Below are 55,394 nucleotides of genomic sequence, written 5' to 3'. Positions count from 1 at the left end.
GATCTCTGAACCGTCACGACAGATCGTCCCGCGGGTTCCTTCTCCTCAGGCTTCCCGACGCCAGCCTACCCAGGCAGCGGCGAGGTGCGTGGATGGCTGGCATCCGTAACCCTCAGAGATTGCAGACCTCGAGCCGGTCGCACCGATGTCCCTCCAGCGGTTGGCAACGATGTCCGTTACAGCACCTGCAGCCGACATTGTGTAGCGCTTAGGTTGCTCGGCGAAATGAGGTAGGCTTAGTTGAATTGACACCGTAGGTTGGCGGCGCGGGAAGCGGAGGTCAGTTTTCCGCGCCGATGATCTTTTTGCGATGCCGGATAATTCACACAAGATCGAACAACAATCCTCGTTCGAATCATTTCTCTTCGCTAAGGCTGTCAATAGCCCAACTGCTACGCGCAATGGAGGTTGTGCTGCGTTTGCCGATGAACGGATTGCGATTGAATGGATTCGCTCAATCCTTCTGATGACCAGGCTTTTTCGATAACGCCGGGCGCAGCCTTGCCCGACGGCGGCGACGCGCTGAAATCTGCGATCGCGGGCATGCTGGGGGATCATTCCGGGCTGGCGGCGCGGATCCGCATCTTGGAAGGTACGTACGCGAGCGGCCATGCGCGCACCCGCATTCGCGTCCACTATCTTGCCTTCAGGGATGGCAAGCCGACGCTGGATGAACTGGTCGAGGCGCTTGAACCGAAACTGGTCGGCTTCTGTCTTCCGCGCGCCGAAATCAACGAGACGCTCGGTCAGATCGACACGTTGACCCCGCAGCAGGTGCTAGAGCGGCTCAGCGCACTTGCCGGACGGGCGCGGCGCCTCTTTATCAAGACGAGGACCGCTACCGGTCGCAGCGGTGAAGCCGGCGAGCTGCTGCTCTATTTGCTGACCGAGTGGATGCTGGCTGCGCCGCAACTCATTGCCAAGATGAGCCTGAAGACCAATTCGCAGATGCCGGTGCATGGCTCCGATGGCATTCACATCCGCTATGATGAGGCGGCGCAGACGCTGCTGCTGTTTTGGGGAGAGGCCAAGGTTCATCAGTCGATCAACAAGGCGATCGACGCCGCGGCGACCTCCATGGCGACGTTGTTCCGCGATCAACTGGCCGCAGAGATCGTACTCGTCAAGGCTCACCATCATATGGCGGATCTGTCGAGTGAGGCGCGCGAAGCCCTGCTCAGCTACCTCGACCCTTACTCGGAGAAGTCGAACTTTCGTAAAGACATCTCGACATGCTTGATCATGTTCGACTTCGATGCGGCGCTCGAGCAGCACGCGCTGGAGAACCGCGAGGCGGCGTTCCGAGCGGCGTTGCTCTCTGCTATCGAGGCGGCGATCGCTGAGTTCGACGCGGCGGCGATCTCTGCCGGGCTTGACCAGCACAATGTCGAGCTCTTCTTCCTGCCGGTGCCATCGGTCCACGATTTCAGGCGGGCCTTCCAGAAGCTGATTGGATGGCCCGAATGATCAATGAGCTAGATGAACGGATCTGGAAGAACCCAGCGTTCCATCGCGAGCGCGAAGGGCTGCACACGGAATGGCTTCAGAGAGAGCTGAAGACAGCGCCGACAACGGCACTGTCAGAGGCAGCGCTGATACGGCTGTTGCGCTCGGCAGCCGTGCTGGCTCTGTCCAGCGATGGCGACCGGCGTGATGCGGCGTATCGCATCGCGGCCTCGTCGTTCGACCTGCGCCGGATGACGCATCCGGGTGCGTCAGCTATCGCCAATGTCATCCTCAGCCGACTGGGAAACTTTCCGGCCATCGATCTCGTCAACGGGATTGGCGATGTGTCGGCCTTCACGCCGACGTCCCTGCTGACAGAGGAGCAGGACCGTCGCGCCAAGAACGAGGTGCAGGTCTCCGGCAAGACGACTACGTTCACGGATTTTCAGCGGGAGCTGTGGCGCGACCTGCAATCGGGAGCCTCCGTTGGCGTATCGGCGCCGACCTCCGCCGGTAAGTCGTTTGTTGTGCTGACACATTTACAAGAGCGGGCGAAGATCGGCGGCGCTTTTCGCGCGGTCTATCTGGTTCCCTCGAGGGCGCTCATCACTCAGATTGCGGACAGCATTTCGACGTGGGCCCTGCGCCTGGCGGAGAACCCCGTCGCGCTGCTGACGATGCCTGTGTCCGCCGAGATGCCGTTGCCAGACAGATCGATCTTTGTGTTCACGCAAGAGCGCCTGCATTTGACGCAGATCAACCATCCGACTCTGAGCTTCGATCTGATCGTGGTCGACGAGGCGCATGCTATTGCAGAAGCACCGCGCGGTATCTTGCTGGCCGCTGCTCTGGACGAGGCGCTGCGGCGCAACCCGAATGCCCAGGTGCTGTTCGCAAGCCCGAACGTGTCCAACGCCGAGGTGTATGGATCCTATTTCAGATTACAGGGGTTCAGAGCCCGGACAACGATGGCCAAAGCGGTCGCACAAAACATCCTATTCGTCGACTCACCGCCCGCTCGCAAGAAGCTTGTGAGCATCCGCACGCAGCGATCCGAGCCGGGAGCGGCGGTTGCCCACGTGGAGCTCGTCAAGCGTCCAACGACGACACAGGCGAAGCTGATCTCGGTCTCTCTTGCCCTCGGTGGCGGTGCACCTTCACTGGTGTACGCAAACGGGCCTGACCTTGCGGAGAAGGTCGCCGCCGGCCTGGCTGAAGGCCTGCCGAAAGAGGAGGAGAATGGCGCTCTTAAAGAGCTGGCAGACTTCATCGAAGAAGCCGTCCACGCCGAGTATGCACTCGCCCCCGCGATACGCCGCCGCGTCGGTTTTCACTACGGGCGTATTCCGGCCCCGGTCCGCAAAGCGGTCGAGATCGCGTTTGGCGACGGCAACCTGCAGTATCTCGTCACGACGAGCACATTGCTGCAGGGTGTAAACTTCCCGGCCAAGAACCTCTTCATTTGTGATCCGCGCCAGGGGGACAGCAACGCGATGCGGGCGGTGGATTTCTGGAATCTGGCGGGACGCGCGGGTCGTCTCGGCAAGGAATTCCAGGGAAACGTCTTCCTCATTGATTACGAGACGTGGAAAGCCAAGCCGCTGGACGCGAGCCGCGCTATTGAGATCGAACCTGCCGCTGTGCAGCACGTCGACAGCCGAAAGGCCGAACTAGTCGACTGCATCCGGGAGACGAATCCACAACAGGAGCACCCACAAACGGACGGGCTCGAGGGGATCTTCACACAACTCCTCATCGACCTGAAGCAGGGGCGCATTGGGCAATCGCTGACCCGGTTGTCGCCGGCCGGAGGGTTGGAAGATGTCGAAGCCGCTCTGGTTGATGCGGACAGGGTCATCACGCTTCCTGTCTCGGTTCTTCAGCAGTCTCCAACGATCTCGGCACACCGGCAGCAGAGATTGTACGCCTGCCTCAAGCAAAGGATTGCCGGCAGGCCAACAAACATCGTCACGAGCTATATTCCCGAGCACCCGCGTGGCGGCTCGGACCCGTACAAATCGTACTCGGATATTTTCAAGATCTGCCATTCCGAGCTGCTTGGATATCCTGCGAAGGACAAGCGCCACACGCGCTTTGCCGTGATTGCCCTGCAGTGGATGCGCGGTGAGCCGCTTCCGGCCATCATCGATGCGGGCCGCAAGTATGCGCCGGACAAGAAGATGGAGAGCCATATTCGCGGCGTGCTGCACGACATCGAGCACGACATCAGATTCACCTATGTGCGGCTGATGACGTGCTACATGGCGGTGCTGACGGAGATCCTGAATGAAACCGGGCGCGCGGATCTTGCGGCGACGATCCCGAATATCCCGCTCTACCTGGAGATGGGCGAGTGCAGAAAGCCGGCCATCGCGCTGATGGCGGTGGGGCTGTCGCGTATGGCAGCCTCGAGGATCCTGCCAAAGATGCCATCAAACTTGGAGACCGTCGACGACGTGCGGCAATGGCTTCTGTCGGTTGACCCCGCGACGCTCAATTTGCCTCCCATATTGCAGGGCGAGGTTCTGCGGGCACTTGGAATCCAGCCGAAGACACCATCACATCAAACCGAGTCGTAATGCAGCAAACCGTTCCGCGATCCTCTGGGTTGCCTCGGTCCCGGAACACGCGGCGGGGGGGGGGAACGGATCCTCATCCGGCATCGATGATAGGCACGCCGGCCATCCTCAGCAATTCATAGAGTGCTGAGATCGTCTCACGCGCGCCGCGCTTTGGGCAGTAAGTGAACAGCACCCGCTGCTTAGCCCTGGTGAACGCGACAAAGAAACCAGCGGTTGCCTCTACGTGGTCATCCGCAAAGCTCCACCATGCGCCATCGTCAAGACCGACAAAGATGACGGTATGATACTCGAGACCTTTGCTCTTATGGATGGTCATCAGGGGGAGGGACTGAGCGCCCTCATACACATCGAGTGCCGTCAGCCAATCGCTTTGTCCAACGCAGCTCTCAAACAAATGTCGGGCAACGGCTTTCGAAACCTTCTCCATCCAATCACCCTGCCGGTATGCGGGAGAAGCGGCGATCAACTGCGAACGGCCGATGAAGTCCAGCACGTCTGAGACCAGCGCTGCCGCTTTGACCGAGGTGGTGACAGGCGCGGGATATTTGTTGCGAAACTCGGCAGCGAATGTTTCGACTTCTCGTTCCAATCTTAAGTTGGCGCGCTCATCAGTCTGAGGAAGCCCGCGTAGCGATCCCAATGCGCTTAGGCAATCGGCCCAGGCTTGTCCGGCGCGATCTGTGCTCGCCACTCGGACGAAGCCGATAACGGACCCGGACAATTCCTCCGACAGCAGCTCCTGAAGCCTCACCGCGCCGATCTCGGCAGCCTCGTTGCGCAGTGTGATGCCATGATCGGCCAGCGCGGCTGAGAGGAGGGGCACGTAGCTGGCCGCCTTCTGGCGAACCAAGAGCACGAAATCGCGCGGCCCCAGGCCGTGCTCCTCCATCTGTGCCTGGATGAACTCCGCCAAGGTTTTGGCTTCAGCGTCGGGGCTGGAAAAATCCCACACGGCACAACAATCACCGGAGACACTCACCTTGGTTTTCGAGACCGGCTTAACCGACCGGTCATCGAGCGCTTTGGCGAGTACGTGCTGAATGCGAACCAAGTCGGGCGAAGAGCGATAGTTGCTCAGGAGAGGCGTTCGCTTGGCGCCGAAATCGTGTTCCATTGCCAGGAAGGGCTTGTCCATCGCCATGGCCCAACGCATGATTTGTTGCTTATTGTCGCCAACGGCCGTCACCACGGTGGAGGTCTTAAGGAATACAGTCTTGACGAGATCGTACTGGATTTGTGTGGTGTCCTGAAACTCGTCGAGGAACAGATGTGAGTAGGTCAACGCCAGAGCCTGGCGCGCCATCGGGTTGACCCGTAGGCTGAGCTCCGCCAATCGGCCGATCATGGGGAAGCTCAGAAAACTGCCCTTCGGCCCACGCAGCGATGCTTTCCACCATCGTGCCGCGGCCCATTGTGGCACTGTCTGGGGCGGCTGAGGTTCCTCCGGCAACGGCGCACCGAACAAATGCAGGCGCTCGAAATCGACGGATGTAATCGTCTCGATCTCGTCTCGTGTACCGAGTACCGCCGGCGGATTCCCGAGGGTACGCAGGAAGTCGTCATAGGCGCGAGGGTTGGTAAAGAAAATCTGGTAGTCCGCGGTCGGGCGCCAGGGCTGCGGCAACGCCTGACCGAACCGATCGACGATGCTCTTGGCGAACGCATCAAAAGTCAGTGAATCGAGACGTGCCGCATGTTCGGGACGGCAGCGACTGCGCACACGTGCAGCAAGGTTGGTTGCGGCATCCCGCTTGAAGCAGATTGCCAGAATACGCTGCGGCTGCGGCGAACCGCCCGTCTGCAACAGGTAGGCCGCGCGCTGTGCGAGCAGCTCGGTCTTGCCAGCACCGGGACCTGCAATGACGGAACGATTGTCCGTTGAACGGACCACATCGAGCGCATTGGCTTCGAGCGCATCGACGCCGATCGGAGTCCACGCATTCGGAGCAATGCGGCGAGGCTGCAGCATCGGCTCAATCTCGCCGCAGGTGCTCTTGGACCTGATCAAGTAACGGCTGCAAGCAGGCCGGCATGCTTTCCTTGATCATCTCGTCGTCCAGCTCCATCAGCGCACGCAGGTGCGTCGCGGGCTTGCTGTGCGTCATGAAGTGATAGCGATACGCCGGGAGCAGATCCTTGTATGGCGCGAGTATCTCCGCGCATTGGGCAAGACCATCCTTGCTGAGCACGACCTCGGCCGCCTTCTCCACGCTGAGTTCTGGCCCGCCGCCGGCGGGGATGATCGCTTCGTATGCGTCTGGAAAGGCTGCAAGCATGGCGAGGTCAAGATCGACAGGCCAGGAAAAATGCACGCCATATTCCGCCAACCGATCGACCCAGCCGGCCAGATTCGTCTCATTGTTCCAGGTGTGCATCTTGCTGAACTTCTCCTCGGAGAGCACTCCGTTGGTCGCGCAGAGAATATCTTCGCGCTTCACTCCCATCTCTATCAGATGCTGGATCGCGGTCTTAATCCGCCCGTAGCCACCTCCTTTGCGTCCGGCATCGAGGTCGATCAGCGTTGCGTGCGGGATGCAGAGACCATTTAACAGACGCCAGAAATGCTGCACGTGACGGCCACCTAGCGGCACGATCGCCACGAAGGCCGGATCGACCAGCAGCCCCTGCGCTTCAGCAAGCCGGGGCAGCACGACTCGCTCGGAATCGCCCTCGCCGAGAACGGCAAATCTGGCAAAATAGAGTTCTGGAAACGCCAGCACAGCGCCCCGGACGAACTTGCTGGCCTCCTCGTCATTAAGCGGTAGGTCGAGCGCACTGACCGCCGTGGTTGCCGTCTGCGTGTCGCATCGACAGTACCGGACCTCTTCAGGCTCGACGCGGCTGAGAACTGCAGGCGAATGGCTGGTTACGATCGCCTGTGCCGTTGTGCTCGATACCAGCGAGCGGATCTGCCGCACGATGCGTGACAGATAGTACGGCGATAGATGGTTCTCGGGCTCCTCAATGGCAAAGATGGACAGCGCCGGGATGACTAGGCGCTCGGTATCGAACCCTTTGATCTTGCCCGCTACGGCCTCGCGCTCCAGATCGAACACTGCCGCCGCGAGCGCAAAGTAAAACAGCGACTGCTGCCCGTCGCTCAATGCCTCGAGTCCGCGCTCGATTCCGGCCGGCCCCTGCTGAAACACGACGTTGATGCGGCTCACCACCTCCTCGAACCGCCGACTGATAGGAGTGACGCTCGGTTCGATATCTGTTTTCTCGTCATGTAGCGCCGCCCAGCGAGTCGCCAGCGCTTTGCCCATTGCCTGGATCGCCGGCTCTCGCCCAAAGCTCGTGCGTAGCGCGTCGCTGGCAGTGTCAATGGCCTCACGCGTCCCATTCGACCATTCGATGGCCCGCAGCAATCGGGCCGCAAGCGCACCTGTCGTTGCTCGAATCTGAGCGCCTGAATCTCTTGTTGCTGGCGTGTAGTAGAGTTGGATCAAGCCGCGCTGAGATGGCGACATCGGTTGTCGCTGATCATCCTTTATGGCTGCGGCGAGAGTATCGATCCAGTAGAGGTTCTGCGTGACCTCTCCGTCGACGGTGCCGTCATCATCCCACCGCGCCTCCAATCGCAAGCGGCAAACCGGCGACGATCCGGGGCGCTCGATGCGGATGTGCCGAAACGTCGGTGCGACCGAGGCGGCCGTGGCCGAGCCCTTCTTGAGCTCCGGTAGGCCAATGATGACATCGATGTAGAGACTGCGCGAGGTTCGGTCATCGGGCTCCACATCCGGCGCACGATGGAAGTCGGCGCGAACAATTGTTCGTTCTGAGCGCGTGACGCCGAATAGCTTGGTGAGGGCATGAAGAAGCGCGGTCTTGCCGGAACCGTTCGCTCCGATAACGACGGTCAGATCTTCGGCCAATTCCACAGTGACCGGCGCAGGCGCAAAACTACGGAATCCGGAAATCATAACCTTCTCGATGCGCACGGCAATCTCCAGCAGCTAGAACGAAAAATCGAAGGCAAAATGAGAGCGCGGCGCGCACACTTGGTCGGCGGAGAAGCGTCTCTGCAAGCAAGGCATTCCGCGCCACCCCATCTGTGCTCGCCAGTATTGCCAGTCAACAAACAAGTGCGATGACGATGCATTGGTCAAACCGGAAGCCGATGAGGGCGCTCCTAACTACCGACCATGTGCGCCGCTGTCTAAATGCATGAAAGTCGCTGCGAAAGTTATTGATTCAGTTGTTTACTTGCGGCGGCGAGCACCCGATGCACTTGCAACAATTAATGGTCATTACTAATCTTTGCGCATGGGACCTAGGGATGGGAGCTGGCGTGATGAGCGTACCAACGCAGCAGATTGGCATCGGCAGGCTGGGAGAGCTCGTAAGGAACCTGATGGGCCGACTAGCTCCCTTGGAGACAGCCACCAGTATCCACGGTGGGGAAATCGACCGCCTGAAGAATCAGGCCGAAGACGTTCAGACAGAAGTCGACACGCTCAAAGTGATGGTCGAAATGCAGGACGGAGTCGGGGCGGACCACGATCGAAAGATCGGCGAACTAGAGAAAAAGCTGGCCCGGCTCGAAGCAGACGTCGCCGCCCATGAAAATACAATCGCCAAGATGACGAGCACCCTGCATGGCCAGAAAGTCAAGACGGGCCAGGCCAAGGCGAGGGCGGGACGCGCTGAAAGAGCGCTAGATAAGTTGAAAGCTAGCAAGCCTCGGAAAGTCACCCGCTAGGACACTTTCTGGGTGCAGCCGATGTCACCGGCGATCGTCAGGGTTCTTCACCGCCTGTTTTGGGCCGTCACTGGCAGTGCAGTGGGCGGCGGCATCATTCTCTGGCTCGCCACGAACGGCATCGATCTTCAGCAGGCGGTCGCTTACGTCCTCCAGCAGGCACAGGAGCCGGAAAACCTTCTCTATACCCTCCCGACGATGGCCCTTATCGGTGTCACAGCGCTCTATCTCCTGTTCCAGCTATGGGAACGTTACGGCCGGCCGCCACGATCTGCCGCGATGACCCTCCGCAAGGCGCTTGTAGCAGTGAACGAGCACACTTTGGACGTCTGTCCGGACTCTCGTCTGGCGAACGCCGCCCTGCGAAGCCTGCGCGGGTCGCTGCAGGATTTGGCGCCCTATGAGAAATTGGCGGGCAGCGTTACGGAGATCCTTGAGCTGTCGGAAGCATACCTATTTCACTTGGCCTCTGAATCATCCGCCGGAGCAGTTGACGTGGCATCGGTGCACGACAGGGCGCTGGCGGCTGTCGATGCATTGATGCTTGCCACGAGATGGGCTGCGGAGCCGGATGACGAGTGAGGCATGCCTTTTTCCGCGGCGTCACAAGGTGACAGGTACGTCGGGCCTCAGGACGACAATGCCTTGCATCGTGCCGCAGCTCCCACTCATTGCGCGGCCCGATGCCTAGCATTAGGCAATCGACAACTGACGGCCGGTTCGCCTTCAAAAGCGGAGCTGGTCAGCGGTCGCTTCGAGTGGCACGACAACGGGTTGCCGATGTCTGCAATTGGGACGAATCGGACGACTGGTCCACCGGAGTGGGCAACGTCTAGCCGGTGCGTTGCGAGGTTGCGGAGGATTTGCGCAGCTCGTCGAGATAATCAGCCCATGCCTGCATCATGCGTTGGCGCTCGGGGAGGTACTGCGCCTGATTGTAGGCGGCGCGCACCTGGTTGATCGGTCGGTGCGCCAATTGCCGCTCGATGGCGTCGGGATGCCAATTCATCTCGTTGAGGCGCGTCGAGGCCATCGTCCTGAAGCCGTGCGAGCACATCTCGTCCTGGGCAAAGCCGAGGCGGCGTAGCGCCACATTGAGCGTGTTTTCGCTCATCGGGCGTTCGGGCGAAACAAGAGAAGGGAAGACATAGGTCGCATTGCCGTTGATGGCCCGGCTCTGCTCGATGATGGCCAGTGCCTGCCGCGAGAGCGGCACGATGTGCGGTAGCTTCATTTTCATCTTGTGTGCCGGGACGCGCCACTCTTCGCCCTGGATCTCGGTCCACTCCGCGTGGCGCAGCTCGCCCGGCCGCACGAAGGTGAGAGCGAGGAACTGCAGCGCGAACTTGATGGTCTGCGATCCCTGGTAATCATCGATGGCGAGCAATAGCGTCTTGATGTCGTCCGGCTCGGTGAAGGCGGCGCGGTGTCTGATTTTCGGGGCCGTCAGCGCGCCGCGCAGGTCGGCTGCGGGATCGCGCTCGGCCCTGGCGGTGGCGATCCCGTAGCGGAAGACGCGGGAGAGGACGCTACGCAATCGCTTGGCGCTCTCGTACTTGCCGGGGCCTTCGAGCTTGCGCAGCACCCGCAGCAGCTCAGGGGCGGTGATGTCGGTGAGGTTGCGATTGCCGATGTACGGGTAGGCGTAGGAGAGAAGCCAGCGCTTCTTTTCCATGGTGGGGGCGGCGTCGCCCTCGTTCTCCAGCTTCTTGAGCCACTCCTCGGCGACGTCCTTGAACGTGGCCGACGCTGGCTTCAGTGCCGGATCGATGCTCTTGGAGAGGGCATTCTTGGCCTCGTGGAGGGACTGACGCGCCTCCTGCAGGGACGTGTAGGGGTAGGTGCCGATGGTGAGCGTTTTGCGCCGGGCGTTGAACTTGTAGTCGAAGCGCCACTGCTTCGACCCAGTGGGGCGCACGAAGAGGTAGAGGCCGGCGGCGTCCGAGAGCTTGTAGGGCTTCGCGGCCGGTTTGGCGTTTCGGACTTGGGCGTCGGTAAGCACGGTACAGCGGCCCCGAAAAAGCGCCTGTACCGTCGAATGTATCGTAAACGTTCCGATTTAGGGAAGGGCAGGACGAGGCGAGATGAGCGCCGAAAACGGCGTTTCCCTCGCTTATTCAATGCATTATGGGGAAAGATGAGGAAGGTTGATAGAACGTTCTGGCGCCCCGTAGGGGACTCGAACCCCTGTTCCCAACGTGAGAGGCTGGTGTCCTAGGCCACTAGACGAACGGGACAGCGCTGGAGCGAACCTATATGGGAGCCGGGGCGCCTCGATCAAGCCGTTTCTTTCGCTGCACGCGATATGGCGCATGCACGCCTCACTTGCCGGGCCCCGCCGGCGGCGCACGCGTGACGGGGATCGATGTCTGCGGCTGTCCCGTCTTCAGGTCGAGCACCGCGATGCCTTCGGCGCCGGCGGCCTCATAGTGAACGGCCAACCGGTCGCCGGAAAGCGATATGGAGCGCACCTGCGCCCCCGCCGGTAGCTGCACGCTCGTCCCCTCGGGCGGATCTGCTAGGCTCGGCGCGGCCCGTTGCGTCGGCGTCCCCGACGCGAGATAGATGACGCGTCCGATCACGGCGGCGAGCCCGGCGAAGATCAGAACCGCCAGCGCGACCACGACGATTCTCAGATTGCGCTGCAGGCGCGCCTCGGCGGCGGATGGGCCAGGCGCGGCTTCCACTGCTTGCGGGGCGCCGATCGTCTCCATCCCGTGCATCCAATCCCTCCCATTGTCGCGGAGGCCAGTCGTCCGGAGGCCAGTGCCCACGCTATGGTTCGCGCCATGAGCTCAAAAAGCGCAAATCGCATCGAGCTGGTGGCGACGGAAGCCGATGCCGGCATCCGCCTCGATAAGCTGCTCGCGCAGCGCATCGATGCGCTGAGCCGCGCCCGCATCCAGGCCCTGATCCGCTCGGGCAACGTGGCCGGGTCCGGCGGCGCGACCATAGGAGATGGGTCCTACCGGGTCAAACCGGGCGAGATGTTCATCGTGAAGGTGCCGCCGCCAGAGCCGGCGGCGCCCGCCGCGGAAGCGATCGCGCTCGATGTCGTCTACGAGGATCGCGACCTCATCGTCATCGACAAGCCGCCGCATCTCGTCGTCCACCCTGCCCCCGGGCACGCCAGCGGGACGCTGGTCAATGCGCTGATCGCTCATTGCGGCGACAGCCTCTCGGGCGTCGGCGGCATCAAGCGCCCCGGCATCGTGCACCGGCTGGACAAGGGTACTTCCGGCCTGCTCGTCGTGGCCAAGAGCGATGCCGCGCACCGCGGCCTCAGCGAGCAGTTCGCCGCCCACGGCGTGGACGGGCGCATGCATCGCGCCTATCTGGCGCTCGTGTGGGGCAAGCCCCTGCGCCCGCGCGGAGTGATCGCGGCGCGGCTCGTCCGCAGCCAATCGAACCGCACCAAGATTGCCGTTGCCAGGGGCGAGAGCGGCCGGCACGCGGTTACCCACTATGAGGTCATCGAGACGATCGGTACCGACGCCGGGCCGATATCGCTGCTGAGGCTCGAGCTCGAGACCGGGCGCACGCACCAGATCCGCGTGCATCTTGCCCACATCGGGCACCCCGTGCTCGGCGATACGACCTATGCCAGCGGCTTCAAGGCCAAGGCCGGCAAGCTCGCGCCGGACGCGCGGGCAGCGCTCGCGGCCCTCGACCGGCAAGCGCTGCACGCCGCCGAGCTCGGCTTCGAGCATCCGCGCTCTGGCAAGAAACTGCGCTTTGTGAGCCCCCTTCCGGCCGATATGCAGGGGCTGCTGGATGCCTTGCGGCCGGATTAGCAGTAAATCCTCGCTGCCTGGCAAAGTATCCATTAGCGCCATTGGAGGTTTAAGCTGCGGGGCAGAACGTCCGTTAGCGCCGCCGCTGCTAGAATGATGCCCCGGCTTGTGAATCCGGCCTCCGGGGCACCGTTCCGGCCGCCACAAAACGCTGCGCTGTGACTGCGACATAGGTGACCTGCAACATTGTAGCTCCGGCTTGCGTATAGTGTGTGAGAGGACGCAAGCGCCAAATCGACGGAATCCGAGTGGTGGAGCGTTAACGGTCACGGGCAGTCTCAGCTAGAAGTGCCCCCCGCGCGGCAGCGCCGCGAAGCATGCAGAGAGGGACCGCCCATCGGCACTGGGGCGGCTGATAGAGGTAATGGCGACGAAACTTCCGACTATCGCGCAAGGCTCCTTGGGCCTCGCCCGCTATCTCGAGGAGATTCGCAAGTTTCCGATGCTGGAGCCTGGCGAGGAGTTCATGCTGGCCAAGCGCTGGCAGGAGCACTCCGACCAGGATGCAGCCGAGAAGCTCGTGACGTCGCACCTGCGCCTCGTCGCGCGCATCGCCATGGGCTATCGCGGCTATGGGCTCCCCATCGGCGAGGTGATCTCGGAGGGCAACGTCGGCCTGATGCAGGCCGTCAAGCGCTTCGACCCCGACAAGGGCTTCCGTCTCGCGACTTACGCCATGTGGTGGATCCGCGCCTCGATCCAGGAATACATCCTGCGCTCGTGGAGCCTGGTGAAGATGGGCACCACGGCGGCGCAGAAGAAGCTGTTCTTCAATCTGCGGCGCGCCAAGAGCCAGCTGCAGGCGCTGGATGACGGCGATCTGCGCCCCGATCAGGTGAAGACGATTGCGCGCAAGTTCGGCGTCAGCGAAACCGACGTCGTGTCGATGAACCGGCGGCTGGGCGGCGACGCCTCGCTCAATGCCCCCGTGCGCGCCGACACGGAAGCCGGCGAATGGCAGGATTGGCTGGCAGACGACGCTCCGACGCAGGAGGAAACCCTCGGCGAGTCGCAGGAACTGGACCAGCGCAAGAGCTACCTGTCGAATGCGCTGGCCTCGCTCAACGATCGTGAGCGGCGCATTTTCGAGGCGCGGCGCCTCACTGATCAGCCGGCGACGCTCGAGGACCTGTCGAGCGAGTTTGGCGTATCGCGCGAGCGCATCCGGCAGATCGAGGTCCGCGCCTTCGAGAAGGTACAGAAGGCCGTACAGTCGGCGGCGCAAGCCGACGATGCAGAACGCCTGCACTGATGATCGAGTGCTGAGAAGCGATGACGGCGCCGCGCTATTGCGGCGCCGTAACCTTGAGGTCGCTGATCGACCAGGTGTCGCCCTTCTTGCTTGCCGCTGACGCTGCCAGCATGCCGAGGTAGCTCGGCCACCGCGGCTGCTCGCCCGTGAAGCTGGCTGCCGGCTTGCCGTTGATGGCGATCTGCACGTCGGCGCCCTTGGTCGTCACTCGCAGCGTGTTCTTCTCCTTGGCGCCGGTCTTGATGGCGGCGATTTTCGTCCACTCGACGGGGCGCTTGGCAACCGCCTTACCGTCGACGATGCGCGCGACGGTGAAATAGCCGTTCGGCGCCATCACCGCTTGGTAATAGTTGCGGCTGTCCTGCACCCAAAACACGAGCCCTGCATAGCTGGCCGTTGGGTCGGTCGTCACGTTGGCGAGGTGAATGCTGGCGCATGCGTCGATATCGCCGAAGACGAACACGCGGTTCCAGCGCAGCGCCGGTGTGCCGGGTGTAGGGCTGAATACGGCCTCGCCGCCGGTGACGGCGAACTGGCTGTCCTTCATTCCCCAATTCGCGTCATGCTCGGTGAACGCGTCATCAAACAGCAGCTTGCCCGTACCGCAAACCGGCGTCGCGGTGTCGATTGCCCCCGTCACATCGCTCGGCGGCGCGACCGGTGGGCTGGCAGCGGGAAGGGGGGCCGATGGCGCCACGTCCGTCACCTTGAATTCAGAGATGCGCCACGTATCGACCGCGGCCGGGGCCGAGGATGCAACCAACCCAACATGGCTCGGGCCGTCCGGCGCCTGCCCACGAAAGCGCGCAACCTCGGTATCGTTGATGCGCACAGCGACGCTCTGTCCTTCGAGCGTTACGCGCAGCGTGTTCTTTTCATTGGGAGCGAGCTTCAGCGCGCTGGTCTGCAGCCAGTTGACGGGCGGCGTTGGCAAGATGCGCCCTTGCACCTTGCGGGCGACGGTGAACATACCGTTCGGCGAGACGACCGCCTCATAGAAATTGTCCTTGTCGACCACCCAGAACAGCATGCCGGCGTAACTACGGGAGGCGTCGGCGGTATTCTCCGGCATGGCGATCGTCGCGCAGGCATCGAGATTGGTCAGCGCAGCGCCTGCATTCCACCGCGCCGTCTGCGTGCCGACCTGCGGGGTGAAGATCGCCTCGGTCCCTTTCAGCTGGAACTGGCCGTCCGCTTCGCCCCAACCTTTATCGCCCGCTTGGAAGTCGCCCGCGATCTGCACCGACGGCCCGGTGCAGGCCATGGCGGGCGGCGCCAGAAGAAGTGCAGCCAAGACAATGCAGGGAGATGGGCGCATTCGTTCCTCGCGGGCGGCGATTCGACGTAGCTGCAGTATGCCGCAGAATTCGGCGAACGGTGGCCCTCAAAACCCGCTTTTCCCACTCAGTGCAACAGCACCGCGCATGCAACATTAATTTCGGCCGCCGCAGCCCTCGTATCTGGGAACGAATCACATACTCTCTGTTGCTGAGGGGGCCGACCTCTCGCGGCTCCGGCTCAGGAGCCGACCACGAGTGCGCGTCAGAGAAGGAGGGCCAACCGCCCTTGAACTCTCTGAGCCAGGACTGTCTAGCGACTGGCGCCATTGGCCGGTTGGATGCGTGGCGGGCATGGATAGGGCCGCCCCAGGGAGCATCTGCCGGCTCGGTCTGTCGGCCTCTGCCGAACCCTGTCCGCGACCGCCGTAATCTCCTGCAATCCCCGACGACCGCTGTTCAGTCGCCGCGCCCATCCCGGCCGGTGCGCTGGCGCGTCGCGTACGTCGGCAGTTGCGTTCCGGGTCGCTGGCCGAGACTGCGGCATACACTTGAAGATGGAGTGGCAAATGCTGAAGCGCCTTCATCATGAGAAGGTCCCACACACCGTATCTTCTTGTTCGCGCGTCGCTCATTCGCTTCGGCTTGAACTCGAATGGTTTCGGATTCTGCTCTGGCGCCAAAAACAGATGCGTCCTCCGAGTATGACTTGACGGGGGCTTAGCCGACGCGGGTGTGCGACCCAAGTTGGCCACAAAAAGAAGAGGCCGGTCCGGCGGGACCGGCCTCAAATGTTTTGGGAAGCGCTCGGCAGCTTCACATGGGGAGCTGCGCAACCTGGTTTGAGAAATAGTTGTCGACGGCGCTCATGATCGAGTCCGTAACCTTGTCGCGCCAGGCATCCGACTGAAGGTTGGCTGCATCCTGCTTGTTGGTGACGTAGGCCAGCTCGATGAGCACCGAGGGAAACTGCGCCGTCTTGAGGACACGGAACGAAGCCTGCTGATCGGGCTTGTTGCGCATGGCGGTGCTGGCGCCCATGGTCTCGATCACCGTCTTCGCGAATACGCCCGTCCGGTCGTGCGTAGCATCCACCTCGCGCTCGGCGAGATCGGCCAGGATGTCCTTGACGAGACTGACGTCATCGCTGCCGCCCGCTCGCTTCACCTTCTCCACTTCGTTCTTCGATAGAACGCTGCTCGCCACGTCGTCACGCGTCGAGCGGCGCAGGCTGTCAGCAACGGAATCACGCAGCGAGTAGATGGTGGCGCCGCTTGCCGTGCTGCCGGTGTCGGCGTAATCGCAATGCACGGCGATGAACAGGTTGGCGTTGTGCTTCTCGCCGAAGGCGACGCGGTCGCCGAGCGGAATGAAGACGTCCTCATCGCGCGTCATCATCACCTTGTAGCGGCCCGTGGCGTTGAGCTTCTTGGCGAGGATCTTGCTGAAGGCGAGCGTGATCTCCTTCTCGACGGCGCCGTTCTTCATGGCACCCGAGTCATGGCCGCCGTGCCCCGGATCGATGACGATGACCGGCTTGAAGGCGCGCTGCGCGAGCACGTCCGGCGATACGGCCGGTCGCGGCAGCGGCGGCTGCAGTCCTGCAGCACCCAGTGCGAACGGAGGCGGCGACATCGAAGGCGTCGCCGCGACCTGTTGCTTCACCGGCGACGAGATGCTGGCGGTCACCGGAACAAATGCAGCAATCTCGACGACGAGGTGCTGATTGCGGCCGTCCGCGGCTTTCTCGATGCGTGCACTCGAGACGATGACGGGCTCGGTGACGTAAATGATGATGCGCGAGCGATCTGTTCCGGCAAGGCCCGCTTGGAAGGATTTGATGAGACCAACGGGGGCCGACTTGGGTTGCTCAGGCAGCCGCAGCTTGGTCTCGCTCACCTGCACGACGACCCGGTTCGGATTGCTCAACGAGAACACCTCGAACTCGGTCGTTTTTGGCAAGCCGACGACGAAGCGCGTACGTTGCTGGGTGGTGGGTGCGGCGGCGCTCGGACCCGCTGCAGTCTGGGAGCCCGTGAAGAGACTATCTGCCTGCTTGAGCAGGTTCTCGGCGCCGTCGAAAAGGCTTTGAGCCTGCAGCGGACTGTGCGCGCAGAGCAGAGTAAACGCGAGGAGTATCCCGCGGCAAACGCGCCACGGAGTGCCGTGAACCATGACGTCTGACCCCCGTCTACGCGGTACAATTCCAAGTGGTGGGACAGTCAAGGTTGCCTGGAATGATGGCGTTTTGCGGTCCGCCTTCAGGCATTGTTAGGGTTATCGCTCCGAAACCCTTAAGACTTCGCTAACGGGTTGCGCATGCAGGCCGGCGAAATCATCAACTAGCGCCAGCGCTTCGCTGCACTTTCGTCCTCCGCGCGGGCCTCGACCCAAGCGCTTTCGCCCGACGGCGTCGTTTCTTTCTTCCAGAACGGCGCCCGCGTCTTCAGATAATCCATGAGAAATCCGGCGGCTTCGAACGCCGCTTCCCGGTGTGCAGCCGCTGTGATGACGAGCACGATGTTGTCGCCGGCTGTCAATTCGCCGACGCGGTGCACGATAAGCGAAGCCTGCAGCGCCCAGCGCGCCTGCGCCTCGGCCTCGATGCGTGCCAGCTCGGCCTCGGTCATGTCGGGATAGTGCTCGAGCGTCAGGGCGGCGATCTGCCGGCCATCGTCGCTGCCGCGCACGCGCCCCGTAAACGTGACGATGGCGCCGACATCGGTGCGCCCGCCGATCAGCTTGTCCGTTTCCGCGGCGACGTCGAAGTCTTCACGCTGCACGCGTACGGCCACGGTCTCAGCCTCCTGTAACCGGCGGGAAGAAGGCAATCTCGCGCGCTGCGCCCAGGGTCGCCGACGGCTTCACGTGCACCTTATCGAGAGCCGCACGCACGACTTGGGGGCGCGCGAACGCTTCGCCGTATTGCGGACCGCGCTGTTTGAGCCAGCCGACAAGATCGGCGACGGTCGCTACGCTTCCCGGCAGCTCAACGTCCTCGGCCGCGCAGCCGACCTTCTCGCGCACCCAGGCGAAATAGAGAAGCCGCACGCGCCGTTTCGCGTCTGCACCCATTTGCTCCTCACCCATGTGCGCCTAACGCTCCATGGCATGCACGATGCCAGCCTTCAGATAATCGTAGCCGGTCCACAGCGTCAGCAGTGCCGCGATCCACAAAATGACGAGGCCGCCAGTCATGATGCCGGGCACGATCTTCTCGGCGGCGGGGCCCGCCAGCAGCACGCCAAGTGCGATCATCTGCATCGTCGTCTTCCATTTAGCGAGCTGCGTGACGTGGATCTTCACGTTGAGCTCGGCGAGAAACTCGCGCAGGCCGGAGACGAGGATTTCGCGACACAGGATTATGATCGCCGCCCAGATCGCCCAGCCGCTGATGGTGCTGTCGTGCACCAGCATCATCAGCACCGCGCCGACGAGCAGTTTGTCGGCGATAGGATCGAGCATGCGCCCGAGGGTAGACTGCTGCTCCCAGATGCGCGCCAGATAGCCGTCGAGCCAATCGGTGACGCCGGCGAACACGAACAGCGAGAAGGCCGACCAGCGCGCCACGTCGCCCTGCAGGAAGAACAGGCAGGCGACGAGCGCCGGCACTGCGGCAATGCGAACGTACGTCAGCACGTTCGGCAGGCTCATCGGCAGGGCGCGGGAGGCGGCAGCTTGTTCCATGCGCCTTTGGTACACCATCCGGCCGATGGTCCGTCAATGGCGCACGTAGACGGTGGGCTGATTAGCGCCGGAAGGGCTTAGTGGCATACGCCGCTGCTGCTGCGGCGGACCTTCATATCGAGGTGGAAATGGTCGCGGTGGGCCTCATTTGCCTCGGGCCCCAGTACGGTCGCGAACACCGAGCACGAACCTCCGTGCAGGCGCTTCAGGAATGCCGCCTCTTTGGTCGCCGCGGGCTTGAGGTCGACGCTGGCCTCAGCCGCGGTCTTGTCAGCCTCCTTATTGCGGTCCCCTTGCTTGAAGTCGACCTTCTCCACCCGACCCTTCTGCTTGGCCTCGGCCTTTTTGCCGGCTGCCTCGATCGAAGGCGTCGGCGTCGTGGCGGCGGGTTCGCCCGATTTCGACTTGGCGCGCGCCTTCTCGGCCAAGAGCTTCTCGACGGCCTTCCTCTTGGCCGCGACGATGTCGCGCTCGGTCGGCCCCCAGGCCTTGGCTACGGTGATAGTACGGCCGTCGGCGGTGACGAAACCGGCGATGTCGATGGCATTGCCCGTCGCGTGCTCGCTCAGCGACAGCTTGGGGTTATTGTAGATGTTGCGGCACGAGTACGACGATGCGCCGATGATGCGTTTGATGCGTGTGCCGAGAGCCTCCTGCGCGGCCGGCTGCAGAACCTTGTCGACCCATTCGCTCAGCGACGCGGCAAGGCGGCAGTTCATCGTTGGAGGCGGACTGAACTCGACCTTCTCAGTGCCGCCGACGCTCCGCAGTGCTAGCGGCGCCGGCGTGCCGCACTGACCGCGCTTCATCGGTTCTTCCATCGCGACATCGGCCGCGACGGGCGCCAGCAGCTGGACGCACTGGCGCAACCCGGCGGCCGATTCCTCCGGCGTCCATACGTCGGGAGGTGGAGCTGGGGGCGTCGTTGCCGCCGAAGGTGCACCCCCAGTGCCCGGGCTTACGGCTGCAGCGGCAGGCGTTGCCGGGGCAGCCGATGGCGAAGCGCCAGGCGCGGGGTTGGCGATCGATGATTGTGCACCCTGCAGCGGGGGTGTGGGAGCCACTGCTGGCCGGGCCGGCACGGCCGTTGCGACAGGCGCGGGCGTCACTGCGCGGGCAGGCAAGAACGTCAGCGCCATGATGCCCGCAAATGCCATGGAGGTCATCCACGAGGAGACACAGCTCAGCGTTTTGTCGACAGACGCGATAGACCCCATGCTCACCTGCAAGGACGGTAACAGCCAAGAAGCTATGCGTGTTCCCCTGCCGTTCAGCTTCGACAACGAGCGCGGCGAAAATGCGGATTGCATTCTAACCCCGAGCCATGAAGGTGCGGTTGCCTATTTCCCCCTGCAACGCTTCCTCAGGAGTAAAGGCATGGACGGTTTCGAGAATGATCGTCGCAGCCTGCGAGCAAAGCTGGATGTGGACCGGCGTGAAATGCTCGCTGCGAGCCTCTCGGTGGGGTTCGCTGCCGCCGTGCATCCCGTTGCGGCGCAAACCGTGGTGCATACGAACAGCGAGGGTCTCGAAGCCGGCGTGGTCGGCATCCCCGCGGCCGACCGCGATGTGCCCGCCTATCGCGCCATGCCGGCGAAACCTGGAACGTTTCCCGTAGTCATCGTCGTGCAGGAAATCTTCGGCGTGCACGAGCACATCCGCGATCTCTGCCGCCGCCTCGCCAAGCAGGGCTACATGGCCATCGCACCGGAACTCTACGTGCGCCAGGGCAGCGTCGCCGATCAGACCGATATCCAGAAGATCATCGCCGAGGTCGTCTCCAAGGTGCCGGACGCGCAGGTCATGTCCGATCTCGATGCTACCGTCGCCTACGCCAAGAACTCGGGGCACGGCGATGCCTCAAAACTCGGCATTGCCGGCTTTTGCTGGGGTGGCCGCATCGTTTGGCTCTACGCCGCACACAGCTCGGAGCTCAAAGCTGGCGTCGCCTGGTATGGCAAGCTCGTCGGAGATGCCTCCGCCAATACGCCGCGCCACCCCATCGATGTCGTCGCCGAACTCAGGGCGCCGGTACTCGGCCTTTATGGCGGCGCCGACCAGGGCATCCCGGTCGACACCGTCGAGCGCATGCGCGCCGCCTGCAAGGCCGCAACAAGGGAGTGCGAGTTCATCGTCTATCCGGACACGCCGCACGCCTTCAACGCCGACTACCGCCCAAGCTTCCGGCCGGAGGCGGCGAAAGATGGCTGGGCGCGCATGCTGGCCTGGTTCCATGCCCACGGCGTCGTCTGACGCGGGGAGCGCAATCTTTCCGTCACAACAAAAGTCTAGAGAGTGCTACTGCGCACAATGGCTTGCCTGCGCGGCCTTGCATCTGCGAGCCCGTTGGCGGAGACTGCGCGCGCAAGAGGACATCTAAACAACCCACACAGATGGGATCTTTGGGGGAGTCGTTCGCATGCCTCAACTGCCGTTCGACTTGGCGACCGTCGACTGGACAACCGTCGCCATCTACTCGGGAATTGCTTTCCTCGCAGCTATCGTTGGCAATGCCATCGCGTTCGGCAACCGCTTTATCGGAGCGGTGCTGACGGCAGTGTTCTTCGCCATATTCTACGTGGCGTGGGTCTACTGGCTTGCGGCGATCGCGATGCCGCCGGCTGCCGCCCCGCCTGTCTAAGCGGGCTTCGTCGCGTCCAATGAGCGCACGTGGCCGGGATCCTGCATCCCGGTCGCGATCGCGTGTGCGCGGGCCAATGTTCAACTGCGCCGCTCGTGGAAGTGGTCGTAAATGCGCTGCGCCATCTCGGCCGAGATGCCGTCGACCGCCTTCAGGTCTTCGACGCCGGCGCGCGAGACAGCCTTGGCCGAGCCGAAGTAGCTCATCAGGGCGCGGCGGCGGCGAGGACCGATGCCCTCGATCTCGTCGAGCGGGCTGACGCTCATCGCCATGGCGCGGCGTGTGCGGTGCGAGCCGATGGCGAAGCGGTGCGCCTCGTCCCGCAGCCGCTGCACGAAGTAGAGAACGGGATCGCGCGGCTCGAGCATCATCGGACGATCACGCCCGGCCAAGTGGAAATGCTCGCGGCCCGCGTCGCGGTCAGGACCTTTGGCGACCCCGATGAGGCAGATGTCATGCAGGCCGAGATCGGCCAGCACCTCGCGGGCCACCGCGAGCTGGCCGGCGCCGCCGTCGATCAGGACGAGGTCCGGCCGGTCCGGAATGATGTCGTCGTCCCACTCCTCCCTCTCCCCAGCGTCTTCGATGGGGAGAGGGTTGGGGTGAGGGGCAGAAGCTTGTGCTGCGGGTCGTGGCGGAGCCGCGCTCGGTGCAAGTGGCTGCCCCACACCCTGACCCTCTCGTCGTGCCGAAGGCACGCTTTCAGCGTGACGCGCGCGGGGAGAGGGAATATCGGCCATCACCAGGCGGCGGAAGCGCCGCGTCAGCACCTCGCGCATCATCGCGTAGTCGTCGCCGGGCGTCAGGTTCTCCGACTTGATGTTGAACTTGCGGTACTGGCCTTTGGCGAAGCCGTCGCGGCCGGCGACGATCATCGCGCCGACCGCGTTGGCGCCCTGGATGTGGCTATTGTCGAACACCTCGATGCGGCGCGGGACGGTCGTCAGCCCAAAGCGCTCGGCGAGACCTTCCAGCAGGCGCCGCTGCGACGAGCCTTCCGCCAGCTTGCGCCCTAGCGCCTCGCGCGCATTGTTGAGCGCATGCTCGACGATGCCCGACTTGGTGCCGCGCTGCGGGACACGGATCTCGACCTTGCGCTCGGCCTTCATGCACAGCGCCTCGGCCAAGAGCTCCCGGTTCGGCACGTCGTGCGAGAGGAGGATGAGGCGGGGCACAGGCTTATCGTCGTAGAACTGGGCGACGAAGCTATCGAGCACCTCCTCGACGGGGAGCGCGCGGTCAGCCTTCGGGAAGTAGGCGCGGTTGCCCCAGTTCTGGCCGGTACGGAAGAAGAAGACCTCGATGCACGTCTGGCCACCCTCCTGCGCGGCGGCGAAGACGTCGGCCTCCTCGATGCCCTCCGGGTTGATCGCCTGATCGGCCGTCACGTGCGCCAAGGCCGACAGCCGATCACGGAAGCGCGCCGCGCGCTCGAACTCGAGCCGTGAGGAAGCCTCCTCCATCAGCTTCTGATACATGCGGCGCACGTTCTGGCTCTCGCCGCGCAGGAAGCGCACTGCCTCGTCGACGAGGCGCCCATAGTCGTCGAACGCGATCTCGCCCGTGCACGGCGCCGAGCAGCGCTTGATCTGGTAGAGCAGGCACGGCCGCGTGCGGCTCTCGTAGACGCTGTCGGAGCATGAGCGCAGCAAGAACGCTCGCTCCAGCATGTTGATGGTGCGGTTGACGGCACCGGCCGAGGCGAACGGCCCGAAGTAGTCGCCTTTGCGGGTGCGCGCGCCGCGGTGCTTCATGATCTGCGGCGCCGGCGTATCGCGGGCGATGAGGATGTAGGGGAACGACTTGTCGTCGCGCATCAGCACGTTGAAGCGCGGGCGGAAGCGCTTGATGAGGTTGGCTTCCAGCAGCAGCGCCTCCGCCTCGGTGCGCACCGAGACGAACTCCATGCCGGCGGTCGAAGCGATCATGCGCGCGATGCGGTTGGTGTGGCCGCCGAGGCGCGCGTAGTTCGACACGCGCGCCTTCAAGCTGCGCGCCTTGCCGACGTAAATGACGTTGCCTTCGGCATCGAGCATGCGATAGACGCCGGGCGAGGACGGTAGCAGCTTCAGGTAGCGCGCGATCACATCCGGACCACTGCCACCCACCGCATCGGTGGCGGGCGACGGCAGGATCTCAGGCGTCGGCGTGGCCGGCGAAGCTTCGCGCATGTCCTTGTTGGGCATCGTCGATAGATCGGCCTGCCGGCCCGCGCCGTCAAGCGAGGGTGCACTGGTTACCAGGCGAGCTTGGGCATTGCCGCAATGGGGCGCGGGGCGCCGGGCGGAAATAGGGCCTCGATCGCCTTGGCGTCGAGGCCGCCTTTGACATGCACACCGCTGGCGACGAACACCGATCGCACATCTGCGGCGGCTGCCCCGGCGATGTCGGTGCCGACCCCATCGCCGATGGCCAGCAGCCCGGCCTTGTCCGCACTGCCGGCTTTTAGCTTCTCCAGCGTCTCGAAAGTCAGTTCATAGATCGGCAGATACGGCTTGCCGGCGTATTCGACCTTACCACCCAGCGCCTCGTAGGCGCGGGCGATGGCACCGGCGCAGTAGATCATGCGACCGCCGCGCTCGACCATGACGTCGGGATTGGCGCAAATCATCGGCAGCTCGCGCGCGCGGCATGCTGCAAGCATCGCCACGTAGTCGTCGGGCGTCTCACGCTCGTCGTCGAATAGGCCGGTGCAGACAACCGCTTCGGCCGCATCGGCTGGGACGCGCACGATTCCAAGGCCGGTGAACGTGGCGAGGTCGCGCTCGGGGCCGATATGAAGAATCGGCCGCCCCGCATAATGGCCAATCAGCGTACGTGCCACGTCGCCCGAGGTGACGATCGCGTCCCAGCCGTCGCGCGGCACGCCGATGCCGTCGAGCTGAGTGGCAACGCTGTCGCAGGGTCGCGGCGAGTTGGAGACGAGCACGACGATACCGCCCATGGCGCGATAGCGTGCACATGCGGCGCTGGCGTCGGCAAATGGCCTCACGCCATTGTGCACCACGCCCCAGATATCGAGCAGCCAAGCTCGCGTCCCTTCGGCGAGCGGGGCGATCGAGCTAACGAGCGGAATGGCGGGAGCGGAGAGAGATGCGGGCGGCATGGCGACTGCCTAGCTGCCGCCCGCGCAAATCTCAAGCGGCTGCGTCACCGGCGGCGACGTAACCGCCCCCCGCGACGGAGATAGGCGCGCCATAAAGCGCCCCCTGCCCCAGCGGCACGCCGGCCTCGAGAACCTTGTCGCGCAGGGCCTCGTCATCGATACTGCCGACGATCAGCGTCAACCCCAACTCGCTCAGGTTGCGGCACACCTCGATGGCCGGCATGACGCCGCTCGGTGCCGCCAGCCCGGAGAGCAGCGTCGCCGCATCGAGCTTCACGAAGGCAAAGCCCGCGGCACACAATGCCGTGAACTCGTAGTCAAAGTCGGTGACGTCCTCGACACCGAAACGGAAACCGAGATCGCGCATATCGGTCAGTGCGCTCCATTCCGAGCCGCCGAAGGTGCGGATGTCCGCCTGGGCGAAGGTCAGCACCAGCTCGCCTGCCAGCGACTCCCGATCGCGATAGGCGTCGGCCATCTCGTCGAGGAAGCTATCGTTGGCGAGCGAGACCGCGGTCACCGGTACGAACAGGCGGGTCCCGCGCCCCTCGTCGGCCAGCGTGCCGGCGACGCGTGCCGCCTGACGCAGGCGGGCGCCGTCCAGCAGTGGCAACAACCCCGCCAAGGCGAGCTGCGGATCGCGCGTCGTCGCGGACAGCGGCGTGCCGCGTTCATCGCAAGGCGAAGCCACCACCTCGTAGTAGTGCACCTGATGGTCGGCGAGTCCGACGATGGGCGACAGCGCCACATCGATGCGGCCGGCCGCCACCGCCTCGGCAAGCGAGGCAAGCCGTGAGTGCGACGGCATGATTGGCGGCGGCATGGGGGCGCCGGCTCGAGGTGCGCTCGATGTGGACGGCAGCGCACCCTTCGTTTTCGAGGCCCGCATGGCGTTGGCGGTTGTCTGCAATGCGTTGAGCGAGGCGCGCAGCACGCTCTCCTGCCGCTGCGGCGGCAGACCTTCGAGCGTCGGCTCGGCCCCGAGGTCAACCTCGTCGGCGAGACGCTTGATCATCCCGTGCACGGCATCCAGATCGGTCTCGCGGTCGGCGGCGAGCGGCGGCAGCTCGACGCGAGGGCCTTCGGGCAGCGTCGGCTTCGCCTGGCGGCTCGGCCAATAATCGTGCGCCTGATGGCTCGGAGCAGCGGGAGCGGCGGCTGGCGCCGACCAATCGGGCAACGTCGGCACTGGGGGAACGTCGGCGCGCAGCGCGGGCGCTGGCGCCGCGGGAGGCGGTGTCGGCATCGAAAGCTGGGGCACGGAAAGCTGCGGCTCCGGACGCTGCGGCTCGAGCCCAGGCGCGCCCGGTCGATGCGCCGTCAAGCGCGGCGCGCGCTCGGAAACCGACGTTGCCCGCTCCTGGCGGAAGATGCGCGGTGGCTTGGATGCGAGCGGCGGCATCGCCGGAGCAGGCGCGGCCGCAGACGGCACCGGCGGCATCGATAATTGGCCCGCCGCTGGCGCCGGTGGCGCCTTGACGGCCGGCGGAACGAATGTCGGGGCGCGCGCCGGCCTCGCACCAACTGCAGGTGGCCCAGCGGTCTTCAGTCGTGAGACCTCGTCCTCGAGCCGCGTGACCTCGGTGACGAGCTCCGTCTCGCGCTCCGAGCGCCGCATCAGTGCGTGCACCATGACCAGCATGATGTACACCGACAGCGCGGCGATGAGCGCCAGCCAGAACGACACCTGGAATTGCAGATATGCGCCGATGAAGAAGGCCGCCGTGACCAGCGCGATGGCCCCCTTGACGATGAGATCGGCCATGCCTCTGTGCTTCGGCATACCGTGCTCGCTGTTTTCGATGCTCGCCATGGAAGAGTGACGACGCCCCCTTGCCGATTCGTTGATCCAACCGAGCTTTTCGCCCGCACCCCCGCCGCGCAATGACGGCACGGCCACTTTCACCAGCTTTCTCAACAGCGCGCCGATTCGTGTCCGGCGCGTGGCGCCAGGCGCAAAACCTCGGCTGGCGTGCGGCGCATACCGATTCGTCCACAGCACCGCTGTCGCGGCGGGAACTTCGCAAGCGCCCGGGGATTGCCATGTCGCGCCTCAGTCGCGCCGCAGGCCGGCCTCCAGCCGACCGGATTCGGGGCGCTGTTTAGGACTCGTTAGTCGAATCGACGTGGTATCAGTTGTGTCGGGGGCGTTCCCTTGCTGTCCCGGCGTAGAATGAAGGGAAAGCTCATGCTGATGACGGTGATGGGTCGCAATCCGAGTGCGTCATACTATGGTGAGCTTGCCGGCGTGCGCGTGCTGATCACGGGCCTTTCGCCGCTATGTGGCGTGGACGTGGCGCGCAAATTTGCCGATCACCATGGCCGCCTCGTGGTGCATGCCACCGCCGCCTCTCCCGAGCTCGACGCCGTCACCACAATGCTCGCCGAGACCGCCAGCGAGGTGAAGCTGTTCACCGACGCCTGCCGCGATTCCGAATCGTCGATCCGCTTTGCCAAAGCCGCCGCGCAGGCATTCGGCGGCCTCGATGTCGTCATTAATCTCATCCCCATTGGGGCCTGCGACATTGCCGGCCGCGCAAGCGTCAGCGACGTGGAGGATCTGGTTTCCGAGAAGCTGATGCTTCCCGTGCACGTCACGCGCATCGTGGCCAACCGCATGCGTCTGACGCTCAACGAAGGCCTCGTGCTCAACGTCGTGACCATGCCGGCACCGCGGACGGCGGCCGAGGCCGCGCTCGCCGGCGTCGTCCGCTCAGCGCTCGCCGCGGTAACGCGCGGCGAGGCCGAGCGATGGGCTCCGCAAGGCATCCGCGTCAACGCCGTCGGACCGTCCGCGACACTGCAGGATTCGGGTGCCAACCTCGCCAACGAGACAGATATTGCCGCTCTGGCGCTCTATCTCGCCTCGCGTCCCGGCCGCACCTTGACCGGGCAGCTGTTCGATGCCGCCGGCGTCGCCAGGCGTGGCTGCTGACAAGCCGACTGATCTGCAGCCGGCGGATATCGGGCTGTAGACACCCACGCGCTGCAGCCGTATCGATGACAGAGGGGCGTATCGAGAGGGAGACCCGCGAAGGAGGATCCCATGGCCACTTTCGTTGTCCTCGCCAGCTTCACCGAACAGGGCATCCGCAACGTCAAGGAGACGATCGCGCGGGCGGAGGCCTTCAAGGAGATGGCCAAGAAAAGTGGTGTAACGGTCAAGGACATGTACTGGACGCTCGGGCGCCACGACATCGTCGTCCTGTGCGAGGCGCCGGACGACGAGAGTTCCACGGCACTCATGCTGAGTGTCGCCTCCCGCGGCTATGTTCGCTCCGAGACGTTACGCGCCTTCTCGTTCGCCGAGATGCAGAAAGTCATCGGCAAAATGGTCTGAGGCTACGTCCATCTTGCCGTAAGGCCCTGCAGCCGGCGCAACAACGGATAGGTCGAGCCGGCGAAGGCGGCGAGTTCCGGCGCCCGCTCGGCGAGATCGCGGAGGTTCAAGCGCAGTTGCCCGAGCGCGAAGTCGAAGGCCATCAGCCGGATGACTTCGTCCATGGAGAGCTTGCGCGTTTCGCCATGCGCCCGCATCTCCTCCATTTGCTGCTCGATGGCGGCAAGTGCAATCTCGACCGCCGATAAATCAGGGGCGGCGTATGCCGTCGCCGGCTCCCCCAGCTGCTTCGCCACACCGTCGATAGCGCCGCGCAATGCCTCGATGGCGGGTCCCAACTTCGTCACGGCCCGTTCCGGCAAGGGTTGCGAGACGGCGCGCAGCAACATGATTTCCGTATGCCACAGGCGGCGTAGCGCGCGCAGCATCGCCTCGGGATCTGGGGAATCGGCGAGAAAGCCGGCAACCTCCAGCCGCGCTTCACGGGCCAAGGTGTCACCGGCAGCGAAGGCAGCTCTGACGCGCGCGGCCTGCGCACCGATGGCGACCGCATCATGCGATTGCCCGAGCCCAGCGGCGAGCACTTCGCGCAGTACCTCGAACAATGGCTCCAGCGTGCGCGTCACGTGCTCGGCAAACGCGGGCCCAGCGCGCGAGGGGAACACGATCAACGTCGTGGCAATGGCGACGACGGTGCCGATGGCCACCTCGAGCATGCGGTTTTCGGCCGAGGCGATCGGTGGACCAAGTTGCGGATCACCGAGGATCACGATCGCGGCTGTAACGCAAGCAATGCGTAGCGCCGGGCGCCGGGCCGCGAAGAAGGCGAGCACCAGCACCGTTACGGCAAGGCCGGCAAATTTGAGCTCGTGCATGTCGGCCAGCGCCAGTGCCACCCCACCGCCGACCACCACGCCCAACATGCTTCCCATCAGCCGATCGGCGGCAAGTCCAAGCGAAGCGCCGACGTTGGCCTGGGTGACAAGAATCGCCGTCATCACCGCCCAGAAGCCCTGCGGCAGGCCGGCGGCATCGGCGATCAAGTAAGAGATGCAGGCCGCGATCGTGGTCTGGATAGCCTGGCGCAAGCGCGGCCAGGCCTCCATGCGGGAGAAGGTCGATGGGCTCGGCTCAATCACGGCCATTGCCCATAAGCGCGCCGGGCGCCGTTGAAATTAACGCCTCGTTCGCCATGTTGCCGGTATGGCAAACACGCGTCTCGGCCGGGCAGCGCGTTCCTTGACAGCCGCCCCCGGGCGCGCGTATCACCTCGGCGCGATTGGCACTCTCAGCGGGATAGTGCCAGCGCATCTCATCGACAGACACCGGCCACGCACGGCCGAGCCCGCCATCTGGAGCGATATTTCCCATGAAGTTCCGTCCTTTGCATGACCGCGTCGTCGTCAAGCGCGTCGACAGCGAGACCAAGACGTCCGGCGGCATCATCATCCCCGACACGGCCGCCGAGAAGCCGCAGCAGGGCGAGGTTGTGGCCGTCGGCCCAGGCAGCCGCGACGAGAGTGGCAAGCTGATCGCGATCGAGCTGAAGAAGGGCGACAAGGTTCTGTTCGGCAAGTGGAGCGGCACCGAGGTGAAGATCGACGGACAGGAGCTGCTTATCATGAAGGAGAGCGACGTGATGGGCGTCCTGGAGAAGTAAGCGAAAGAGCGGGTAGCGAATAGCGAATAGATCGCGCTCGCAGCTCGCCGCTCCGCCCATCCCCGCGTTTTCCCTATTCGTTACTCCCTATTCGCCATTCGCTCGCCTCGAGCGATCAACATCAAGGAACCCATTGATGGCTGCCAAGGAAGTCCGCTTTTCCATTGACGCCCGCGAGCGCCTTTTGCGCGGCGTCGATACCCTCGCCAACGCCGTGAAGGTCACGCTCGGGCCCAAGGGCCGCAACGTCGTGATCGAGAAGTCGTTCGGCGCCCCGCGCACGACCAAGGACGGCGTCACCGTCGCCAAGGAGATCGAGCTCGAGGACAAGTTCGAGAACATGGGCGCCCAGATGGTGCGCGAGGTGGCCCAGAAGACCAACGATCTCGCCGGCGACGGCACGACGACGGCCACGGTCCTGGCTCAGGCCATCGTGCGCGAGGGTCTCAAGGCCGTCGCTGCCGGCATGAACCCCATGGATCTGCGCCGCGGCATCGACAAGGCGGTCGGCCAGGTCGTCGAGGAGATCGCCAAGCGCTCTAAGAAGGTGAAGAACTCGAACGAGATCGCCCAGGTCGGCACCATCTCGGCGAACGGCGAGAAGGCGATCGGCGAGATGATCGCCGAGGCCATGCAGAAAGTCGGCAACGAGGGCGTCATCACGGTCGAGGAAGCCAAGAGCCTCGATACCGAGCTCGAGGTCGTCGAAGGCATGCAGTTCGACCGCGGCTACCTCTCGCCCTACTTCGTAACCAACGCCGAGAAGATGGTGGCCGAGCTCGAAGACCCCTACATCCTCATCCACGAGAAGAAGCTGTCGAACCTGCAGCAGCTGCTCCCCGTGCTCGAGGCAGTCGTGCAGTCGGGGCGTCCTCTGCTCATCATCGCCGAGGAGGTCGAGGGCGAGGCACTGGCGACGCTGGTCGTCAACAAGCTTCGCGGCGGCCTCAAGGTCGCGGCCGTCAAGGCTCCCGGCTTCGGCGACCGCCGCAAGGCCATGCTGGAGGACATCGCCGTCCTCACCGGCGGCCAGACGATCTCCGAGGACCTCGGCATCAAGCTCGAGAACGTGACGCTCGACATGCTGGGCCGCGCCAAGCGCGTGTCGATCAGCAAGGACGACACGACGATCGTCGACGGCTCTGGCAAGAAGAAGGATATCGAGGCGCGCGTAAGCCAGATCAAGGCGCAGATCGAGGAGACCACTTCCGACTACGACCGTGAGAAGCTGCAGGAGCGGCTGGCCAAGCTGGCTGGCGGCGTCGCGGTGATCCGCGTCGGCGGCGCCACCGAGGTCGAGGTGAAGGAGCGCAAGGACCGCGTCGACGACGCGCTCAATGCGACCCGCGCCGCGGTCGAGGAAGGTGTCGTTCCCGGCGGCGGCGTGATGCTGCTCAAGGCCGGCAACGCCATCAACGTCAAGGGAGACAACGCCGATCAGGAAGCCGGCATCGCCATCGTCAAGAAGGCACTGCAGGCGCCGATCCGCCAGATCGCCGACAACGCCGGCGTCGAGGGCTCGATCGTAGTCGGCAAGGTGCTCGAGGCGCGCGGCCAGGCGTTCGGGTACGACGCGCAGAACGACGAGTACGGCGACATGCTGGAGAAAGGCATCATCGATCCGGCCAAGGTCGTGCGCGTGGCGCTGCAGGATGCGGCTTCGGTCGCCGGCCTCATGGTCACCACCGAGGCGGCGATCGGCGAGGCGCCGAAGAAGGACAACGGACACGGCCATGCGCATGGCCACGGCGGCATGGGCGGCATGGATATGTGATCCGCGCTCGCTCGGCGCAAAACGAAGCCGCCCGCTGCACCCAGCGGGCGGCTTTTTTTTGTTGCGTGCCGCCTAGCTGGTCTTAAGGTTGCGCGTTCCAGCCGAAGGCGCGCAATTCCGTCGGCATCATCGGATCGGCCTCGGGCTTGGGAGCTGCCGGATCCACATTCAAGAAATCACTGACAACTGGTGCCGCCTTACGAGCCGCGCTCTGCACAGCTCGACCCGCCGGCGCAGGCTCGCTCTTGGCGCGCTTTGCCGGCTTTGTCGCCATGTCCTCGATGACCGGCGCATCGTCGGTTGCCGCGGACGCCTTGGCTACCGGATTCGCCGGAACCGGAGCTTGATCAACCATGGCGGCTTCGTCGCCAGCCGGTGCCAGCACCTGCTCGGTGACCGGCGCCGCCGCATCGGCCGCGTTGCTGCTGCCGATCGAAGCCGTTTCGGCCGGAGCAGCGGACGCTGGCGAGTTCGAAGGGGCGGTGTCGCTGGCATCGGCACCGAAGCGGCGGCTCAGCTCCTCGGCGCGCTCGCGGACGGCGGCAGCCTCGCGGTCGAGCTGCTCGGCGCGGCTGAGCGTCTGGCGCGCCGCCTCCAAGTTGGCATCGTCCGTCGGAGCGGCGGGGGCGGCAGCCGGCTCGACTGACGGAGCGGCGGTTGGCTCGCCGGCGAAGCCAAAGTGGGCACGCCATGCTTCCTGCAGATCGGGCAGGCGCGCCCCATCGAGGAATGCAGGCAGGGAGAACCCGGGTGCCTCTGCCGAGGCGGGAGCGGAAGACTGGCTCAACTCCATGGCTCCGGCTGACGAGACGAGGCCCGTTGCCGCCAGCATGACCAAAAGGCGCGCGCTTTCGTATGCGTTCATACGCTGTACCCCCCGACCGCAGCGGCCGGCTACGAGGCGACCCGAAGGTTCGCCTGCTGATTTAGCACATGGGGGACTTGTCGAGTCTCACCCACCCTGAGTTGCTCGCAGGCTTTTTTACGACCATATGGTCTTGGCCTGCTCCGCCGACGAAGTCGGGACGCCCGAGGAGAGCTCTGCCCCGCTCCCGCACGGTCGATGCCGCGGCGGTGTCCGCTTCGTTCAAGGTGAAATATTAAAGCGCTCCAAGGCAATAACATGGCGCCAAATCGGCGTTTGAAAGCAGCGGAGAAACCCGCGTCCAGATTGCCTTTCGCCCACGTTGGATCGATGATCGTGGCATCGGCGAGGCTGGCTCAGGACGCGGCGGCCTGGACTTCTTAAAGCGCGCTGTCCCACAAGAGCGACGGCCGCTGCCTCGGGAGGGGCACGATGGACATCCGACAACTCCAGTACCTCGCCGCGCTCGCCCGCGAGAAGCACTTCACGCGGGCCGCGGCCGCCTGCAACGTCACCCAGCCGACCCTCTCGGGGCGCATCCGCCAGCTCGAGCTCGAGCTCGAGGTGCCTATCGTCGAACGCGGACAGCGCTACCGCGGGCTGACTCCCGAAGGCGAGCGCGTGCTCAAGTGGGCGCACGTAATCCTCAAGAACTGGCAGTCGATGCAGGAGGAGCTGGGACACCTCAAGGATCACGACAGCGGTCTTTCGGGCAGGCTGGTGCTGGGAGGCATACCTTCCGCGCTGCCCATGATCCCTCTGCTTACCAAGAAGATCCGCGTCATTCATCCCGGCATCGACTTCACCGTGCTGTCGCAGAGCTCGGAGGAGATTCTGCGCGCGCTGGCCGATTTCTCGATCGACGTCGGCATAACTTATCTCGACAATGAGCCGATCGACGGCCTGCTGGCCACACCGCTCTATGTCGAGCGCTACTGCCTGTTCGTTCCCGAAACGCACCCGCTCGCCAACCGCGCCTCGGTGACATGGCAGGAGGCCGCCGACGAGCCGCTGTGCCTCTTGACCCCCAATATGCAGAACCGGCGCATAATCGATCGCGCCTTTGAAACGGCGAAATGCCATCCGAGTCCGCGACTGGAGACAAATTCCGTCATCAATTTGTGTTCGAATGTGCGGCTGATGGGGCTAGCAAGCATCATGCCCCAATACATATCTGACGTGCTGGGAAGCATGTCGGGAGTGAAGGCCATTCCTCTCGACGCCCCGACGGTGGAGCACAGCGTCGGACTGGTGGTTGCCGCTCGCGATCCGCTGTCGCCGCTCATCGAGGCGCTCCGTGAGACCGCCGCCTTGTTGACGCCGGTGACGTTCGACGAGCGCGTCGACGCGTAATCCGGCTCCTTCATTGTGCGATGCAGCATTGGCCCGCTCAATTGGCACATTGAAAGGGCCTATTTGATCCGCCGTACGCAAGTTGAGAGAAGACGGTTTGCCCCAGCTGAGGCCGCCGAGGCACACGTAAATGTCAAAACCACTTCAAGATATCATCACCCAAGTACCCGCCGGAAGCGAGGCGCGTGCGCGCGCCATCTGCGAGGCGCGCGGCAATCGTCCCGATGAGCTCCTGGAGATCTTCCATGATCTGCAGCACGAGCTGGGCTACGTGCCCGAGGAAACGCTCCCGGTCATCGCCAACGCCCTCAACCGGTCGCGCGCGGAGGTCTACGGCGTTCTGACTTTCTATCATGAGTTCCGCCGCACCCCGGGCGGGCGCCACACCATCAAGATTTGCCGCGCCGAGGCCTGCCAGGCCATGCACACCCAGAACCTCTGTCGCCACGCCGAGGAGAAGCTGCGCGTGAAGTTCGGCGAGACCACCGCCGACGGGCAGTTCAGCCTCGAAGCAGTTTACTGCCTCGGCAACTGCGCCCTGTCGCCGGCCATGATGATCGACGGCGAGCTCTATGGCTGCGTCGACAAGGAGCGCTTCGACAGCATCATATCTGATCTCGATCGCGGAGCCGGCGCATGACGAAGGTCTTCGTCCCTCGCGATGCGGCCGCGCTGTCAATGGGCGCCGATGCCGTCGCCAAAGCGATCGCCGCCGAGGCCAAGAAGCGCAACGCCAAGGTGGAAATCGTCCGCAACGGCTCGCGCGGCATGCTGTGGCTGGAGCCGCTGGTCGAGGTCGAAACGGCGAACGGCCGCATCGCTTACGGCCCTGTCAAACCCGCGGATGTCCCTGGCCTTTTCAAGGCCAATCTCCTCAAGGGCGAGAAGCACAAGCTCTCGCATGGCCTCACAGAAGAAATTCCCTACTTCAAGAACCAGGAGCGGCTGACGTTCGCGCGCTGCGGCCTCACCGATCCGCTATCGATCGACGACTATGTCGCTAACGGGGGCTTCGAGGGCCTCACCAATGCGCTCACCATGGCGCCGCTAGACATCGTCAGCGAGGTGACGACCTCTGGCTTGCGCGGGCGCGGCGGCGCCGGCTTCCCCACCGGCATCAAGTGGAAGACGGTCCACGACGCCAAGGCCGATCAGAAGTACATCTGCTGCAACGCCGACGAGGGCGACAGCGGCACCTTCGCCGACCGCATGCTGATGGAAGGCGATCCCTACTGCCTCATCGAGGGCATGACCATCGCCGGCATCGCCGTCGGCGCCACCAAGGGCTACATCTACGTCCGCTCCGAGTACCCGCATGCGGTGGCCACGCTGCGCGAGGCGATCCGCATCGCCACCAGCGCCAACTGGCTGGGGCGCACCATTCAGGGCTCGCCGCACGATTTCGAGCTCTACGTGCGCATGGGCGCCGGCGCCTACATCTGCGGCGAGGAAACCTCGATGCTGGAAAGCCTCGAGGGACGTCGCGGGCTGGTGCGCTACAAGCCGCCGCTGCCGGCGCTCGAGGGCCTGTTCGGCAAACCGACGGTCATCAACAACGTGCTGAGCCTCGCCTCGGTACCCATCATTCTCGCCAAGGGCGGCGAATTCTACCGCGATTTCGGCGTCGGCAGATCGCGCGGCACGCTCGCTTTTCAGCTCGCCGGCAACATCAAGCAGGGCGGCTTGGTCGAGAAAGCGTTCGGCGTCACCGCACGCGAGCTCATCGAGGACTTCGGCGGCGGCACGCTGTCGGGACGCCCGCTGCGCGCCGTGCAGTTCGGCGGCCCGCTCGGCGCCTATCTGCCCAACGACAAGCTCGATACCGAAATGGACTACGAGGCATTCGCCAAAGTCGACGCCATGGTTGGCCACGGCGGTATCGTCGTGTTCGACGACACGGTGGACATGGCGCAGATGGCGCGCTTCGCCATGGAGTTCTGCGCCATCGAGTCGTGCGGAAAATGCACGCCCTGCCGCATCGGCTCGGTGCGCGGTGTCGAGACCATCGACCGCATCATCACCGGCATCGACCGCGAGCAGAACGTCGAGGTCCTCGAGGATCTCTGCAACACCATGACCGACGGATCTTTGTGCGCCATGGGCGGGTTGACTCCCATGCCGGTGATGAGCGCGCTGCGTCACTTCCCTGAAGATTTTCACCGCCCGGTGCGGGCCGAGGCGGCCGAATGAACAAAATGCGAGGCAACGCCATGACGGGCGAAACCGAGACCCTGACGCTCATCAAGGAGAAGGACTACGGCACGCCGGCGGTGCATGCCGTCAACAACAAGACGGTGACGCTGGAGATCGACGGGCGCGAGGTGACGGTGCCGGAAGGCACGTCGATCATGCGCGCCGCTGCCGACCTCGGCATCATGGTGCCGAAGCTGTGCGCCACCGACAGCCTCGATCCGTTCGGCTCCTGCCGCTTGTGTCTGGTCGAGATCGAGGGCCGCAAAGGCACCCCGGCCTCGTGCACCACGCCCGTCGCTCCCGGCATCAAGGTCACGACGCAGAACGACCGTCTCGCCCGCATCCGCAAGGGCGTGATGGAGCTCTACATCTCCGACCACCCGCTCGACTGCCTCACCTGTGCCGCCAACGGCGACTGTGAGCTGCAGGACATGGCCGGCGCCGTCGGCCTGCGCGAGGTGCGCTACGGCTATGAAGGCGAAAACCACGTATTCGCGCGCCAGAACGGCGAAGCCAACCCGCTGTGGCAGCCGAAGGACAGGTCGAACCCCTACTTCCAGTTCGAGCCGTCGAAGTGCATCGTCTGCTCGCGCTGCGTGCGCGCCTGCGAGGAGGTGCAGGGCACGTTCGCGCTGACCATCGACGGCCGCGGCTTCGCCTCGCACGTCGCCGCCAGCATGGACGACGACTTCCTGCAGTCCGAGTGCGTGTCGTGCGGCGCCTGCGTGCAGGCCTGCCCCACCGCGACCCTGATCGAGAAGTCGGTCGTCGAGCACGGCCAGCCCGAGCACAGCGTCGTCACCACCTGCGCCTATTGCGGCGTTGGCTGCTCGTTCAAGGCCGAGATGCAGGGCGAGCGCGTCGTGCGCATGGTCCCCTACAAGGACGGCGGCGCCAACGAGGGCCACAGTTGCGTTAAGGGCCGCTTCGCCTTCGGCTATGCCACGCACAAGGACCGCGTGCTCGACCCGATGATCCGCGAGAAGATCACCGATCCGTGGCGCGTGGTGTCCTGGGACGAGGCGATCAAGTTCGCCGCCGACCGCTTCAAGGCGGTGCAGGCCAAGTACGGCCGCGGCTCGATCGGCGGCATCACCTCCTCGCGCACCACCAACGAGGAAGTCTATGTCGTGCAGCGCATGGTGCGCGCCGCCTTCGGCAACAACAACGTCGACACCTGCGCCCGCGTTTGCCACTCGCCAACCGGCTACGGCTTGAAGCAGACGTTCGGCGAATCGGCCGGCACGCAGGACTTCAAGAGCGTCGACAAGTCGGACGTGATCATGGTCGTCGGCGCCAACCCGACCGATGGCCATCCGGTGTTCGCCTCGCGCATGAAGAAGCGCCTGCGCGAGGGGGCCCGGCTGATCGTCGTCGATCCGCGCCGCATCGACCTCGTGAAGAGCCCGCACATCGAAGCCGACTATCATCTGCAGCTGCGTCCGAGCACCAACGTCGCCGTGCTCAATGCTCTGACCCACGTCATCGTGACCGAGGGGCTGACCGACCGCAGCTTCATCGCCGCGCGCTGCGACAAGGAAGACTTCGCCCGCTGGGAGAAGTTCATCAAGGACCCGAAGCACTCCCCGGAGGCCATGGAGCCGATCACCGGCGTGCCGGCCGAGCAGATCCGCGCCGCCGCCCGGCTGTTTGCCACCGGCGGCAACGCGGCCATCTACTACGGCCTCGGCGTCACCGAGCACAGCCAGGGCTCGACCACCGTCATGGCCATGGCCAACCTCGCCATGGTCACCGGCAACATCGGGCACGAGGGCGTCGGCGTGAACCCGCTGCGCGGCCAGAACAACGTGCAGGGCTCGTGCGACATGGGTTCGTTCCCGCACGAGTTCCCCGGCTACCGCCACGTGTCCAACGAGGCCACACGCAAGCTGTTCGAGAAGGAGTGGAAGGTAAAGCTCGATCCGGAGCCGGGCCTGCGCATTCCGAACATGTTCGACGAAGCCTCGGGCGGCACCTTCAAGGGCCTCTTCGTGCACGGTGAGGATATCGCGCAGTCCGACCCCAACACCAACCACGTCACGCACGCGCTCGAGTCGCTGGAGATTCTCGTGGTGCAGGACCTGTTCCTCAACGAGACGGCGGCCTTCGCGCACGTGTTCCTCCCCGGCACCTCGTTCCTGGAGAAGGACGGCACCTTCACCAACGCCGAGCGGCGCGTGAACCGCGTACGTCCGGTGATGCGCGAGAAGCAGGGCATGGCCGAGTGGGAGATCGTCTGCCGGCTCGCCACCGCCATGGGCTACCCCATGATGTACACTTCTGCGGCGGCGATCATGGACGAGATCGCGTCTGTTACGCCGACCTTCAAGAACATCTCGTTCAAGAAGCTCGACGAGCTGGGCAGCGTGCAGTGGCCGTGCGACGACGAGGCGCCGGAAGGCACGCCTATCATGCATACCGAGGAGTTCACGCGCGGCAAGGGGCGGTTCATGCTCACCGAGTTCGTAGCAACGCCCGAGCGCTCGAACCGCAACTTCCCGCTCATTCTGACGACGGGCCGCATCCTCAGCCAGTACAACGTCGGCGCCCAGACGCGGCGCACCGACAACGTCGTCTGGTACCAGGAGGACATCCTCGAAATGCACCCGAGCGACGCGGAGGTGCGCGGCATCAAGGACGGCACCATGGCCTCGCTGACGAGCCGCGTCGGCGGCACCACCATGCGCGTCAAGGTCACCGACCGCGTGCCGCCGGGCGTCGTCTACTCGACGTTCCACTTCCCGGTCTCTGGCGCCAACGTCATCACCACCGAGAACTCGGACTGGGCCACCAACTGCCCCGAGTACAAGGTGACGGCGGTGCAGGTGACGCCGTCCAACCAGCCTTCCGCGTGGCAGGACGAGTGGGAGGAGCGCGAGCGCGAGAATAAGCGCATCGCCGAGAAGACGCTGGTTGCCGCAGAGTAACGGCGGGCGCACGAGCGTCCTGAGGTTGTATGGAACTCGCGCGCCGTGTTACCTGCTAGCGGTATTCTCGATGATCGGCTCGCGATGACCGCCATGACCAATACCGCAGACGTCGTGGACGCGGGGACTGCGCTTTGCTCGGTGCCCGCCGAAGGCACCAGCGTCGACGCCGGCGGCCGACGCTCGACCGTCACCTGGCAGCTCCCCGATGAAGTGGCAGTAGCGTTGCAGATCAACTCCGAGCCCTACACGGTCATGATGGCGACGCCGGCCAATCTCACCGACTTCGGCATCGGGTTTGCGCTCGCCGAAGGCATCGTTCCGCACCGCTCCGACATCCTCGGCGTGATCGCGATGCCCGTCGAGAACGGCTTCCTCGTCGACGTCGCCATCGACGAGGAAGCACTGGCCGAGGCACGCATGCCGCGCCGCTCGCTGGAGGGCCGCTCCGGCTGCGGCCTGTGCGGGGTCGAGAACATCGCCGACGTCGTGCGTGTCAGCGAGCCGGTGCCGCACACCGTGCGCCCATCCGCGCAGGCGATCCTCAAAGCCGCCGCCGAGCTGCCCCAGCGGCAGACCATGAGCCGTTTCAATCACACGGTGCACGGCGCGGCCTGGGTGAGCCTCGCTGGCGACATCGTGCACGTGCGTGAGGACGTCGGCCGCCACAACGCGCTCGACAAGCTCATCGGCGCGCTGGCCGAGGCGGGCACTGACCTCGCCGGCGGCTTCGTGCTCATGACCAGCCGCTGCAGCTTCGAGCTGGTGCAGAAATCGGCGACGTACGGGATCGGCGCGCTCGTCACCGTGTCGGCACCGACCGCGCTCGCCCTGGGGCTTGCCCGCAAGGCGCACCTCTTCATCGCCGCGCTTGGTGGCGACAACGTCGTCATCTTCAATACCTGAAGCGAACTCGGAAAGTCCTGCCCGCATGGAAAACCGCGACATCGTCCGCATGGCCAACCAGATCGCGGCCTATTTCGAAGCCTATCCGCGCACGGAAGCGCTCGACGGCATCGCCAATCACATCCGCAACTTCTGGAGCCCGCGCATGCGCAAGCAGCTCAATGAACACATTGAGAACGGCGGGGAGGGCCTGTCGCCACTCGTCACCGCGGCGGTTGCGCCCAAGGCAAAAGCCAAGTCCTGAAGTACGCTGCAAAGCAGCAAAGTCGACGGCACGACGCAATCCTTGATTAGCCAATCCTGGCGAGCCCATCCGGCTCGCTTGCGGCTGCTTGTGACCAGGAATAATCTTCTGCTCGACCGCGAGCTGCCGGCGCCATCGCCGCGGCTGAGGGCGCAGCCCGCGAATGTGGCAGGAGGACAGCCATGGGTATCGCACTGACGCTGCAGGAATACCTCAACGACCACCACGTCCCTTACGACGTCATGCTGCACAAGCGCACGCATTGTGCGTTCGACTCTGCGCGCGCCACCCACGTGCCGGGTGAGCGCGTAGCCAAGGCCGTTGTGCTGACGCGCGAGGGTGGGTTCGTCGTTGCCGTGGTGCCTGCGACAGCACGTGTTCGCCTCGACGTCATCGAGCGCATGTTGCATTGCCCGGTCGATCTCGCCAACGAGGACGAGATCAGCGAGCTCTTCCCCGACTGCGATCTCGGGGCGGTGCCGCCGGTGCCGGAGGCCTACGCCGTCGATGCCTTCGTCGACGAGAGCTTCGACACGCAGCCCGACATCTACCTCGAGGGCGGCGACCACCGCAGCCTCGTGCACATGTCGGGGGACGCGTTCCGCTCGATCATGAAGGACGTGCGCCGGGCGAGCATCGCCGCCTGACGTAAATCCGGCGGCCGCTAGACGATCGCCGTCTTGTCGAGATGGGCGGCGATCAGCGGATAGACGTCGCGCGCGGCATTCTTCCCGAAGATGCAGTCGATGTGGCCATAACCGGGGATGACGTGCCGCTCATAGAGTTGGCGCCCGTTCGCCTCCGCTAGTCGCTCGAGCGTGCGCGCCGTGCTCTCGGGCTTGAAGCAGGCATTGTCGGCGCCGTGCACGAACAGGATAGGCAGCGCCATACGGTCGAGGTGCGGCAAGTAGACGTCGCGGCCCTCGGCATCGAGCAGATGGCCGCGGCGCGCGAAGCGTGCCAGCTGTCTGAACGCCTCGATATTGGCCTCGCCGAACATCTCCGCCAGCCCCGACGTCACCGTGGCGTTGTTGAGCTGCTCGAGGTTGTACAGCCGGCCGTAGAGCGCGGTGATCCGATTGCTGGTAGCGTCGTGCGTGCGCTCACTGCGCGGCACCGGAATGATCGCCTGTAGAACCTTGTCGAGCACGCGCTCGCGCCATGCATCGGCCGTCGTCGCGCGCGCGTTGACGACGTCGATCCCCATCGCCTCGAACAGCTGCGGAGCGCGCAGGAAGGCCAGCAGCCGCTGCGGGAACCATGGCACCACGTAGTCGGTCGAGATCTGCGAGATGACCGCCGAGCGCACGCCTTCGAGGCCTGCCAGCAACGACATGGTAAAGGTTGTAGCGCCGAAGCAGTGGGCGATTACCTGCACGGTCGACGAGCGGGTGACGCTGCGCACCTTGGCGAACGCCGCCGGGTAATCCTGCAGGGCGACGTCGTCAGCGTTCCACAGCTCGTGCGCGTACGGCAGGTCGACGCTGGCGCGATAGTCGAGCAGCCAGCAGTCGTACTGCTCGGCGACCAGATACTCGAGCATGTTGGTATCGATGGTGTCGATGGCGAAGATGAGGCTCGACACGCCAAGGCCGTGGGTGAAGATGAGCGGCCCCTTGTTGCCGCCGTGGAACCTCGTCAACTTGAGGATCTTTCCGTCGTCCGTGCGCACGAGGTGGATTTCGGGCTCGGGCACGCGCAACGTTCGCTTTTTGCGCGGATTGTACACGTCGTAGCGGCCCGTGCGCGCCAGCACCCCACCGTAGGTGTCGAACAGCTCGCGACTGAAGAACCTGCCGAACTTACCGACGGCGCGCATGCGGTCGGCGGCATCGCGCCCGCCGATGCCACGCAGCGTCTGCATCTGCACGTAAAAGTCCGACGGGGCGATTTCCAGCAGGCCCCGCGCAATGCGCCCGAGCTGGCCCTGTGCCCCCTTGGCGATATCGACGTTGAGGCGCGTCGTATCGCGCCACAGGTCGAGCGAAGCGTCCGAGCGCACCACCTTGTGGCCGATGAACTGATATTCGGCGCCATCGCGCGCGCCGAGCGAGAACCGGTAGTCGAAGCGCTTGGTCTCGACGTTGTGCTCGTCGACGCGCATCAGGTTGAACTGACCGTCGAAGATCTCCAGCGGTTCGGGCGACAAGGCCGGACACTCAACGGTGCCGACGATGCGCCCGGCATGCTGTGTGTTGGAGACGAAGCGGTCGACGTCGTCGATGATCACCGTCACGATGAATCTGCAGGCGTGACCTTCCTCCTTGCCGCGCCGCCCCGCCGTTTCGTAGGGCAGCGTGACCGCAGGCGAGATGTAGCCTGCCATACGCTCGGTGAACTCGACGCCGGCCGGACGGAGCGTCTCGCGTCCCTGCGGAGCCGCGACAAGCAACGGCGCATCGAACCTCTGCGCGTCGGAGAACTGCCAGCCGCGGTCCTTGGCGAGGTGGATCATCGCCCGCTCGGCGAGCGCCGTGATGGTGAGCAGCGGGTTTACGCCCAACGGTCGCGGGATGACCGAGCCGTCGCAGACGTAGAGCCCGGCTAGCACTGCGTCCGCCGCCGCCTCGGGGCGCCCGTCGAACACCTGGCACTTGTGGTTGACGACGCCGCTGCTGCGATCCCCCCCCATGGTACAACCGCCGAGCGGATGCACCGTAATGAGATTGTTGCCCAGTATGGTTTCGGTGAGCGGGTTGCGCGTGTAATTGCCGCCGGTCGCCTGTGTCGCCTTCCGCAAGTTGCGATCGACCTTCTCGAAGATCGGCTGCGCGGCAACCTTTGGCCAGATCAGCCTTAGCTTGCCCTCGTCGAGCGCAATGCGGCCCTCGCCATCGTCGTGGCTCATGACGAGATAGGTCTGCGTGCGGTTGACCGCCCCTTGATAGGCGCCGAACAAAAGGCTCTGGCGGCGCCGTGCCCGCTCGGCGAGGAAGTCGATGACACCGCGGTCGGTATCCTCGCCGAACTTGTCGGCACCGACGCTCAACAGAGCCGGCAGGATCGGCGCCAGCGAGGAGGGGATCGATCCTTCCTCGATGACCATTCCCTCCTCGAGCTTCTCCGTGTCGCGCAGATCGATGAGGCCGGTGATGCACGGGCCGACCGGCCCGGTATCGGCTTGGGGCGGCTCGCCGACCCCGATGCCGTTGACGGGCACATCGTTGTTGTAGGCAAAGGCCAGCACATCGCCGTTGCCGGTGAAGCGCTCGCCGAGCTGGTCGGAAAGCTGCAGCCCCTCCGCGCGCGAGCGCAGCAAGATTTCGGTCGACCCCAGCGTTCCCGCCGCGAGCACGACCACGTCGGCGGTGATCGACTGGTCGGCGGCGGCGAACTTCTCGCGCTCGTGCCCGAGCGGCTCGAAGAACACCCGCCAGCGGCCACGCTCCTGGCGCACGTGCGTCACGCGCATCTCGGTGAAGATCTCGGCGCCGTGGTGGAAAGCATCGGCGAGATAGGTGACCTGCACCGTGTTCTTGGAGCCGACGTTGCACCCGGAGCAGCAATCGCCGCACAGCGTGCACGCCGGTTGCTCGACGCCGGCGTAGTTCACCTGTTTCTCGAAGGTGACGTTGATCGGCGGCCGCACCACGTCCCTGCGCAGCGCGTTGCCGCTCACCCCCAGCGCGTTGAGCTTGTCGAGCGCCGGACCCTGGTACGGCACCGGGCGCAGCACCTCCGTGGCGCGCGCGAAGCCTTCCTGGCGCGTCTGATCCTGCGCCATTTCGGGTGGCCACACGGGGTCGTCCCACACGCGCGGATCGGGCGGCAGCGAGACGTTGGCGTTGACGAGCGAGCCGCCCCCCAGCCCGCAGCCGACGAAGGCGTGGATGTCCTTGCCCAGCCGCAGGTCATAAAGGCCGGTGGGTGAGCCGGAGACGCGCTCACCGTCGCGTGTGACCTGGAACTGCTCCTGCGCCTCGATCATGCGGTCGGGGAAATCGCCGATGGCGAACTCCTGCCCGCGCTCGAGCACGGCAACCTTCTTGCCGGCGCGCGCCAGGCGCGACGCGGCAACGCCGCCGCCATAGCCGGAGCCGACCACGACGACGTCGTAGCGCAGCTTCAGCTCGGCGACCGATTTCGACAACCGCCGCATTTCACTCTCCCTCGACCGGCGCAGGGCTGCGCCGGCGCCAGAGCGCAAACCAGGCGAGGTTGCGCTCGCGAGCCGCCTCCGGCTCCAGTGATGGTGCCTGCACCGGCGCCGCCTCGTCGCGCATGTGCCAACCCCGGTCATGCGCGATGAGGATCATGGCACGCTCGGCGAGCGCGGTGATGGTCAAGAGTGGGTGGATGCCTAACGGGCACGGGACCACCGCGCCGTCACACACGTAGAGACCGGCGTGCACGGCGTCCGCGCCGGCGCCAGGACTTGCATCGAAGACCTGCCCCTTATGGTTGACGACGCCGCTGCCGCGAGTTTCACCCATGGTGCAGCCGCCGAGCGGATGCACCGTCATGAGATTGCCGCCCAGCACTTTTTCCGACACCGGGTTGCGCATGTACGTGCCGCCGGTCGCGTACGTCGCCGTCTTGATCATCTCCTCGATGCGCTGGAAGACGCGCTGCTGCGGCCCGTTCCCCCATTCGATGACCAAACGGTCGTCCTCCAGGCGCATCAGGCCATTGCCGGCGTCATGACCGACGGCGAGGAATGTCTGGGTGTGATGCACGGCCCCCTGGTAAGCGCCCTTGATGAGGCTGTCGGTAGCGCGCTCCAAGGCCTCCAGCTCGTCGGCCAGGGTGCGCTGCTCCTGTTCTCCGAACACCATGGCACCTGGCGCCAGCAGCGCCGGCAGTGCGGAGGCGAAGGCGCTCGGCAGCGCGCATTCGCACATGGCGAGCCCGTCGCGTACATCCTTGGCGTCGCGCAGATCGATCAGCGCATTGACCGCCTGCCCGACCGGTGGCACCTGCGCCTTGGGAGGATTGCCGACGCCGATGCCGTTGACCGGCACGTCGTTGTTGTAAGCGAGGGCAATGGCATCGCCGTTCGAGGTGAAGCGGCTGCCGAGCCACGGCGAAAGCGGCAACCCTTCTGCTTGCGAGCGCAGCAGAATCTCGGTCGAACCGAGCGTGCCCGCCGCCAGCACCACGATATCGGCGGTGATGAAATACTTGTGCCCGCGATGCGTATCGGCATCCGTCGGCATTACCCACACGCGCCAGCCGTGGCGCTCATCCTTCGACAGCGACAGCACGCGCACGCCGGTGAACACCTCGGCACCGAATGCGACCGCGTCGGCGATGTACGTGGATGCAACCGTGGTCTTGGCGCCGACGTTGCAGCCGCCGCAGCAGTCGCCGCATTCGGTACAGGCAGCCTGATGCACGCCGGCGGCGTTGGGACCGCTCTCATAGGCGACGTGCAGCGGTATGGGCGTCAACGGCCGATCGAAGGCGGAGGCAGCGAGGCGTAACGCTGCCACCTTCTCGTACGATGGAGAACGGCGCGAAACCTCCGGGCGCAGCATGTGCCGCGCCCGCACAAAGCCCTCGGCCACCAACCGGTCGCGACGCACCTCGCCCGGCCACGCGTCGTCCTCGAACACGCGCGGATCGGGCGCCAGGCACACGTTGGCGTTGATCAGCGACGTGCCGCCCAGTCCGCAGGCCATCAAGACGTGGATGTCCTTGCCGAGGCGCACATCGAACAGGGCCGTCGCCGAGCCGAACCGCCCGTGCGCGCCGTGCATCTGCGTTTCGGCGCTCGCGCGCGCCACGCCGTCGGGAAAATCGCCGGGCAGGAACTCGCGCCCGCGTTCGAGCACGGCGACTTTCTGCCCGCAGCGCGCCAGGCGCGAGGCCGCGACGCCACCGCCATAGCCCGTTCCCACCACGACCACGTCGTAGTGCGCCTTGAGCTTCGAAGCGGGCATCGACAGCCGCGCCTGCATACGCCTTACTTCTCCCCCGGCTCTTGCTGCGCTTTGCGCGGAGCCGCAACGTTTCTCGTTCTCAAGCGATCGCCGACGCCGCCGGCCGCTGCGGCTCGCGCCGCTTCAAGTCACCCACGCGGATCTCGATCGGGCCCTCGATGAGGCTCGGCCGCAGCGGCCGCGTCGACACGATCGCCGGCCCCGTACCGTCGCCGAAGCCGCCATCCTTGGCGCGCTTCCACGCCCAGCGCCGCGGCGTGCGCCGCAAGCCGACGGGGTAGATCGTCAGCTTATTGGGCTCGACCTTCATGCGCAGGAAGTTCTTGAAGTCCGGGATGCTCATGGAGGCGAAAGCCTGATCGCAATGCAGCCCGAGGAAGCAGCAGATGGTGAGGTAGGCACCCCACACCAGCCCGGCGACGAAACCGCCGCCGAAGATCATGACGAGCGGGAAGATGACGATGGTGCGCAGGAGCTCGCGCACGTCGGCCGAGGCGCGCAGCTCCATGTTCTGCAACATCTCACGCGCCTGGGGCCACGCAGTGTCGACGAGGTAAAACGAGATGTAGGAGACGGCATAGTAGAGCGCGATCATGGTCACGATGTGCGCCAGCCAGTGCAGCGTGCCGAGCGCCAGCTTCATCTTGCCGCCGCGCGCACCATCGGCATAGCCGTAGAGCACCACCCATAGGGCGAGGCACCATATGCCGAGGATAACGTTGGTCGCCGCGGCGAGCGGCGCGAGCAGGAGGATACCCGGCCACCAGTTGAAGCTCGGGTCGCTGATCAGTGTCTCCCCGACCGTCTTGCCGGCATACGGCGTCGTCGAGAACATCCAGATCATCACCCAGTAGATGATACCGAGCGCCACCGCGTAACCGTAGTTGCGGAACGGGAAGGCAAGCGTCGACAAGCTGAGAAGGCGGCTCTTCGACTGGGAGGGCCAGCAAGCGGCCTCGCCCGTGCTCGCGCCGTCCTTGATCTGCGACCTGAGGTTCAGGTTGATCTCGCCGCCGGACCAGGCAAACCGCCGCGACTTCTTGAGGATATGCGTCGGCGCGAGGTAGGCGCCGCCGCCGCCCGCCGTGAAGAAGCTCGTGCCCGTCTCCTTCGCCTGATAGCGGCTATAGTGATGGTAGTCGCCGGCTATGACCGCGGCGATGCGCGCGCCGGCGTCGGTGGCGATCTTGGTAATGTGGCTGAGGTTGTCCTCGCCCTGCGCCGTCGCGTCGTGTTCCTTGTTCCAGCTCGGCTCCGGCGTGCACAGGATGAGTTTCGGCGCCTCGGTCGGGTGCTGCTTCATCGCCTCGGCGACACCCTCGAAATAGAGGACCTGGCCGGCGTCAAGGTACTGCGCGAGCTGAATGTCGGCGCCCCAGATCCACCAGTTGTGGGGCAGGCGGATGGCGAAGTAGCTGCGGTGCTGCGGACACAGCCAGCCGCCGATCCGGTTCTCCGCGGCATGGCCGAAACGCGCCTTGCAGAACATGTGGTCGAAGGAGCTGAGGCCGTCGTACCAGTCGTGATTGCCCGGCAGCACGAACAGCAGGCGTCGCCAGCTGCCGTCCGACGCCGGCGGCAGGGCCGTCGAGTACGGCATGGCTAAGCGCTCTCGGTAGGCGGCGCGGGTCGGAAACGGATAGACCTGATCGCCGCCCATGATCAGCAGCTTGGCGCCGGGCAAGGTGCCGGCCCCCTCGATATTGACCTGCGGTGCACTGATCAGCGAGGCAATCGCATACGTGGAATCAAAGCCGTCGCCGAGATCGGCCACATAGTCGACCCACACAGCGTTGCCATCGCCGAGTTGGCGCAGGTCGGAGTAGTTATAGCGGCCGACGACGGTCTTCATCACCTCCGGCGCGAAGCCGTCGATGGTCGCTTGCATGATGCGCTGATCGGCGTATTGGCCGAAGATTTCCGAGACGACGGAGCGCCAGCCGGTGCTGACCAGATGCGCCGGGCTGTACCAGCGTACCATCTTGGGGAGCGCCCTGATGTCGATCTCCCCCGAGCCGTCGGCCATGCCGAACTCCCCCCACGCATACGCTCTTATCGAAACGAGCCCCCCGGCCCGCTCCTCCCTTGGAACGAGTCTAGGTTGGGTGGTTAGAGGAGTCCAGAATGGCGGCGTCGCCGTGGCGGGTGGTGTTGCACTGCGAGCGCAGGCCGGCTCCTGGCGTTGTTCCGCACAAAGATCACGGTTCGGACGAATGCCGCCCGGGTGTGGCCGGGGCGGCATTGTCTCGCGGCCGCAGCGGCCTTACGCCAGAAGGCGCGATGCATGCGCAAGGAGAACCATCATGAAAGCGAAAGTCGCTGCCTTCGTGCTCGGCCTTGCGGCCACCGGAGTGCTGCTCGCTCCCGTGGCCGGCTTCATCTCGCCGGCGGAGGCCGCCCGCTGCGTGACGAAGCGCGGCAAAGGCTGGGCGTGGACGCAGGATATGGCGAAGTTCCAGGCCTGGGAGATCGTCGCTCAGCTCAGCGGCAACTGGCCGATCCAGACCGACACCTTCCGCAACGAGCGCTACCAGTGCAAGAAGGACGGCGACGGCTACACATGCCTGTCGTGGATCGACGTCTGCAAGTCGTGAGCTCGGTCGAGCGTCACGACTGAACGGCTCGCGGTCGCGGGCAAACCGCGGCCGCGATCACCCGCGCTGACCCGATTTTCCGTCGTCCCGGCGGGATTAACGTTAAACCCAATCGGGCTCTGCGGAGCGGCGGCGAAACAACAACGCGAGCGTGCTGAGATCTCGACATAATTCGCTCACCCCCACATGCTCCGCTGCGGCTGGCCACTCAAGGCCAAGCATAGGAGGTGCGTCGTGTTCGGCCGCGGAAGCAGTCCAGATCAAAAAATACCGAGCGCGCCTTCGACATCGTCCAATCCAATGAAGCCGCCCTCTCGCGATTTCCTCCCCTCCTCGCCGATGATGACACCGTCGAAGCCAGCCTCGGTCATCGGACCCGACCTCGCCATCGTCGGGCAAAAGATCACCCTCGTCTGCCAGAGCGCCCTCGTCATTGCCGGCGAGGTGTCGGGCGACATTCACGGCGATAACGTCACGGTCGGCGAGACGGGCAAGGTCACCGGCACGGTGAGCGCACGCAATCTTTCGATCCACGGCGAGGTCAATGGCCAGCTGCGCGGCGAGACGGTCGCGCTCTACGCCACGGCGCGCATAAATGGCGACATCGTGCAGAAGAACCTCGTCATCGCCGAGGGCGCGCAGTTCGACGGGCGCGTGCGCAGCGCCAAGGATGCGAGCGACTGGCAGCCCATACTCGATGCCAACACGCATCGCGACGCGGGCGCATAGAGGCGCCACGCGCTTCTCTGCTAGGCGGAGTTCTTGTCGAGTCCGGTGATGCGATCAAGCAGTCGCGCCTTGCGCGTACGCTTGATCTCAGTGCCCGTCGAATCGGCGCCAGCGCCCGAAGCCTCGGCCGCAGGTGCATGCTCGACGCGCGTTTCCGCAGGCAGCGCGGCCGCATCCAGCGCCTTCAGGAACCCGCCGACGCGGCGCGGCTCGGCCGCAGTGGTGTCTGCCGCTGCTGCGGTATCGCCCTCGCCGCCGGGGCGCACGAAGCGCGCCACGCGCGGATCGTTGATGCGCTCTGCTAGCGGGCGCTTTCCCGCCTCGGGCGCCAGAACTCCCGAACGACGTGCGGGTCCCGATGCCGGCATGGTACCCGAGCCCAGGCGCCGCATCTCCTCCATGAAGTAAGCCGCTTGCCGCGCCAGCTTCTCGTTGCCGGCGGCAAGCTCGGCGCGCAGCGCTTGGATGGTGCCCGCCTGCTCGTCGGTGAGCGCCTTCAGCGCCGAAAGACGCGCCTTCATGGCGATCTTGCTTTCCTTGATGCCGCGATCGTCGTTGTCGGCAGCCTCGTAGGTGGCCAGCGCCGCCTTGAGCCGCGACAGCTCCGCCGCCTGGTCCTGGTTCACCGACTTGAGACGGCGTATCTCGGCGAGCGCCTGCAGATCAGGACCCTCGGGCGGATTTTCGACCGCTTTCAGGGGAGGCGGGGCTTCCGCGGCACTCTTGCCGCGGCCGACGACCTTGGCCGGCCGCATGGCATCGCCAGAGCCGTTGACGCCAGCGCCGTCGCCGGCTTCCGCCGCCGGTCCGGCGCGCGCCACCAGCGACTGCAGCCGGGCAATGAGCGCGGTCTGCTCGCGTGTCTTGGCGCGCAGCGCTTCGATCTCGGTGCGCAGCGCCACCTCGCCGTCGTAGCGCGGATCGCCGAAGCCTTCGCGGTTGCGCGCAGCGCGCGTGTTGAGCGCCGCCTTGAGGCGGTGCACCTCATCGGTTTGCTGCGTGTTGATCTGCGTGGCCTCCTCGAGCGCACGCGCCTGCTTCTCGCTCGACTGCGTCAGGGACACGATTTCGCGGTCGCGCTGGAACAATAGCTTGCGCGCCTCGGCGAGGCGGTGCTCCACCTTCGGCAGGCGGTCCATGATCGTCTGTTCGAGCACGCGCCGCGCGTTCTCGTGCTCCTCCAGCGCCGTGCGCTGCCCGGCCACCTCGCCCTCGAGCTCGCTGATGGTGGCATCGCGGCGGTTGAGCTCGACCATCTGCCGCGCCGAAGCTTCCGCCGCTTCCTCGACCTTGGTCTCGAGCTTGTGGATGCGGATGGCGAACTCGGCCCGCAGCCGGTCCTTGTCGGCACGGATCTCCGCCTCGGTCAGCGGCATCGAACGCTTCAGCATTTCCGTGGTGAGGCGGGCGACGCGGCGGCGATACAGCGGAGCGATGAACAGCGCCAATAGCGCTGCCGTGAGGAAGCCCAACGCCGCCAGCATGACCATCTCGATCGTGATCACGCCCGCGACCTCGACTGCGAACTGCTACCCAATGCGCACACCCTACCGACCGGACGGCCAAGCCTCCGGGGGCAGATTATCCGACTGACAAGTTGCCTGCGCAATGCTTTCATTCCGCGCGTCTCCACCCGGAGCTTCCTCATGAAGCCGCGCGGCGACTCAAAACGGATTCCACGTTGGGGAGCGGGTATACTTCAAATATCCGACGTTAGCACCTAGCCGTAAACCAATTCCCGACCGGATCGGCGCCAGCGTGACGTTGCCGTGCGTCTGGTACTGGATCCCGACGCCGCCGACGATATAAGCGGAGCCCTGGACGCCCGCATAGCGCTCGTAAATCTGCGACGGATCCCGCAGATTGTAGACGAGGACCATCGTCTTCGAGCCTTCGCCGCCGAAGTCATAGCCAATCGACGGCCCCTGCCAGAACACTCTGTGGCTGCCGGCGTCCTTCGTATAGAGCGTACCCTCACCGTAGCGCAGGCCGGCGACGAATGCGCCGCCCGCATCGGTGCCGAGGATGTAGCCGTTGGGGCGACCCGACTTGCGGAACGCGTACTCCACGACGCTGGCGAGACCTTTGCTCACCGAGCCGAAAAAGCGACCGCCTGCCTCTATGATCTCATTCTGCGAATAGCCGCCCTCGGGCGGTGGCCCGCGGTCGTCGTAGTAGGGCTCACCGGGAGCATGGTACGGCTCGCCGTAGCCGGGTGCCGCATCCTCCGGAGGCGCCGCAGCCGCGCGGTCGCCGTCATAGCGGCGATAGTTGTCGCCTTCGCTATAGGCGCCGTCGGGGCGATACGGAGAGTTGCTGGTTGCGCCATTGTTGGCGGGAGGCACGTAGGCGTCGTTGGCCGGCGGCACGTACGCGTCATTGCCGGTGCGCCCGCCCGAGTATGGACCGTAGGTGCTGTCCTGGGCATCGGCGCCGGGCGCCAAAAGCACGGCGAAGAGCACAAAGAGGATAGCAGGAGCGAGGGAGAAGCGGCCTTCGCCGCGCAGCAGCGCCATGGGTTGATCCATCGATTGCGCCAGGCATTTGCGGCTGATCCGCATATGCCTCCACATTGAAAATCCTTCGGCGCAAAGTGTTACGAAAGTGTGGCCGCGCAGCGAACCCGTGTGGCCTTATTGCGGCACTTGCGGTGATGTGGGAAGCAGAGGCTCTCGCGCCCAGGCAATGAAATGTGGGTTGGCATACCCCACCTCCTTCTTGCCGTAGAGCAAGGGACGGCCATCGAGGGTGGTGACGCAGCCGCCGGCGGCGGTGAGAATGGCCTGGCCTGCTGCCGTATCCCACTCGTTCGTCTCTCCGATCCGCGCATAGAGGTCGGCTTCGCCGCGCGCGATAAGGCAGAACTTCAGCGACGAGCTCGCCTTGCGCTTCTCCGCGATCGGCAAGTGCTTGAGGAATTCGTCGGTGCTCTGCGCCGCGTGCGAGCGGCTGGCGAAGGCCACGAGCGCTTTCCGATCGGGTTCGCGCGTGGCCAGCCGCGTCAACTTGGTCGACGCAAGGTCGGCGCCATCGCTGTCAGGTGCGATCACGGTCGCGACCGACTCGTGCGGGCCTACGGTGGCAAAGAGCTGCTCGAGGGCCGGCGCATAGATGATGCCGAACACGGGCCGTCGCTCGACGATGAGACCGATATTGATGGTGAACTCGGGGCTGCCCTTGATGAAGGCGCGCGTGCCATCGAGCGGGTCGACGAGGAAGAAGGCATCCTGCGTGACAGGTACGCGCCCGGCGGCGACTGCCTCCTCGGCGATCACCGGAATTCCCGGCGCGGCGTGGTGCAGCGCTTGCGTCAGCACCTCCTCCGCCTCGTGGTCGGCGACCGTTACCGGCGTCGTGTCGGCCTTCGTTGCGACTTCAACGCCGGTCTTGAAGTGGCGCATCTCGATGCGCCCGGCGGCGAGAACGGCGGGAAGCAACGCCTCGACCAGGCCGCGGTATTCCTCTAGCTTCATTCCTCGCTCGTACCCTGATTCGCTGGCCTGGCTGTGCGCCGGCCGGCTGTGGCTCGGGTCGCAGAGCGTACTTCGCAAACGCGAGAAGCAGATTACAGGGCAGACCTTTGCATGGAAGTTCCGGCGCGTGTATCAGATGGCAAGAACACTTCGCAAGCGGCCATGCTCGCGCACAGCGAGCATCCCGGCATCCGTCGGGGCTATTAGCCGCTCCGGCGTTCGGATCTGCGACATCATAAGGGGGCATCGATGGGCCAGCGCGCCAATCCGACGGACCTTGAACTTGCTGCACTCATCTCCAGCAAGATTTGTCACGACGTGATCGGCCCCGTTGGTGCCATCTACAATGGCCTTGAGATCCTCGATGAGGACGATGACCAGGAGGCCAAGAATTACGCCCTCGACGTGATCCGTAACGTGACGGAGCAGGCCTCGGCCCGCCTGCAGTTCTGCCGCTTCGCCTTCGGCGCCGCGGGCTCGGCAGGGGCCATGATCGATCTCGGCACCGCCGAGCAGATCTCGCGCGGCTTCATTGGCAAGGGAAAACACAACCTCATTTGGCGCTGTGCGCCGGGCCACATGCCCAAGGACAAGGCCAAGCTGCTGCTCAATCTCGTGGCCAGCGCGGTAACGGCCCTGCCGCGCGGCGGTGACATCGAGGTGCAGATGGCGGGCACACTGGAAAGCCCCAGCTTCCTGGTGCGCTGCCGCGGCACCAATGCGCGCGCCCCCCTGCATCTGGCCGAGTTCATTGCCGGTGAGCACGCCCCGCCGCTCGATGCCATGACCATTCAGGCCTATTACACCTGGAGGCTCGCGACGACGGCGGGCATGCGACTAGCGGTGCTGCAGGACGGGGCTGACATCCTGTTGTCGGCCAAGCCGGCCTGAGATCACACTCCCTGGCGCAACGCACCGATTGCCTGTTAAGCCTCCTCGCCCGCTGCCGCGGACGGAGAGGTATTGTTCGTGCTGCGCGTCGAACGACTGCAGGTTGCAGGTCTGCCACCCCTGAGCTTCGAGGTGCCCGACGGCGAATGTCTCGCCATCGAGGGCGCTTCAGGCGCGGGCAAGACGCTTTTGTTGCGCGCCCTCGCCGACCTCGATCCGGCCCCCGGCGATGTCGTTCTCGATGGGGAGCAGCGCGGCGAGATGCCGGCCGACCAATGGCGCCGCCGCGTGCGCTACTGTGCCGCCGAGCCGGCGTGGTGGTCCGACACGCCGCGCGGCTGCCTGCCGAAGGCGCTGCCGGAACGCCTCGCCAGGCTTGTGCAGTCCCTGGACCTCGATGCGGCCCTACTCGACCGGCCGGTCAGCCGGCTGTCGACCGGCGAGCGGCAGCGGCTGGCGCTCGTGCGCGCGCTCATCGATGAGCCGAGGGTGCTGCTGCTCGACGAGCCGACCGGCGCCCTCGATGCGCAATCGGCGGCGCTGGTCGAAGAGCTGATCCGATTCCAGATGCTCTCGGGGCGCTGCGTCGTGCTCGTCAGCCACGACCGCGCGCAGCTCGACCGTCTCGCCCATGCGCGCCTGCTACTGTCCAGGTCGCAGCCGAAGCAGGCGATACAGGTAGCGTGCACGCCATGAGCTATGTTTCGCTGACATATACCGACCTGCTCCTCGCCGCTGCGCTGCTCATCATCAACGGCGCCATCTCGTGGAGGTTCCGTCTCGGGCTCGAAAGGAGCATCGCCATCGCCGCCGTGCGCATGCTCGTGCAGTTGGCGCTGATCGGCGTCGTCTTGAAGTTCATCTTCGCGCAGGCCTCGCCCGTGTGGACGCTCGGTTTCGCGCTCGTCATGGTCATCGCCGCCGCCGTCGAGGTCGTCTCCCGCCAGCACCGCCGCGCCACCCCGTGGCGCACCTTGGGACTGAGCACGGCGACGCTGCTGTTCATCGGCACCTTCGTCACCGTTTTCGGGGTCGGGGTGATCGTTGCGCCCGAACCGTGGTACGCACCGCGCTACGTCCTGCCGATTCTCGGCATGGTGCTCGGCAATACCATGACGGCAATCGCGCTCGTCCTCGAGGGCTTGAGCGAGGCGGCACATCGCGAGCGCGCGGCTATCGAGGCGCGCCTGGCCCTCGGCGCGCGCCGCTATGAGGCGTTCGGCGCGCCGCTGCGAGGCGCCTTGCGGACCGGCATGATGCCGATGCTCAACGCCATGGCGACCACCGGGATCGTCGCGTTGCCTGGCATGATGACGGGCCAGATCATCGCCGGCGTCGACCCGATCGGGGCGGCGAAGTACCAGGTTCTGATCATGTTCCTGATCGCGGGAGCTACGGCGCTCGGCTCGTTTCTGGCGGCGTTCGGAGGCGTCCGCCTGCTGACCGACGAGCGCCACCGCCTGCGTCTCGATGCCGAGGCAAGTGGAAAAGAAGACGCCCGCGCTTGAGGCGCGGGCGCTGTTCCCTGGCTGCTATTCCGGCTCGCCCTATTCGTTGTGTGCGGCCTTCGCACCGGAGGCCTGATCGAGCGGCGGCACCGTTGCGGTGCCCTTGCTCGCCGCGCTTGCCGCCACGGCGGCGGCGGCGGCTTCCTTGGCGGCATTGGCCGCGGTCTCGGCCGCGGCGGCCACCAACCGGTGGATTTCGTTCCGGAGCCTGGCGATTTCGCTGGCCGGTGCCGCGGTCTTCTTCGGGGCCCGGTTCGCGGCCACCCGAGCCGGCCGCGGCGTGGTGGTGGGCGGGGTGGTCCTGGCCGTGATTGCCGCCAGCGTCTCCGGCCTCCTGCAGGCCTACGGATGGAATTGGCCGCTCCTGGCCGACACCCGCGCCCCCGGCGGAACGCTCGGCAACCGGAACTTCATGGCGCATCTGACGGTCATCGGGTTGCCGCTGGCCGGGTGGATCGCGGCCAGGGCCCGGACCCGGCTGGGGGCCCTCCTCGGGGTCGGGGCCATGGCGATCATGACCGGCGCGATCGTGCTATCGCGCTCCCGCGCGGCCTGGGTGGGCCTGGGC

Annotated in this window: 46 protein-coding genes and 1 tRNA gene; 25 read left to right on the top strand and 22 right to left on the bottom strand. The window is 65.0% G+C overall.

Annotated elements, in window-relative coordinates:
- The first annotated feature begins 444 nt into the window (after positions 1 to 444).
- Positions 445 to 1,467, top strand: coding sequence for a DUF1837 domain-containing protein (locus F9K20_RS17680; protein ID WP_291004922.1), 1,023 nt, complete (start codon positions 445 to 447; stop codon positions 1,465 to 1,467).
- Complete coding sequence (locus tag F9K20_RS17675) at positions 1,464 to 4,025, top strand: DEAD/DEAH box helicase (RefSeq protein WP_291004919.1); 2,562 nt, start codon at positions 1,464 to 1,466, stop codon at positions 4,023 to 4,025. Before F9K20_RS17680 ends, F9K20_RS17675 begins: the two co-directional genes overlap by 4 nt.
- Before the next feature lie 73 nt (positions 4,026 to 4,098).
- Here the strand turns inward: F9K20_RS17675 and F9K20_RS17670 are convergent, their stop codons facing one another.
- The gene (locus F9K20_RS17670; protein WP_291004916.1) at positions 4,099 to 6,036 is read right to left on the bottom strand and encodes an ATP-dependent helicase; all 1,938 of its coding nucleotides are present in this window, start codon (positions 6,034 to 6,036) and stop codon (positions 4,099 to 4,101) included.
- Positions 6,002 to 7,969: an ATP-dependent endonuclease gene (locus F9K20_RS17665; protein ID WP_291004914.1), complete on the bottom strand. Its 1,968-nt coding sequence runs from the start codon at positions 7,967 to 7,969 to the stop codon at positions 6,002 to 6,004. The genes F9K20_RS17670 and F9K20_RS17665 overlap by 35 nt, the downstream gene beginning before the upstream one ends.
- 353 nt (positions 7,970 to 8,322) lie before the next feature.
- On the opposite strand from F9K20_RS17665, the gene F9K20_RS17660 reads away from it, so the two are divergent.
- Positions 8,323 to 8,730, top strand: a complete 408-nt coding sequence (locus F9K20_RS17660; RefSeq protein WP_291004912.1) for a hypothetical protein — start codon at positions 8,323 to 8,325, stop codon at positions 8,728 to 8,730.
- 21 nt (positions 8,731 to 8,751) lie between these two features.
- The gene (locus F9K20_RS17655) at positions 8,752 to 9,312 is read left to right on the top strand and encodes a hypothetical protein (RefSeq protein WP_291004909.1); all 561 of its coding nucleotides are present in this window, start codon (positions 8,752 to 8,754) and stop codon (positions 9,310 to 9,312) included.
- 250 nt (positions 9,313 to 9,562) lie between these two features.
- Here F9K20_RS17655 and F9K20_RS17650 read toward each other — a convergent pair whose 3' ends face one another.
- The 3 genes from F9K20_RS17650 to F9K20_RS17640 all read right to left on the bottom strand — a co-directional run bounded on the left by F9K20_RS17650 (position 9,563) and on the right by F9K20_RS17640 (position 11,453).
- Positions 9,563 to 10,732 carry an integrase arm-type DNA-binding domain-containing protein gene (locus tag F9K20_RS17650; RefSeq protein ID WP_291004906.1) on the bottom strand — a complete coding sequence of 390 codons (1,170 nt, stop codon included), beginning with the start codon at positions 10,730 to 10,732 and terminating at the stop codon, positions 9,563 to 9,565.
- Positions 10,733 to 10,891: 159 nt separating this feature from the next.
- Positions 10,892 to 10,967, bottom strand: a tRNA-Glu gene (locus F9K20_RS17645).
- Positions 10,968 to 11,051: 84 nt separating this feature from the next.
- Positions 11,052 to 11,453: a DUF6476 family protein gene (locus F9K20_RS17640; protein ID WP_291004903.1), complete on the bottom strand. Its 402-nt coding sequence runs from the start codon at positions 11,451 to 11,453 to the stop codon at positions 11,052 to 11,054.
- 66 nt (positions 11,454 to 11,519) lie between these two features.
- Here F9K20_RS17640 and F9K20_RS17635 point away from each other — a divergent pair, with 66 nt between their 5' ends.
- Together F9K20_RS17635 and rpoH are read left to right on the top strand one after the other, a co-directional pair.
- Complete coding sequence (locus tag F9K20_RS17635; RefSeq protein WP_291004900.1) at positions 11,520 to 12,524, top strand: RluA family pseudouridine synthase; 1,005 nt, start codon at positions 11,520 to 11,522, stop codon at positions 12,522 to 12,524.
- A 364-nt stretch (positions 12,525 to 12,888) separates the two neighbouring features.
- On the top strand, positions 12,889 to 13,776 hold the full coding sequence (gene rpoH, locus F9K20_RS17630; RefSeq protein WP_291004897.1) for an RNA polymerase sigma factor RpoH: 888 nt from the start codon (positions 12,889 to 12,891) through the stop codon (positions 13,774 to 13,776).
- A gap of 34 nt (positions 13,777 to 13,810) precedes the next feature.
- Here the strand turns inward: rpoH and F9K20_RS17625 are convergent, their stop codons facing one another.
- The 6 genes from F9K20_RS17625 to F9K20_RS17600 all read right to left on the bottom strand — a co-directional run bounded on the left by F9K20_RS17625 (position 13,811) and on the right by F9K20_RS17600 (position 19,897).
- On the bottom strand, positions 13,811 to 15,094 hold the full coding sequence (locus F9K20_RS17625) for a hypothetical protein (protein ID WP_291004895.1): 1,284 nt from the start codon (positions 15,092 to 15,094) through the stop codon (positions 13,811 to 13,813).
- A 775-nt stretch (positions 15,095 to 15,869) separates the two neighbouring features.
- Positions 15,870 to 17,228, bottom strand: coding sequence for an N-acetylmuramoyl-L-alanine amidase (locus tag F9K20_RS17620; RefSeq protein ID WP_291004892.1), 1,359 nt, complete (start codon positions 17,226 to 17,228; stop codon positions 15,870 to 15,872).
- Between the two features lie 167 nt (positions 17,229 to 17,395).
- Positions 17,396 to 17,848 carry a molybdopterin synthase catalytic subunit MoaE gene (gene moaE / locus F9K20_RS17615; protein WP_291004889.1) on the bottom strand — a complete coding sequence of 151 codons (453 nt, stop codon included), beginning with the start codon at positions 17,846 to 17,848 and terminating at the stop codon, positions 17,396 to 17,398.
- 4 nt (positions 17,849 to 17,852) lie between these two features.
- Complete coding sequence (gene moaD / locus F9K20_RS17610; protein ID WP_291004928.1) at positions 17,853 to 18,104, bottom strand: molybdopterin converting factor subunit 1; 252 nt, start codon at positions 18,102 to 18,104, stop codon at positions 17,853 to 17,855.
- A 45-nt stretch (positions 18,105 to 18,149) separates the two neighbouring features.
- Positions 18,150 to 18,740, bottom strand: a complete 591-nt coding sequence (pgsA, locus tag F9K20_RS17605) for a CDP-diacylglycerol--glycerol-3-phosphate 3-phosphatidyltransferase (protein WP_291004886.1) — start codon at positions 18,738 to 18,740, stop codon at positions 18,150 to 18,152.
- A gap of 77 nt (positions 18,741 to 18,817) precedes the next feature.
- The gene (locus F9K20_RS17600; protein WP_291004883.1) at positions 18,818 to 19,897 is read right to left on the bottom strand and encodes an extensin family protein; all 1,080 of its coding nucleotides are present in this window, start codon (positions 19,895 to 19,897) and stop codon (positions 18,818 to 18,820) included.
- Positions 19,898 to 20,117: 220 nt separating this feature from the next.
- Between F9K20_RS17600 and F9K20_RS17595 the strand changes: the two genes are divergently transcribed.
- Together F9K20_RS17595 and F9K20_RS17590 are read left to right on the top strand one after the other, a co-directional pair.
- Entirely contained in the window at positions 20,118 to 20,993 is an 876-nt protein-coding gene (locus F9K20_RS17595) for a dienelactone hydrolase family protein (protein ID WP_367115874.1), read from the top strand.
- A 166-nt stretch (positions 20,994 to 21,159) separates the two neighbouring features.
- Positions 21,160 to 21,381: a hypothetical protein gene (locus F9K20_RS17590; protein WP_291004879.1), complete on the top strand. Its 222-nt coding sequence runs from the start codon at positions 21,160 to 21,162 to the stop codon at positions 21,379 to 21,381.
- A gap of 80 nt (positions 21,382 to 21,461) precedes the next feature.
- On the opposite strand, the gene uvrC is transcribed toward F9K20_RS17590, so the two are convergent.
- Genes uvrC through F9K20_RS17575 form a run of 3 tightly spaced genes read right to left on the bottom strand, consistent with a single transcriptional unit; the run spans position 21,462 to position 26,270 of the window.
- A complete protein-coding gene (gene uvrC, locus F9K20_RS17585) occupies positions 21,462 to 23,567 on the bottom strand; it encodes an excinuclease ABC subunit UvrC (RefSeq protein WP_291004876.1) in 2,106 nt (701 codons plus the stop codon).
- 50 nt (positions 23,568 to 23,617) lie between these two features.
- Positions 23,618 to 24,487: a TIGR01459 family HAD-type hydrolase gene (locus tag F9K20_RS17580; RefSeq protein ID WP_291004873.1), complete on the bottom strand. Its 870-nt coding sequence runs from the start codon at positions 24,485 to 24,487 to the stop codon at positions 23,618 to 23,620.
- A gap of 31 nt (positions 24,488 to 24,518) precedes the next feature.
- A complete protein-coding gene (locus tag F9K20_RS17575; protein WP_291004870.1) occupies positions 24,519 to 26,270 on the bottom strand; it encodes an EAL domain-containing protein in 1,752 nt (583 codons plus the stop codon).
- Positions 26,271 to 26,660: 390 nt separating this feature from the next.
- On the opposite strand from F9K20_RS17575, the gene F9K20_RS17570 reads away from it, so the two are divergent.
- Together F9K20_RS17570 and F9K20_RS17565 are read left to right on the top strand one after the other, a co-directional pair.
- A complete protein-coding gene (locus F9K20_RS17570) occupies positions 26,661 to 27,422 on the top strand; it encodes an SDR family oxidoreductase (RefSeq protein WP_291004868.1) in 762 nt (253 codons plus the stop codon).
- A gap of 111 nt (positions 27,423 to 27,533) precedes the next feature.
- On the top strand, positions 27,534 to 27,827 hold the full coding sequence (locus F9K20_RS17565; RefSeq protein WP_291004866.1) for a GYD domain-containing protein: 294 nt from the start codon (positions 27,534 to 27,536) through the stop codon (positions 27,825 to 27,827).
- A gap of 2 nt (positions 27,828 to 27,829) precedes the next feature.
- On the opposite strand, the gene F9K20_RS17560 is transcribed toward F9K20_RS17565, so the two are convergent.
- Positions 27,830 to 28,972 (bottom strand): FUSC family protein, encoded by a 1,143-nt coding sequence (locus F9K20_RS17560; protein WP_291004863.1) that lies wholly within the window; start codon positions 28,970 to 28,972, stop codon positions 27,830 to 27,832.
- 224 nt (positions 28,973 to 29,196) lie between these two features.
- On the opposite strand from F9K20_RS17560, the gene F9K20_RS17555 reads away from it, so the two are divergent.
- Complete coding sequence (locus tag F9K20_RS17555; RefSeq protein WP_291004860.1) at positions 29,197 to 29,487, top strand: co-chaperone GroES; 291 nt, start codon at positions 29,197 to 29,199, stop codon at positions 29,485 to 29,487.
- Between the two features lie 136 nt (positions 29,488 to 29,623).
- On the top strand, positions 29,624 to 31,261 hold the full coding sequence (groL, locus tag F9K20_RS17550) for a chaperonin GroEL (protein ID WP_291004857.1): 1,638 nt from the start codon (positions 29,624 to 29,626) through the stop codon (positions 31,259 to 31,261).
- A gap of 82 nt (positions 31,262 to 31,343) precedes the next feature.
- Here the strand turns inward: groL and F9K20_RS17545 are convergent, their stop codons facing one another.
- Positions 31,344 to 32,126, bottom strand: coding sequence for a hypothetical protein (locus F9K20_RS17545; RefSeq protein WP_291004854.1), 783 nt, complete (start codon positions 32,124 to 32,126; stop codon positions 31,344 to 31,346).
- Between the two features lie 432 nt (positions 32,127 to 32,558).
- Here F9K20_RS17545 and F9K20_RS17540 point away from each other — a divergent pair, with 432 nt between their 5' ends.
- From F9K20_RS17540 to F9K20_RS17510, 7 genes are all read left to right on the top strand, one after another.
- The gene (locus tag F9K20_RS17540; protein WP_291004851.1) at positions 32,559 to 33,479 is read left to right on the top strand and encodes a LysR family transcriptional regulator; all 921 of its coding nucleotides are present in this window, start codon (positions 32,559 to 32,561) and stop codon (positions 33,477 to 33,479) included.
- 130 nt (positions 33,480 to 33,609) lie between these two features.
- On the top strand, positions 33,610 to 34,119 hold the full coding sequence (locus F9K20_RS17535) for a formate dehydrogenase subunit gamma (RefSeq protein ID WP_291004844.1): 510 nt from the start codon (positions 33,610 to 33,612) through the stop codon (positions 34,117 to 34,119).
- Positions 34,116 to 35,669: an NADH-quinone oxidoreductase subunit NuoF gene (locus F9K20_RS17530; RefSeq protein WP_291004843.1), complete on the top strand. Its 1,554-nt coding sequence runs from the start codon at positions 34,116 to 34,118 to the stop codon at positions 35,667 to 35,669. The genes F9K20_RS17535 and F9K20_RS17530 overlap by 4 nt, the downstream gene beginning before the upstream one ends.
- A 41-nt stretch (positions 35,670 to 35,710) precedes the next feature.
- Positions 35,711 to 38,599, top strand: coding sequence for a formate dehydrogenase subunit alpha (fdhF, locus tag F9K20_RS17525; RefSeq protein WP_291004925.1), 2,889 nt, complete (start codon positions 35,711 to 35,713; stop codon positions 38,597 to 38,599).
- A 93-nt stretch (positions 38,600 to 38,692) separates the two neighbouring features.
- Positions 38,693 to 39,505 carry a formate dehydrogenase accessory sulfurtransferase FdhD gene (gene fdhD, locus F9K20_RS17520; protein WP_291004840.1) on the top strand — a complete coding sequence of 271 codons (813 nt, stop codon included), beginning with the start codon at positions 38,693 to 38,695 and terminating at the stop codon, positions 39,503 to 39,505.
- 25 nt (positions 39,506 to 39,530) lie between these two features.
- Positions 39,531 to 39,749, top strand: coding sequence for a formate dehydrogenase subunit delta (locus tag F9K20_RS17515; protein ID WP_291004837.1), 219 nt, complete (start codon positions 39,531 to 39,533; stop codon positions 39,747 to 39,749).
- A 182-nt stretch (positions 39,750 to 39,931) separates the two neighbouring features.
- Positions 39,932 to 40,396, top strand: coding sequence for an aminoacyl-tRNA deacylase (locus tag F9K20_RS17510; protein WP_291004834.1), 465 nt, complete (start codon positions 39,932 to 39,934; stop codon positions 40,394 to 40,396).
- Between the two features lie 17 nt (positions 40,397 to 40,413).
- On the opposite strand, the gene F9K20_RS17505 is transcribed toward F9K20_RS17510, so the two are convergent.
- From F9K20_RS17505 to F9K20_RS17495, 3 genes are all read right to left on the bottom strand, one after another.
- On the bottom strand, positions 40,414 to 43,848 hold the full coding sequence (locus F9K20_RS17505; protein WP_291004832.1) for an alpha/beta fold hydrolase: 3,435 nt from the start codon (positions 43,846 to 43,848) through the stop codon (positions 40,414 to 40,416).
- Between the two features lies 1 nt (position 43,849).
- A complete protein-coding gene (locus tag F9K20_RS17500) occupies positions 43,850 to 45,631 on the bottom strand; it encodes a GMC family oxidoreductase N-terminal domain-containing protein (protein ID WP_291004829.1) in 1,782 nt (593 codons plus the stop codon).
- Positions 45,632 to 45,710: 79 nt separating this feature from the next.
- Complete coding sequence (locus tag F9K20_RS17495; RefSeq protein ID WP_291004824.1) at positions 45,711 to 47,657, bottom strand: hypothetical protein; 1,947 nt, start codon at positions 47,655 to 47,657, stop codon at positions 45,711 to 45,713.
- 277 nt (positions 47,658 to 47,934) lie between these two features.
- Here F9K20_RS17495 and F9K20_RS17490 point away from each other — a divergent pair, with 277 nt between their 5' ends.
- Both F9K20_RS17490 and F9K20_RS17485 read left to right on the top strand, forming a co-directional pair.
- Positions 47,935 to 48,225: a hypothetical protein gene (locus F9K20_RS17490; protein ID WP_291004821.1), complete on the top strand. Its 291-nt coding sequence runs from the start codon at positions 47,935 to 47,937 to the stop codon at positions 48,223 to 48,225.
- 300 nt (positions 48,226 to 48,525) lie between these two features.
- Positions 48,526 to 48,954, top strand: a complete 429-nt coding sequence (locus F9K20_RS17485) for a polymer-forming cytoskeletal protein (RefSeq protein ID WP_291004818.1) — start codon at positions 48,526 to 48,528, stop codon at positions 48,952 to 48,954.
- A gap of 20 nt (positions 48,955 to 48,974) precedes the next feature.
- Here F9K20_RS17485 and F9K20_RS17480 read toward each other — a convergent pair whose 3' ends face one another.
- From F9K20_RS17480 to cysQ, 3 genes are all read right to left on the bottom strand, one after another.
- Positions 48,975 to 50,459 carry a hypothetical protein gene (locus tag F9K20_RS17480; RefSeq protein ID WP_291004816.1) on the bottom strand — a complete coding sequence of 495 codons (1,485 nt, stop codon included), beginning with the start codon at positions 50,457 to 50,459 and terminating at the stop codon, positions 48,975 to 48,977.
- 159 nt (positions 50,460 to 50,618) lie between these two features.
- Entirely contained in the window at positions 50,619 to 51,470 is an 852-nt protein-coding gene (locus F9K20_RS17475; RefSeq protein WP_291004814.1) for a DUF1134 domain-containing protein, read from the bottom strand.
- Positions 51,471 to 51,587: 117 nt separating this feature from the next.
- Positions 51,588 to 52,427, bottom strand: coding sequence for a 3'(2'),5'-bisphosphate nucleotidase CysQ (gene cysQ / locus F9K20_RS17470; protein WP_291004812.1), 840 nt, complete (start codon positions 52,425 to 52,427; stop codon positions 51,588 to 51,590).
- 249 nt (positions 52,428 to 52,676) lie between these two features.
- Here cysQ and chpT point away from each other — a divergent pair, with 249 nt between their 5' ends.
- From chpT to F9K20_RS17450, 4 genes are all read left to right on the top strand, one after another.
- Positions 52,677 to 53,318, top strand: coding sequence for a histidine phosphotransferase ChpT (chpT, locus tag F9K20_RS17465; RefSeq protein WP_291004810.1), 642 nt, complete (start codon positions 52,677 to 52,679; stop codon positions 53,316 to 53,318).
- Between the two features lie 78 nt (positions 53,319 to 53,396).
- Positions 53,397 to 54,014 (top strand): ATP-binding cassette domain-containing protein, encoded by a 618-nt coding sequence (locus F9K20_RS17460; protein ID WP_367115873.1) that lies wholly within the window; start codon positions 53,397 to 53,399, stop codon positions 54,012 to 54,014.
- The gene (fetB, locus tag F9K20_RS17455) at positions 54,011 to 54,826 is read left to right on the top strand and encodes an iron export ABC transporter permease subunit FetB (RefSeq protein ID WP_291004805.1); all 816 of its coding nucleotides are present in this window, start codon (positions 54,011 to 54,013) and stop codon (positions 54,824 to 54,826) included. The genes F9K20_RS17460 and fetB overlap by 4 nt, the downstream gene beginning before the upstream one ends.
- Before the next feature lie 103 nt (positions 54,827 to 54,929).
- Positions 54,930 to 55,394 (top strand): hypothetical protein (locus F9K20_RS17450; RefSeq protein WP_291004802.1); only part of this gene is annotated, 465 nt, incomplete at its 3' end.

Origin of the sequence: Hyphomicrobium sp., from assembly GCF_009026145.1 — a bacterium.
In the GTDB taxonomy this organism is placed as follows: Bacteria; Pseudomonadota; Alphaproteobacteria; order Rhizobiales; family Hyphomicrobiaceae; genus Hyphomicrobium_A.
The sequence above is the reverse complement of the archived record's forward strand: the minus strand, read 5'-3'. Positions and strand labels throughout refer to the sequence as shown.

Coding starts and splice junctions, on each gene's coding strand:
- F9K20_RS17680 (WP_291004922.1), top strand. CDS start 445: ATGGATTCGCTCAATCCTTCTGATGACCAGGCTTTTTCGATAACGCCG.
- F9K20_RS17675 (WP_291004919.1), top strand. CDS start 1,464: ATGATCAATGAGCTAGATGAACGGATCTGGAAGAACCCAGCGTTCCAT.
- F9K20_RS17660 (WP_291004912.1), top strand. CDS start 8,323: ATGAGCGTACCAACGCAGCAGATTGGCATCGGCAGGCTGGGAGAGCTC.
- F9K20_RS17655 (WP_291004909.1), top strand. CDS start 8,752: ATGTCACCGGCGATCGTCAGGGTTCTTCACCGCCTGTTTTGGGCCGTC.
- F9K20_RS17640 (WP_291004903.1), bottom strand. CDS start 11,453: ATGCACGGGATGGAGACGATCGGCGCCCCGCAAGCAGTGGAAGCCGCG.
- F9K20_RS17635 (WP_291004900.1), top strand. CDS start 11,520: ATGAGCTCAAAAAGCGCAAATCGCATCGAGCTGGTGGCGACGGAAGCC.
- rpoH (WP_291004897.1), top strand. CDS start 12,889: ATGGCGACGAAACTTCCGACTATCGCGCAAGGCTCCTTGGGCCTCGCC.
- F9K20_RS17625 (WP_291004895.1), bottom strand. CDS start 15,094: ATGCGCCCATCTCCCTGCATTGTCTTGGCTGCACTTCTTCTGGCGCCG.
- F9K20_RS17620 (WP_291004892.1), bottom strand. CDS start 17,228: ATGGTTCACGGCACTCCGTGGCGCGTTTGCCGCGGGATACTCCTCGCG.
- pgsA (WP_291004886.1), bottom strand. CDS start 18,740: ATGGAACAAGCTGCCGCCTCCCGCGCCCTGCCGATGAGCCTGCCGAAC.
- F9K20_RS17600 (WP_291004883.1), bottom strand. CDS start 19,897: ATGGCATTTGCGGGCATCATGGCGCTGACGTTCTTGCCTGCCCGCGCA.
- F9K20_RS17595 (WP_367115874.1), top strand. CDS start 20,118: ATGGACGGTTTCGAGAATGATCGTCGCAGCCTGCGAGCAAAGCTGGAT.
- F9K20_RS17590 (WP_291004879.1), top strand. CDS start 21,160: ATGCCTCAACTGCCGTTCGACTTGGCGACCGTCGACTGGACAACCGTC.
- uvrC (WP_291004876.1), bottom strand. CDS start 23,567: ATGCCCAACAAGGACATGCGCGAAGCTTCGCCGGCCACGCCGACGCCT.
- F9K20_RS17580 (WP_291004873.1), bottom strand. CDS start 24,487: ATGCCGCCCGCATCTCTCTCCGCTCCCGCCATTCCGCTCGTTAGCTCG.
- F9K20_RS17575 (WP_291004870.1), bottom strand. CDS start 26,270: ATGCCGAAGCACAGAGGCATGGCCGATCTCATCGTCAAGGGGGCCATC.
- F9K20_RS17570 (WP_291004868.1), top strand. CDS start 26,661: ATGAAGGGAAAGCTCATGCTGATGACGGTGATGGGTCGCAATCCGAGT.
- F9K20_RS17565 (WP_291004866.1), top strand. CDS start 27,534: ATGGCCACTTTCGTTGTCCTCGCCAGCTTCACCGAACAGGGCATCCGC.
- F9K20_RS17560 (WP_291004863.1), bottom strand. CDS start 28,972: ATGGCCGTGATTGAGCCGAGCCCATCGACCTTCTCCCGCATGGAGGCC.
- F9K20_RS17555 (WP_291004860.1), top strand. CDS start 29,197: ATGAAGTTCCGTCCTTTGCATGACCGCGTCGTCGTCAAGCGCGTCGAC.
- groL (WP_291004857.1), top strand. CDS start 29,624: ATGGCTGCCAAGGAAGTCCGCTTTTCCATTGACGCCCGCGAGCGCCTT.
- F9K20_RS17545 (WP_291004854.1), bottom strand. CDS start 32,126: ATGAACGCATACGAAAGCGCGCGCCTTTTGGTCATGCTGGCGGCAACG.
- F9K20_RS17540 (WP_291004851.1), top strand. CDS start 32,559: ATGGACATCCGACAACTCCAGTACCTCGCCGCGCTCGCCCGCGAGAAG.
- F9K20_RS17535 (WP_291004844.1), top strand. CDS start 33,610: ATGTCAAAACCACTTCAAGATATCATCACCCAAGTACCCGCCGGAAGC.
- F9K20_RS17530 (WP_291004843.1), top strand. CDS start 34,116: ATGACGAAGGTCTTCGTCCCTCGCGATGCGGCCGCGCTGTCAATGGGC.
- fdhD (WP_291004840.1), top strand. CDS start 38,693: ATGACCAATACCGCAGACGTCGTGGACGCGGGGACTGCGCTTTGCTCG.
- F9K20_RS17515 (WP_291004837.1), top strand. CDS start 39,531: ATGGAAAACCGCGACATCGTCCGCATGGCCAACCAGATCGCGGCCTAT.
- F9K20_RS17510 (WP_291004834.1), top strand. CDS start 39,932: ATGGGTATCGCACTGACGCTGCAGGAATACCTCAACGACCACCACGTC.
- F9K20_RS17505 (WP_291004832.1), bottom strand. CDS start 43,848: ATGCGGCGGTTGTCGAAATCGGTCGCCGAGCTGAAGCTGCGCTACGAC.
- F9K20_RS17500 (WP_291004829.1), bottom strand. CDS start 45,631: ATGCCCGCTTCGAAGCTCAAGGCGCACTACGACGTGGTCGTGGTGGGA.
- F9K20_RS17495 (WP_291004824.1), bottom strand. CDS start 47,657: ATGGCCGACGGCTCGGGGGAGATCGACATCAGGGCGCTCCCCAAGATG.
- F9K20_RS17490 (WP_291004821.1), top strand. CDS start 47,935: ATGAAAGCGAAAGTCGCTGCCTTCGTGCTCGGCCTTGCGGCCACCGGA.
- F9K20_RS17485 (WP_291004818.1), top strand. CDS start 48,526: ATGAAGCCGCCCTCTCGCGATTTCCTCCCCTCCTCGCCGATGATGACA.
- F9K20_RS17475 (WP_291004814.1), bottom strand. CDS start 51,470: ATGGCGCTGCTGCGCGGCGAAGGCCGCTTCTCCCTCGCTCCTGCTATC.
- cysQ (WP_291004812.1), bottom strand. CDS start 52,427: ATGAAGCTAGAGGAATACCGCGGCCTGGTCGAGGCGTTGCTTCCCGCC.
- chpT (WP_291004810.1), top strand. CDS start 52,677: ATGGGCCAGCGCGCCAATCCGACGGACCTTGAACTTGCTGCACTCATC.
- fetB (WP_291004805.1), top strand. CDS start 54,011: ATGAGCTATGTTTCGCTGACATATACCGACCTGCTCCTCGCCGCTGCG.